56 protein-coding genes and 2 tRNA genes (2 of these 58 cut by a window edge) are annotated in these 55,420 nt (G+C 62.8%); 24 read left to right on the top strand and 34 right to left on the bottom strand.

The genetic code is table 11. The features are described from left to right. The 8 genes from ubiB to serA all read right to left on the bottom strand — a co-directional run. On the bottom strand, nt 1–914 hold the 5' portion of the coding sequence (gene ubiB / locus ASD75_RS18370) for a ubiquinone biosynthesis regulatory protein kinase UbiB (RefSeq protein WP_056747295.1). Its footprint begins 652 nt before the window's first position; 914 of the gene's 1,566 nt are visible here — the first part of the coding sequence; the start codon lies at nt 912–914; the stop codon falls past the left edge of the window. Further along, entirely contained in the window at nt 911–1,549 is a 639-nt protein-coding gene (locus ASD75_RS18365; RefSeq protein WP_056747294.1) for a hypothetical protein, read from the bottom strand. The genes ubiB and ASD75_RS18365 overlap by 4 nt, the downstream gene beginning before the upstream one ends. Before the next feature lie 61 nt (nt 1,550–1,610). Beyond that, nucleotides 1,611–2,648 carry a Tim44 domain-containing protein gene (locus tag ASD75_RS18360; RefSeq protein ID WP_056747293.1) on the bottom strand — a complete coding sequence of 346 codons (1,038 nt, stop codon included), beginning with the start codon at nt 2,646–2,648 and terminating at the stop codon, nt 1,611–1,613. A gap of 36 nt (nt 2,649–2,684) precedes the next feature. Next, nucleotides 2,685–3,416, bottom strand: a complete 732-nt coding sequence (ubiE, locus tag ASD75_RS18355; RefSeq protein ID WP_056747292.1) for a bifunctional demethylmenaquinone methyltransferase/2-methoxy-6-polyprenyl-1,4-benzoquinol methylase UbiE — start codon at nt 3,414–3,416, stop codon at nt 2,685–2,687. Between the two features lie 214 nt (nt 3,417–3,630). Further along, on the bottom strand, nt 3,631–4,053 hold the full coding sequence (locus ASD75_RS18350) for a gamma-butyrobetaine hydroxylase-like domain-containing protein (RefSeq protein WP_056747291.1): 423 nt from the start codon (nt 4,051–4,053) through the stop codon (nt 3,631–3,633). Nucleotides 4,054–4,132: 79 nt separating this feature from the next. Then, nucleotides 4,133–4,564, bottom strand: a complete 432-nt coding sequence (locus tag ASD75_RS18345; RefSeq protein ID WP_056747290.1) for an HIT family protein — start codon at nt 4,562–4,564, stop codon at nt 4,133–4,135. Beyond that, nucleotides 4,564–8,478 carry an FAD/FMN-binding oxidoreductase gene (locus tag ASD75_RS18340; protein ID WP_056747289.1) on the bottom strand — a complete coding sequence of 1,305 codons (3,915 nt, stop codon included), beginning with the start codon at nt 8,476–8,478 and terminating at the stop codon, nt 4,564–4,566. Before ASD75_RS18340 ends, ASD75_RS18345 begins: the two co-directional genes overlap by 1 nt. A gap of 99 nt (nt 8,479–8,577) precedes the next feature. Continuing rightward, nucleotides 8,578–9,807 carry a phosphoglycerate dehydrogenase gene (gene serA, locus ASD75_RS18335; RefSeq protein ID WP_056747288.1) on the bottom strand — a complete coding sequence of 410 codons (1,230 nt, stop codon included), beginning with the start codon at nt 9,805–9,807 and terminating at the stop codon, nt 8,578–8,580. A gap of 300 nt (nt 9,808–10,107) precedes the next feature. Here serA and ugpB point away from each other — a divergent pair, with 300 nt between their 5' ends. The 6 genes from ugpB to ugpQ all read left to right on the top strand — a co-directional run bounded on the left by ugpB (nt 10,108) and on the right by ugpQ (nt 15,480). Next, complete coding sequence (gene ugpB / locus ASD75_RS18330; RefSeq protein ID WP_056060369.1) at nt 10,108–11,421, top strand: sn-glycerol-3-phosphate ABC transporter substrate-binding protein UgpB; 1,314 nt, start codon at nt 10,108–10,110, stop codon at nt 11,419–11,421. A gap of 120 nt (nt 11,422–11,541) precedes the next feature. Then, complete coding sequence (gene ugpA / locus ASD75_RS18325) at nt 11,542–12,423, top strand: sn-glycerol-3-phosphate ABC transporter permease UgpA (RefSeq protein WP_015012736.1); 882 nt, start codon at nt 11,542–11,544, stop codon at nt 12,421–12,423. Between the two features lie 2 nt (nt 12,424–12,425). Next, entirely contained in the window at nt 12,426–13,277 is an 852-nt protein-coding gene (gene ugpE / locus ASD75_RS18320) for a sn-glycerol-3-phosphate ABC transporter permease UgpE (protein ID WP_056060366.1), read from the top strand. 61 nt (nt 13,278–13,338) lie between these two features. Then, nucleotides 13,339–14,349, top strand: a complete 1,011-nt coding sequence (locus ASD75_RS18315) for a sn-glycerol-3-phosphate import ATP-binding protein UgpC (protein WP_056747287.1) — start codon at nt 13,339–13,341, stop codon at nt 14,347–14,349. Nucleotides 14,350–14,353: 4 nt separating this feature from the next. Continuing rightward, complete coding sequence (locus ASD75_RS18310) at nt 14,354–14,722, top strand: VOC family protein (RefSeq protein ID WP_082565085.1); 369 nt, start codon at nt 14,354–14,356, stop codon at nt 14,720–14,722. Continuing rightward, a complete protein-coding gene (ugpQ, locus tag ASD75_RS18305; protein ID WP_056747286.1) occupies nt 14,719–15,480 on the top strand; it encodes a glycerophosphodiester phosphodiesterase in 762 nt (253 codons plus the stop codon). Before ASD75_RS18310 ends, ugpQ begins: the two co-directional genes overlap by 4 nt. Before the next feature lie 110 nt (nt 15,481–15,590). Here ugpQ and ASD75_RS18300 read toward each other — a convergent pair whose 3' ends face one another. Together ASD75_RS18300 and ASD75_RS18295 are read right to left on the bottom strand one after the other, a co-directional pair. Beyond that, complete coding sequence (locus ASD75_RS18300) at nt 15,591–16,559, bottom strand: tripartite tricarboxylate transporter substrate binding protein (RefSeq protein ID WP_056747285.1); 969 nt, start codon at nt 16,557–16,559, stop codon at nt 15,591–15,593. A 173-nt stretch (nt 16,560–16,732) separates the two neighbouring features. Continuing rightward, a complete protein-coding gene (locus ASD75_RS18295) occupies nt 16,733–17,011 on the bottom strand; it encodes a hypothetical protein (RefSeq protein WP_056747284.1) in 279 nt (92 codons plus the stop codon). Between the two features lie 72 nt (nt 17,012–17,083). On the opposite strand from ASD75_RS18295, the gene hemA reads away from it, so the two are divergent. From hemA to ASD75_RS18265, 6 genes are all read left to right on the top strand, one after another. Then, a complete protein-coding gene (hemA, locus tag ASD75_RS18290) occupies nt 17,084–18,415 on the top strand; it encodes a glutamyl-tRNA reductase (protein WP_056060348.1) in 1,332 nt (443 codons plus the stop codon). Between the two features lie 113 nt (nt 18,416–18,528). After that, nucleotides 18,529–19,617 carry a peptide chain release factor 1 gene (gene prfA / locus ASD75_RS18285; protein WP_056747283.1) on the top strand — a complete coding sequence of 363 codons (1,089 nt, stop codon included), beginning with the start codon at nt 18,529–18,531 and terminating at the stop codon, nt 19,615–19,617. Between the two features lie 71 nt (nt 19,618–19,688). Then, nucleotides 19,689–20,534 carry a peptide chain release factor N(5)-glutamine methyltransferase gene (gene prmC / locus ASD75_RS18280; protein WP_056747282.1) on the top strand — a complete coding sequence of 282 codons (846 nt, stop codon included), beginning with the start codon at nt 19,689–19,691 and terminating at the stop codon, nt 20,532–20,534. Between the two features lie 60 nt (nt 20,535–20,594). After that, a complete protein-coding gene (grxD, locus tag ASD75_RS18275) occupies nt 20,595–20,918 on the top strand; it encodes a Grx4 family monothiol glutaredoxin (RefSeq protein ID WP_056060339.1) in 324 nt (107 codons plus the stop codon). A 156-nt stretch (nt 20,919–21,074) separates the two neighbouring features. Further along, nucleotides 21,075–22,082, top strand: a complete 1,008-nt coding sequence (locus ASD75_RS18270; protein ID WP_056747281.1) for an AAA family ATPase — start codon at nt 21,075–21,077, stop codon at nt 22,080–22,082. Nucleotides 22,083–22,256: 174 nt separating this feature from the next. Then, entirely contained in the window at nt 22,257–23,600 is a 1,344-nt protein-coding gene (locus ASD75_RS18265) for a hemolysin family protein (RefSeq protein ID WP_056060334.1), read from the top strand. Between the two features lie 37 nt (nt 23,601–23,637). Here ASD75_RS18265 and ASD75_RS18260 read toward each other — a convergent pair whose 3' ends face one another. Together ASD75_RS18260 and ASD75_RS18255 are read right to left on the bottom strand one after the other, a co-directional pair. After that, nucleotides 23,638–24,345 carry a lytic transglycosylase domain-containing protein gene (locus ASD75_RS18260; protein ID WP_082565084.1) on the bottom strand — a complete coding sequence of 236 codons (708 nt, stop codon included), beginning with the start codon at nt 24,343–24,345 and terminating at the stop codon, nt 23,638–23,640. After that, nucleotides 24,342–26,084 carry a proline--tRNA ligase gene (locus tag ASD75_RS18255; RefSeq protein ID WP_056747279.1) on the bottom strand — a complete coding sequence of 581 codons (1,743 nt, stop codon included), beginning with the start codon at nt 26,082–26,084 and terminating at the stop codon, nt 24,342–24,344. The genes ASD75_RS18260 and ASD75_RS18255 overlap by 4 nt, the downstream gene beginning before the upstream one ends. Before the next feature lie 93 nt (nt 26,085–26,177). Here ASD75_RS18255 and ASD75_RS18250 point away from each other — a divergent pair, with 93 nt between their 5' ends. Then, nucleotides 26,178–26,855: an RNA pyrophosphohydrolase gene (locus ASD75_RS18250; RefSeq protein WP_056060325.1), complete on the top strand. Its 678-nt coding sequence runs from the start codon at nt 26,178–26,180 to the stop codon at nt 26,853–26,855. Nucleotides 26,856–26,961: 106 nt separating this feature from the next. Here the strand turns inward: ASD75_RS18250 and proB are convergent, their stop codons facing one another. From proB to rplU, 4 genes are all read right to left on the bottom strand, one after another. Beyond that, a complete protein-coding gene (gene proB, locus ASD75_RS18245; protein WP_056060322.1) occupies nt 26,962–28,104 on the bottom strand; it encodes a glutamate 5-kinase in 1,143 nt (380 codons plus the stop codon). Between the two features lie 90 nt (nt 28,105–28,194). Further along, the gene (gene cgtA / locus ASD75_RS18240; RefSeq protein WP_056747278.1) at nt 28,195–29,265 is read right to left on the bottom strand and encodes an Obg family GTPase CgtA; all 1,071 of its coding nucleotides are present in this window, start codon (nt 29,263–29,265) and stop codon (nt 28,195–28,197) included. A 170-nt stretch (nt 29,266–29,435) separates the two neighbouring features. After that, on the bottom strand, nt 29,436–29,693 hold the full coding sequence (gene rpmA / locus ASD75_RS18235; RefSeq protein ID WP_005794180.1) for a 50S ribosomal protein L27: 258 nt from the start codon (nt 29,691–29,693) through the stop codon (nt 29,436–29,438). Between the two features lie 15 nt (nt 29,694–29,708). Continuing rightward, a complete protein-coding gene (gene rplU, locus ASD75_RS18230) occupies nt 29,709–30,020 on the bottom strand; it encodes a 50S ribosomal protein L21 (RefSeq protein ID WP_005794184.1) in 312 nt (103 codons plus the stop codon). A 235-nt stretch (nt 30,021–30,255) separates the two neighbouring features. Between rplU and ASD75_RS18225 the strand changes: the two genes are divergently transcribed. The 8 genes from ASD75_RS18225 to ASD75_RS23485 all read left to right on the top strand — a co-directional run bounded on the left by ASD75_RS18225 (nt 30,256) and on the right by ASD75_RS23485 (nt 37,068). After that, nucleotides 30,256–31,185 carry a polyprenyl synthetase family protein gene (locus tag ASD75_RS18225; protein WP_056747277.1) on the top strand — a complete coding sequence of 310 codons (930 nt, stop codon included), beginning with the start codon at nt 30,256–30,258 and terminating at the stop codon, nt 31,183–31,185. 39 nt (nt 31,186–31,224) lie between these two features. Next, nucleotides 31,225–31,301 (top strand) — tRNA-Pro (locus ASD75_RS18220). A 135-nt stretch (nt 31,302–31,436) separates the two neighbouring features. Then, nucleotides 31,437–33,176 carry a type IV-A pilus assembly ATPase PilB gene (pilB, locus tag ASD75_RS18215; protein WP_056747276.1) on the top strand — a complete coding sequence of 580 codons (1,740 nt, stop codon included), beginning with the start codon at nt 31,437–31,439 and terminating at the stop codon, nt 33,174–33,176. A 20-nt stretch (nt 33,177–33,196) separates the two neighbouring features. Next, nucleotides 33,197–34,417, top strand: coding sequence for a type II secretion system F family protein (locus ASD75_RS18210; protein ID WP_056747275.1), 1,221 nt, complete (start codon nt 33,197–33,199; stop codon nt 34,415–34,417). Beyond that, nucleotides 34,417–35,289, top strand: coding sequence for an A24 family peptidase (locus ASD75_RS18205; RefSeq protein WP_056747274.1), 873 nt, complete (start codon nt 34,417–34,419; stop codon nt 35,287–35,289). The genes ASD75_RS18210 and ASD75_RS18205 overlap by 1 nt, the downstream gene beginning before the upstream one ends. A 9-nt stretch (nt 35,290–35,298) precedes the next feature. Then, nucleotides 35,299–35,919, top strand: a complete 621-nt coding sequence (coaE, locus tag ASD75_RS18200) for a dephospho-CoA kinase (RefSeq protein WP_056747273.1) — start codon at nt 35,299–35,301, stop codon at nt 35,917–35,919. Nucleotides 35,920–36,004: 85 nt separating this feature from the next. Next, nucleotides 36,005–36,760: a cell division protein ZapD gene (zapD, locus tag ASD75_RS18195; RefSeq protein ID WP_056060302.1), complete on the top strand. Its 756-nt coding sequence runs from the start codon at nt 36,005–36,007 to the stop codon at nt 36,758–36,760. Nucleotides 36,761–36,849: 89 nt separating this feature from the next. Beyond that, nucleotides 36,850–37,068 (top strand): DNA gyrase inhibitor YacG, encoded by a 219-nt coding sequence (locus tag ASD75_RS23485; protein WP_082522383.1) that lies wholly within the window; start codon nt 36,850–36,852, stop codon nt 37,066–37,068. 117 nt (nt 37,069–37,185) lie between these two features. Here the strand turns inward: ASD75_RS23485 and ASD75_RS18185 are convergent, their stop codons facing one another. From ASD75_RS18185 to ASD75_RS18165, 5 genes are all read right to left on the bottom strand, one after another. Next, nucleotides 37,186–37,644: an NUDIX domain-containing protein gene (locus ASD75_RS18185; RefSeq protein ID WP_056747706.1), complete on the bottom strand. Its 459-nt coding sequence runs from the start codon at nt 37,642–37,644 to the stop codon at nt 37,186–37,188. Further along, the gene (locus tag ASD75_RS18180; RefSeq protein WP_056747271.1) at nt 37,634–38,506 is read right to left on the bottom strand and encodes an ATP-binding protein; all 873 of its coding nucleotides are present in this window, start codon (nt 38,504–38,506) and stop codon (nt 37,634–37,636) included. The genes ASD75_RS18185 and ASD75_RS18180 overlap by 11 nt, the downstream gene beginning before the upstream one ends. 62 nt (nt 38,507–38,568) lie before the next feature. Beyond that, nucleotides 38,569–39,798: a bifunctional glutamate N-acetyltransferase/amino-acid acetyltransferase ArgJ gene (gene argJ / locus ASD75_RS18175; protein ID WP_056747270.1), complete on the bottom strand. Its 1,230-nt coding sequence runs from the start codon at nt 39,796–39,798 to the stop codon at nt 38,569–38,571. A 96-nt stretch (nt 39,799–39,894) separates the two neighbouring features. Next, on the bottom strand, nt 39,895–42,651 hold the full coding sequence (gene secA / locus ASD75_RS18170; protein WP_056747269.1) for a preprotein translocase subunit SecA: 2,757 nt from the start codon (nt 42,649–42,651) through the stop codon (nt 39,895–39,897). A gap of 137 nt (nt 42,652–42,788) precedes the next feature. Further along, the gene (locus ASD75_RS18165; RefSeq protein WP_056747704.1) at nt 42,789–43,772 is read right to left on the bottom strand and encodes a M23 family metallopeptidase; all 984 of its coding nucleotides are present in this window, start codon (nt 43,770–43,772) and stop codon (nt 42,789–42,791) included. A 32-nt stretch (nt 43,773–43,804) separates the two neighbouring features. Here ASD75_RS18165 and ASD75_RS18160 point away from each other — a divergent pair, with 32 nt between their 5' ends. Beyond that, nucleotides 43,805–44,104 (top strand): hypothetical protein, encoded by a 300-nt coding sequence (locus tag ASD75_RS18160; RefSeq protein WP_056060290.1) that lies wholly within the window; start codon nt 43,805–43,807, stop codon nt 44,102–44,104. Between the two features lie 43 nt (nt 44,105–44,147). Here the strand turns inward: ASD75_RS18160 and ASD75_RS18155 are convergent. The 6 genes from ASD75_RS18155 to petA all read right to left on the bottom strand — a co-directional run bounded on the left by ASD75_RS18155 (nt 44,148) and on the right by petA (nt 48,383). Then, nucleotides 44,148–44,223, bottom strand: a tRNA-Thr gene (locus ASD75_RS18155). 49 nt (nt 44,224–44,272) lie between these two features. Continuing rightward, a complete protein-coding gene (locus ASD75_RS18150; protein ID WP_056747268.1) occupies nt 44,273–44,812 on the bottom strand; it encodes a ClpXP protease specificity-enhancing factor in 540 nt (179 codons plus the stop codon). A gap of 52 nt (nt 44,813–44,864) precedes the next feature. Continuing rightward, nucleotides 44,865–45,476, bottom strand: coding sequence for a glutathione S-transferase N-terminal domain-containing protein (locus ASD75_RS18145; protein WP_005794209.1), 612 nt, complete (start codon nt 45,474–45,476; stop codon nt 44,865–44,867). A gap of 101 nt (nt 45,477–45,577) precedes the next feature. Continuing rightward, the gene (locus ASD75_RS18140) at nt 45,578–46,339 is read right to left on the bottom strand and encodes a cytochrome c1 (RefSeq protein WP_056060285.1); all 762 of its coding nucleotides are present in this window, start codon (nt 46,337–46,339) and stop codon (nt 45,578–45,580) included. 17 nt (nt 46,340–46,356) lie between these two features. After that, complete coding sequence (locus ASD75_RS18135; protein WP_056747267.1) at nt 46,357–47,772, bottom strand: cytochrome bc complex cytochrome b subunit; 1,416 nt, start codon at nt 47,770–47,772, stop codon at nt 46,357–46,359. 11 nt (nt 47,773–47,783) lie between these two features. Then, entirely contained in the window at nt 47,784–48,383 is a 600-nt protein-coding gene (petA, locus tag ASD75_RS18130; protein ID WP_056060279.1) for a ubiquinol-cytochrome c reductase iron-sulfur subunit, read from the bottom strand. 145 nt (nt 48,384–48,528) lie between these two features. Here petA and mscL point away from each other — a divergent pair, with 145 nt between their 5' ends. Continuing rightward, a complete protein-coding gene (gene mscL / locus ASD75_RS18125) occupies nt 48,529–48,957 on the top strand; it encodes a large conductance mechanosensitive channel protein MscL (RefSeq protein ID WP_056747266.1) in 429 nt (142 codons plus the stop codon). 184 nt (nt 48,958–49,141) lie between these two features. Here the strand turns inward: mscL and pdxA are convergent, their stop codons facing one another. Further along, nucleotides 49,142–50,170: a 4-hydroxythreonine-4-phosphate dehydrogenase PdxA gene (pdxA, locus tag ASD75_RS18120; RefSeq protein ID WP_056747265.1), complete on the bottom strand. Its 1,029-nt coding sequence runs from the start codon at nt 50,168–50,170 to the stop codon at nt 49,142–49,144. Between the two features lie 124 nt (nt 50,171–50,294). Then, nucleotides 50,295–51,068 (bottom strand): Nif3-like dinuclear metal center hexameric protein, encoded by a 774-nt coding sequence (locus ASD75_RS18115; RefSeq protein WP_056747264.1) that lies wholly within the window; start codon nt 51,066–51,068, stop codon nt 50,295–50,297. Nucleotides 51,069–51,208: 140 nt separating this feature from the next. Here ASD75_RS18115 and ASD75_RS18110 point away from each other — a divergent pair, with 140 nt between their 5' ends. Next, nucleotides 51,209–52,357, top strand: a complete 1,149-nt coding sequence (locus tag ASD75_RS18110; RefSeq protein WP_056060267.1) for a trypsin-like peptidase domain-containing protein — start codon at nt 51,209–51,211, stop codon at nt 52,355–52,357. 357 nt (nt 52,358–52,714) lie between these two features. On the opposite strand, the gene tatC is transcribed toward ASD75_RS18110, so the two are convergent. The 5 genes from tatC to ASD75_RS18085 form a co-directional block, all read right to left on the bottom strand. Then, nucleotides 52,715–53,509, bottom strand: a complete 795-nt coding sequence (gene tatC, locus ASD75_RS18105; protein ID WP_056060263.1) for a twin-arginine translocase subunit TatC — start codon at nt 53,507–53,509, stop codon at nt 52,715–52,717. A 59-nt stretch (nt 53,510–53,568) separates the two neighbouring features. Next, the gene (tatB, locus tag ASD75_RS18100; protein WP_056060260.1) at nt 53,569–54,033 is read right to left on the bottom strand and encodes a Sec-independent protein translocase protein TatB; all 465 of its coding nucleotides are present in this window, start codon (nt 54,031–54,033) and stop codon (nt 53,569–53,571) included. Between the two features lie 52 nt (nt 54,034–54,085). Beyond that, nucleotides 54,086–54,328, bottom strand: coding sequence for a Sec-independent protein translocase subunit TatA (tatA, locus tag ASD75_RS18095; RefSeq protein WP_056060256.1), 243 nt, complete (start codon nt 54,326–54,328; stop codon nt 54,086–54,088). Between the two features lie 106 nt (nt 54,329–54,434). Continuing rightward, entirely contained in the window at nt 54,435–54,791 is a 357-nt protein-coding gene (locus tag ASD75_RS18090) for a histidine triad nucleotide-binding protein (protein WP_056747263.1), read from the bottom strand. 70 nt (nt 54,792–54,861) lie between these two features. Continuing rightward, on the bottom strand, nt 54,862–55,420 hold the 3' portion of the coding sequence (locus ASD75_RS18085; protein ID WP_056747262.1) for a patatin-like phospholipase family protein. It continues 479 nt past the right edge of the window; the window shows 559 of its 1,038 coding nt (coding positions 480–1,038); the start codon falls outside the window, past its right edge — the gene reads right to left on this strand; the stop codon is at nt 54,862–54,864.

The raw sequence follows: 55,420 nt of genomic DNA, 5'->3' as shown, positions 1-55,420 counted from the left end.
ATGTAGCGGCCGAACGTGGCAGGCTCCAGACTGACCTGGATGTTGCCCGGGTGCATATCGGCGTGAAAAAAACCGTCGCGAAACACCTGGGTGAAGAAGATGGTGACGCCGTCGCGCGCCAGCTTGGGGATGTCCACACCGGCCTCCCGCAGGCGGTCGATCTGGCTGATGGGCACACCGTTCATGCGCTGCATCACCATGACCTCGGGGTGGCAGAAGTCCCAGAAGATCTCGGGGATCAGCACCAGGTCCAGCCCGGTCATGTTGCGGCGCAGCTGCGCAGCGTTGGCAGCCTCGCGCACCAGGTCCAGTTCGTCGTGCAGGTAGTTGTCAAACTCTGCCACCACCTCACGGGGCTTCAGGCGCTTGCCATCGGCAGACAGGCTCTCCACCCATCCCGCCATCATGCGCATGAGGCTCAGGTCCTTCTCGATCACCGGCAGCATGCCAGGCCGCAGTACCTTGACGGCTACCTCGCGCTCAATGCCCTGGCGGTCGCGCAGCGTGGCGAAATGCACTTGAGCGATGGACGCGCTGGCCACCGGTGTGCGGTCGAAAGAGGTGAACACCTCGTCCACCGGACGACGGAAGGCACGCTCGATGGTGGCGATGGCGATGTCGGGGTCGAATGGCGGCACGCGGTCCTGCAGGCGGGCCAGTTCGTCGGCTATGTCGGGCGGAAGCAGGTCGCGGCGGGTGGACAGCACCTGGCCGAACTTGACGAAGATAGGTCCCAGGCTTTCCAGCGCCTCGCGCAGGCGTTGCCCACGCGGCGCATCCAGATTGCGCCCGATGGACACGATGCGCGAGATCATGCGCAGCCAGGGCTTTTGAAAGCTGTCGAGCAGCAAGCCATCCAGGCCGAACCGGAACACCACCCACAGGATGGCCGCCCCCCGCAAGAAGCGCTTCATGCGTCGGCCCGGTCCGAACCAGCCGAAGGTGACAGCGGCGCCGCCGCCGGAGCACGGGGCGCCACCGGTGCCGTCGCAACGACCACTGCAGAAGACGCCGCGCTTGCGGCTGCCATGCGCGAACCCACAAACTGACGCAGCGCCTGCGCAGCCCGGCTGGCGAACTGCGCCAGCGTATGCGCAGGGGCATCGCCAATCACGCGGGCCAGGTCTTCCTCCACATCCCAGCGCACATGGTCCACCAGCCAGTTGATCTCGGCCGCCAGTTGCACATCCCCTTCAATGCGGATGGAGGGCTTGTCGCCCCGCAACGCAGCCTGGGCCAGGGTGATGGGGGAGGTATCGGTCACTTCCAGCCGCAGGTCTGGCACCGCGGATTCGGGCGCCAGGTTGAACAGGCCCGCAGGGGTGATCACCAGCGACAGGGAATAGGCCCGCCACTGCACCCTGGCGATGCGGCCCTTTTGGCGCACCAGCCGGTCCGTGGCCTCTTTCTCCTGCATCAGCACATGGTTGAGAAACAGCACCAGGCGCTGCTGCACCTCGTGGACCAGCCATTGCGGGGGCTGCGGGCCGGCTGCCAGGCGCTCGAAGAGGCCGTCCAGAAAAGGAAAAGGGGACTGTGGTGTTGCCATAGTCCCCGATTATTCCCTGAACTGGAATGCCCCTGGCACGCAGGGGCCCCGTGGGCTGTGTTTACTGCAGGGCTTGCACGCCTGCCACCAGCCAGCCGGTGTTGCCCGCCTTGGGCTTGGTCATGTTCCAGACCTCACGGAAGGGGCTGGGCCCGGCCGAGGGTTCTTCGCGGATCATGCCCGAGAACTCGACGCTGGCCATGTAGCCGTCGCCCAGGTCTTCGATGCCCAGCAGCTGCGCTTCGATCATGACCACATCGGTGTGATTGGGCTGCGTGCCCCGGTGGGCTTCGCGCTCGGTCAGTTGGGTGCGGATCTCATCGAGCATGTTGTCCGTCATCATGGACCGCAGGGTGGCGATGTCCGAGCGGTCCCACGCGCCCTGCAAGGTCACGAAGTTGCGCTTGGCGGCCGCCAGGAAACCCTCGGTGTCGAAATCGGCGGGCACACCCCAGTTCTGCGAACCCGACAGGCCCGAACCGATCACCACACCCGAACCCACGCCACCCTGCCCGGCACGCGAGGCATCAAATGCCATGCTGCTGCGCTCCCAGGGGCGGGCCGATGCGTCGTTGCCCACGTTGTTGGGGCTGTACTGCGGCGGCACCTGGGCAGCAGCGGGCGTTGCAGCCCCTGCGCCCTGAAAGGCGAACGGAGCACCACCTGCAGCATTGCCCGAGACATTGCTACCGCCGTTGCGCGACCGCATGACCATCTTGAAGATGGCAAACGCCGCCAGCGCCAGCAGCGCAATCATCAGGATGTTGCCAAAGCCCGCACCCAGGCCCAGCGAGTGCGCCAGCCAGGCCAAGCCCAGACCCGCCGCCAGGCCGCCCAACATGGCACCCCAGGGCTTCTTGGCCGGCGCGGCCGGAGCCGCTGCCGGCGTGGCGGTAGCAGGCTTGGCTGCCGCAGCCGTGTTGGTCGCGCTTTGTGCCGGTGCGCCCGGCGTGGCGGGCGGCGTGGCCGACTCGCGCTGCGTCACATTGCTGGACTGCTTGCCCACCGATTTGCCACCACCCAGTCGCCGCGCGGCGTCGGCATCGGCGTGCGCAAACGCCAGCATCGCGACCAACACCACAGACCACAGTTTCATCATGACTTCTCCGTCTCCGTTATCGACCGAGCAAACCGCTCAGCACTTGATTCCAACATGGAGGGCCACAATGCCCCCCGTCATGTTGTGATAGTCCACATGCCCAAAACCATTTTTCTGCATGAGGCTTTTGAGTTCTTCCTGCCCCGGGTGCATGCGGATGGACTCCGCCAGATACCGGTAGCTCGCGTCGTCGCCCGCTACCAGCTTGCCCAGCTGGGGCAGCACCTTGAACGAGTACCAGTCGTACACCTTAGTGAGCGGCTGTGCCACTTTGGAAAACTCCAGCACCAGCAGCTTGCCGCCGGGCCTGAGCACACGGCACATTTCGGCAATGGCCTGGTCCTTGTGGGTCATGTTGCGCAAGCCAAAAGCCACGCTCACCACGTCGAAATGCGCGTCGGGGAACGGCAGCTTTTCAGCGTCGCAGACCAGCGTAGGCAGCACCACGCCCTCGTTGATGAGACGGTCACGGCCCACACGCAGCATGGCCTCGTTGATGTCGGTGTGCACCACACGGCCCGATGCCCCCACCTTCTTGGAAAACGCCAGTGCTAGGTCACCGGTGCCCCCCGCAATGTCCAGCACCTGGCTGCCTTCGCGCAGGTTGGCCACCATCACGGTGTAGGCCTTCCAGGCACGGTGCAGGCCCGCCGACATGAGGTCGTTCATCACGTCGTACTTGGATGCCACGGAGTCAAACACACCGCGCACACGGCGTGCCTTTTCCTGCTCGTCCACCGACTGAAAACCGAAATGCGTGGTGCTCATAAGAATCATGCTAGGCGCGTGAACGCCAGAGGTACAGCGACAACCCCGCACTGAATTGGGGCATCTGTCGCAATTTGGAGAACACTATTGAAACAAAAACAGCCGCTAGCGCAAGCAAATATTGCGCTGATAGCTATATTTTCAATAGCACCTTGCCGCACAGGGACTTGTGCGGCTTTTGGCGGCGGGCCCCTGAACAGGCCTGCCGAGGGCGTCAGTGACTGCCGCAGGCGTGGCCCCCTGCACCACCCTTGGGCGCCATGGGTGCATCACGGTCGGCCCCCGCCGCAGCCAGCCGCTCGGTGTACTGGGCCCACAGTGCGTCCTGCTTCTGGCCCAGCTCGTAGAGATAGTCCCAGGTGAAGATGCCGCTGTCGTGGCCGTCGGAGAACGTGGGCTTGACCGCGTAGTTGCCCACAGGCTCCAGGTTGATGAGCGCCACATTTCGCTTGCCCGTCTGCAGCACCTCCTGCCCCGGGCCGTGGCCTTGCACCTCGGCCGAGGGCGAGTACACACGCATCAGCTCGAACGGGATGCGGAACGTGGCGCCATCCGAAAAACCCACCTCCAGCACGCGCGACTGTTCATGCACCGTCAGGGCTTGCGGCGCGGGAGCGCCCGCTTTCAAACCTGCCATGGAATCACCTTGAGAAAACTGTTGTCAGGAACGACGGCTGCCATTGTCCCACCCGCCCAGGCACACGCTGCCAGCAAGGTTACCGGGCGGCCCACAGCGCCAGCTGGGACTGCAGCTGCGCTTCCAGCGAGGGCAACAAGGCCCGCACGGCGGCCTCTTGCGCTGCGGGGCTCGGCCGCTGTGCCGCGGCCCATACGGGCGATGGAAAGTGACTGTCCCAGTCAAACCGCGCAATCACATGCCAGTGCAGGTGCGGCACCATGTTGCCCAGCGCTGCGATGTTGACTTTGGTGGGCGACAGGTGCTGGCGCAGCGCCTGCTCCACCAGGGTCACGGCTTCCATGCAATGCGCACGGTCAGCGGCGGCCAGGTCCGAGAACTCGGCCACATGCGCGTTCCAGATCACGCGGTAAAAGGCGGGAAACCCCGCCTCCTGCGCACGGATGACACGCAGGCGCTCGCCACGCCAGACCAATGCGCCGCCGTCTTCAGCGCACAAGGGGCAGGTCATCAGACCAGCACCCGCTCAATGCCGCCGTTGTTGGCACGGTGTACGTACTCGGGCATCCAGTTCTCGCCCAGGATCTCGCGCGCCATCTCGACCACGATGTAGTCGGCCTCGAGCAAGCCGTTGTTCAAGTCGCCTTCGTAGCGGTTCAGGCCCTGCAGGCAGCTGGGGCAGCTGGTGAGGATCTTCACGTTGTCCCGCGCGCCGACAGCACCGCTGGCACGCAGCTGGGCTTCGCCCTTCTTGATCTCTTCTTCCTTGCGGAAGCGCACCTGCGTGGACACGTCGGGCCGGGTCACACCCAGCGTGCCCGACTCGCCGCAGCAACGCTCGCTCTTCAAGACCTGCTCGCCCACCAGCGCCTTCACGGTCTTCATCGAGTCCTGCAGCTTCATGGGGTTGTGGCAGGGCTCGTGGTACAGGTAGGCGCCCTTGCCTTGCAGCTGAATGCCCTTTTCCAGCAGGTACTCGTGGATGTCGATGATGCGGCTGCCCGGGAAGATCTTGTCAAACTCGTAGCCCTGCAGCTGGTCGTAGCAGGTGCCGCAGCTCACCACCACGGTCTTGATATCGAGGTAGTTGAGCGTGTTGGCCACGCGGTGAAAGAGCACGCGGTTGTCCGTGATCATCTTTTCGGCCTTGTCGAACTGGCCCGACCCGCGCTGGGGGTAGCCGCAGCACAGGTACCCAGGCGGCAGCACCGTCTGCACGCCCGCGTGCCACAGCATGGCCTGGGTCGCCAAACCGACCTGCGAGAACAAGCGCTCCGACCCGCAGCCAGGGAAGTAGAACACCGCCTCCGTCTCGGCCGTGGTGGCCTGCGGGTTGCGGATGATCGGCACGTAGTCCTTGTCCTCGATGTCGAGCAGCGCGCGCGCCGTCTTCTTTGGCAGGCCGCCCGGCAGCTTCTTGTTGATGAAGTGAATCACCTGCTCCTTGATCGGAGCCGTGCCCACCGTCGCGGGCGGCTTGGCCGTCTGCTTGCGGCCCACCTTGCGCAGCAGGTCCACGGCCATGCGCTGGGCCTTGAAACCCACGTCCACCATGGCCGAGCGCATCAGCTTGATGGTGTCCGGGTTGGTGGCGTTGAGCATGGTCATGGCCAATGCATTGCCGGGGCGGAAGGTCTTCTTGCCCATCTTGCGCAGCAGGTTGCGCATGTTCATGGTGACGTCGCCGAAGTCGATCTTCACCGGGCAAGGGCTCTCGCATTTGTGGCACACCGTGCAGTGGTCCGCCACGTCCTCAAACTCCTGCCAGTGCTTGATGCTCACGCCCCGGCGGGTCTGCTCTTCGTACAGGAACGCCTCGACCAGCAGCGAGGTGGCCAGGATCTTGTTGCGTGGGCTGTACAGCAGGTTGGCGCGTGGCACGTGCGTGGAGCACACGGGCTTGCACTTGCCGCAGCGCAGGCAGTCCTTGACCGAATCGGCAATGGCGCCGATATCGCTCTGCTGCATGATCAGCGACTCATGCCCCATCAGGCCGAAGCTGGGTGTGTAGGCGTTGGTCAAATCGGCATGCAGCTCCGGTTTTGAAGCCAAATCGGCACCAAGCGCTGGTTGAATATGCCCTGAATGCTCCTGATTTCGGAGCAACTTACCCTTGTTGAAGCGGCCTTCCGGGTCCACCTTGCGCTTGTACTCGGCAAAGGGGCGCAGCTCTTCGTCGGTCAAAAACTCCAGCTTGGTGATGCCAATGCCGTGTTCGCCCGAGATCACGCCGTTCAAGCTGCGCGCCAGCACCATGATGCGCGCCACGGCCTCGTGGGCCGTTTGCAGCATCTCGTAGTCGTCGCTGTTGACCGGGATGTTGGTGTGCACATTGCCGTCGCCCGCATGCATGTGCAGCGCCACCCACACGCGGCCCTTGAGCACGCGCTTGTGGATGGCCACGGCCTCGTCCAGGATGGGCTTGAACGCCGCGCCAGTGAAGATGCCTTGCAGCGGCGCCCGCAGCTGGGTCTTCCAGCTGGCGCGCAGGGTGTGGTCCTGCAGTTGGGGGAACAGCGTTTCCACATCGTGCAGCCAGCCCTGCCACAGGGCGCGCACCTCTTCCACCAGGGCGATGGCCTGGGCCACGCGGTCTTGCAGCAGTTCGGGCGAGGGCACTTCGTCGTCGGCGTCGTGCTTGCCCAGGGGCAGGTTGCCACGCTCGAAGAACTCGGTCAGCGCGTCGCACAGCTTGAGCTTGTTGCGCAGGGATAGCTCGATGTTGATGCGCTCGATGCCGTCGGTGTACTCGGCCATGCGCGGCAGCGGGATCACCACGTCTTCGTTGATCTTGAATGCGTTGGTGTGGCGGCTGATGGCCGCCGTCTTCTTGCGGTCGGCCCAGAACTTCTTGCGCGCATCGGCCGTGATGGCCACAAAGCCTTCGCCGCTGCGGGTGTTGGCCAGGCGCACCACTTCGCTGGTCACGCGGGCCACGTCGTCGGCGTTGTCACCCGCGATGTCGCCAATCAGCACCATCTTGGGCAGGCCACCGTTGCCCTTCTTGCTCTTGGTGGCGTAACCCACGGCCTTCAGGTAGCGGTCGTCCAGGTGCTCCAGGCCCGCCAGTAGCACGCCACTGCGCTTTTGCTCGGCGAACATGAAGTCCTTGATCTCGACGATGCTGGGCACGGCGTCCTTGGCGTTGCCGAAGAACTCCAGGCATACGGTGCGCGTGTGCTCGGGCATGCGGTGCACCACCCAGCGCGCGCTGGTGATGAGGCCGTCGCAGCCTTCCTTCTGGATGCCGGGCAGTCCGGCGAGGAACTTGTCCGTAACGTCCTTGCCCAGGCCTTCCTTGCGGAAGGTGCGGCCGGGGATGGCCAGGCGCTCGGTGCGCACGGGCGTCTTGCCGTCGGCCTCGAAGTACTGCAGCTCGAAGGTGGCGGTTTCCACATCATGGATCTTGCCCATGTTGTGGTCCAGGCGGGTCACTTCGAGCCACTGGGCGTCGGGCGTGACCATGCGCCAGCTGGCCAGGTTGTCCAGCGCCGTGCCCCAGAGCACGGCCTTCTTGCCGCCCGCGTTCATGGCGATATTGCCGCCAATGCACGATGCCTCGGCGCTCGTCGGGTCCACCGCAAACACAAAGCCCGCGCGCTCGGCCGCATCGGCCACGCGCTGGGTGACCACGCCGGCTTCGGTCCACACCGTGCCCACCTCGCGGTCCATGCCCGGCAGGCGGCGCATTTCCACCTCGGTCATGGCTTCGAGCTTTTCGGTGTTGATGACCACGCTCTTCCACGTCAACGGAATGGCGCCGCCGGTGTAGCCGGTGCCGCCCCCGCGCGGGATGATGGTCAGGCCCAGTTCGATGCAGCCCTTCACCAGGCCCGCCATCTCGACCTCGGTGTCGGGGGTGAGCACGACGAACGGGTATTCGACGCGCCAGTCGGTCGCGTCGGTCACATGGCTCACGCGGGAGAGGCCGTCGAACTTGATGTTGTCCTTGGCCGTGAGGCGGCCCAGGGTTTTCTGGATCTGGCGGCGCAGTTGCGCGGCCTGCTCGAAAGTGGCGTTGAATTCGGCCACGGCGCGTCGCGCGGCGACGACCAGCTCACCGACGAGACGGTCGCGCTCGGCATCGTCTGCGGGGGTGCGGCGTTTTTCGATCTCGCCCAGGCGGTGCTGCAGGGCATCCACCAGCAGCTTGCGGCGCGAGGGGTTGTCCAGCAGGTCGTCCTGCAGGTAGGGGTTGCGCTGCACGACCCAGATATCGCCCAGCACCTCATACAGCATGCGGGCCGAACGGCCCGTACGGCGCTCTTTGCGCAGCTGGTCCAGCACCTCCCAGGATGAGGACCCCAGCAGCCGGATCACGATCTCCCGGTCGGAAAACGAGGTGTAGTTATAGGGAATTTCACGCAGTCGGGCAGGCTCGGCGGCCTGCGTCTGCAGGGCCGCCAACGCGATCGGTACATTCATGGGGGTCTACCTGGGGTGGGGGCGCGATTTTAAGCCACCGGCCTGCGGCTTGCCGGGCCGGGGCTGTCTGACAGAGCCGAAACCGGCCCCGCAACAGTGTCAGAACAGCACGCGGCTGCGCAGGGTGCCGCTGACCTGGGCCAGCTTGTCCAGCGCCAGGTCGGACGAGGCGGCGTCGATGTCGATGACCACGTAGCCGATCTTCTCGTTGGTCTGCAGGTATTGGGCCGAGATGTTGATCTGGTTGTCCGAGAAGATGCGGTTGATCTCCGACAGCACGCCCGGCACGTTGCGGTGGATGTGCAGCAGACGATGCTTGCCGGGGTGGGCGGGCAGCGCCACCTCGGGAAAGTTGACCGACGAGGTGCTGGTGCCGTTGTCGCTGTATTTCACCAACTTTTCCGCGACTTCCAGGCCAATGTTGGCCTGCGCCTCCATGGTGGAGCCGCCGATGTGGGGAGTCAGGATCACGTTGTCCAGCCCGCGCAGGGGCGATACAAACTCATCCTTGTTGGTGCGCGGCTCGACCGGGAACACGTCGATGGCGGCGCCCAGCAGCTTCTTGGCCTGGAGCGCTGCAGCCAGCGCTTCAATATCCACCACCGTGCCCCGCGCGGCGTTGATGAGGATGCCGCCCGGCTTCATGGCCGCAATTTCGGCGGCGCCGATCATGCCCTCGGTGGACGGCAGCTCGGGCACGTGCAGGCTCACGATGTCGCTCTGGCCCAGCAGATCGTGCAGGTGCTGCACCTGGCGGGCATTGCCCAGAGGCAGCTTGTTGACCACATCAAAGAAGGCCACGTGCATGCCCATGGCCTCGGCCAGCACCGACAGTTGGGTGCCGATGGAGCCGTAGCCCACGATGCCCAGGGTCTTGCCACGGATCTCATACGCGTTGTCTGCGCTCTTGAGCCAGCCGCCCCGGTGGGCCACCGCGTTTTTCTCGGGCACGCCGCGCAGCAGCAGGATGGCTTCGGCCAGGACCAGTTCGGCCACCGAGCGGGTGTTGGAGTACGGCGCGTTGAACACCGCAATGCCGCGCTCGCGCGCAGCGTTCAGGTCCACCTGGTTGGTGCCAATACAAAAGCAGCCCACAGCCACCAGCTTGTGGGCCTGGGCAAACACCTCTTCGGTGAGCTGGGTGCGCGAGCGAATGCCCACAAAATGCACATCGGCGATCTTGCGCTTCAGTTCCTCGTCCGGCAGCGCACCGGACACCGTCTCTATCTGCGTATAGCCTGCCGCCCGGATCACATCCACTGCGGAGGAGTGGATGCCTTCGAGCAGCAGAAACTTGATCTTGTTCTTGTCGAGCGAATTGGTGGCCATGGCGATGAAGGAGAAGGGATAGGAGAAGGAAACGTCCGGCGCGCGACGGCGCGAACGAACCGAGGGTGCCCACGCATGTGAACAGTCACCAGCATGGTGCATTGCACAAAACCTTGCAAGCCTCGGCAAATGCGCCACACCTTGTCACAAAAAGGTCACAATCGCACCCCTCACGGGTACCCCAAGGGGTTTCCCCGGTTGTTGCAGGGCGCGGGCTCATGCGACAACGACATATCAATGTCACAGAGGCTGCATAGCATCCGGCCCTTGTGCTTTTCGTCATCCTCGGAGGAAATATTCATGAAAACGAAGCTTCTGGCGGTCTGCGCTGCTGTTGCCATGTCGGTCTGCGCACCTGCGCAAGCACAGGCACCCATTGAGATCCAATGGTGGCACTCGATGAGTGCAGCGCTGGGCGACTGGGTCAATGACCTGGCCAAGCAATACAACGCCAGCCAATCCCAGTACAAGGTCGTGCCCACGTACAAGGGCCAGTATGACGAATCGATGACCGGCGCCATTGCCGCCTTCCGCGCTGGCAATGCCCCCCACATCCTGCAAGTGTTCGAAGTGGGCACCGCCACCATGATGGCCAGCAAGGGCGCCATCGTGCCTGCGGCCAAGGTGCTGAACGACGCGGGCTTCAAGTTTGAACCCACCGAGTATGTGTCCGCAGTGGCCGGCTACTACACCGCCCCCAACGGCCAGATGCTGAGCTACCCGCTCAACAGCTCGACCACGATCTTCTATTACAACAAGGACGCCTTCAAGAAGGCTGGTCTGGACGCCGACAAGCCGCCCAAGACCTGGCCCGAAGTGTTTGCCGCCGCTTCCAAGCTCAAGGCCAGCGGCCACAGCTGCCCGTTCACCACCAGCTGGGTGAGCTGGACGCAGCTGGAAAGCTTCTCGCTGTGGCACAACACCCTGTTCGCCTCCAAGAACAACGGCTTTGACGGCAACGACGCGCAACTGCAGATCAACACCCCGCTGCACGTGCGCCACTTCGAGAACCTGGCCAAGGCCTCCAAGGAAGGCAGCTTTGTCTACAAGGGCCGCAACAACACGGCCGATGCGTCCTTCCCCTCTGGTGAATGCGCCATGATCACCGGCTCGTCGGGCCTGTACGCCCGCGTGGCCAAGGAAGCAAAGTTTGCCTACGGCATCTCCACCCTGCCTTACTACCCCGATGTGAAGGGTGCCCCACAGAACACCGCCATCGGCGGCGCCAGCCTGTGGGTGATGGCCGGCAAGAAGCCCGAGGAATACAAGGGCGTGGCCAGCTTCCTGAACTTCCTGAACGACACCAAGGTGCAGGCTGCCAGCCACCAGCGCACGGGCTACCTGCCCGTGACCATGGGCGCCTACAAGCTCACCGAGGCGTCTGGCTTCTATGACAAGAACCCCGGCACCGACGTGGCCGTGACGCAGATGATCCGCAAGGCCACCGACAAGTCGCGTGGCATCCGCCTGGGCAACTTCGTGCAGATCCGCTCGATCATCGACGAGGAAACCGAACAGATCTGGTCGGGCAAGAAGTCGCCCAAGGAAGCCCTGGACACCGCCGTGACACGTGGCAACGAGCAGCTGGCCCGCTTCGCACGCGCCAACAAGTAAGCACGGTCCACCATCTGTCGATGCCACCTGGCCACCCGGCTGGGCGGCATCGAAAGCCCGCCGCCCCGTCAACCAACTTGGTTCACGGGGCGGCGGGGTTTTCTTTTTGAGAGTTTCGTCATGGAAAAACGCGTACTTTTCCGCTCTGCGTGGCTACCCTGGGTGCTTCTGGCCCCCCAGCTGGTCATCATCAGCGTGTTCTTCTTCTGGCCCGCAGGCCAGGCCCTGGTGCAGTCGTTCCAGATGCAGGACAGCTTTGGCATGTCCACCGAATGGGTGGGGCTGGACAACTTCAAGGCACTGTTTGAAGACCCGGGCTATCTCGCCTCGTTCAAGACCACGGCCTTCTTCTCGATCCTGGTGGCGGTGGTGGGCATCGGCCTGTCGCTGATCCTCGCGATCTTCGCCGACCGCATCATCAAGGGCGCCATCGTCTACAAGACCGCCCTGCTGCTGCCCTACGCCGTTGCCCCTGCGGTGGCAGGGGTGCTGTGGATGTTCATGTTCTCGCCCTCGCTGGGTGTGGTGGCCTACATGCTGCGCCAGTCGGGCTTTGACTGGAACCACATGCTCAACTCCGACCACGCGATGACGCTGATCGTGATTGCAGCGGTGTGGAAGCAGATCTCCTACAACTTCCTGTTTTTCCTCGCAGGTTTGCAGTCCATCCCCAAATCGCTGATCGAAGCCGCCGCCATCGACGGTGCGGGCCCCTGGCGCCGGTTCTGGAGCATTCAGTTCCCGCTGCTGTCGCCCACCACGTTCTTCCTGCTGGTGATCAACGTCGTGTACGCGTTCTTCGACACCTTTGCCATCGTGGACTCGACCACCCAGGGCGGTCCCGGGCGCGATACCTCCATCCTGGTCTACAAGGTCTACCACGATGGTTTCAAGGCCATGGACATGGGCGGCTCGGCCGCGCAATCGGTGGTGCTGATGGCCATCGTGGTGGTGCTCACCGTCATTCAGTTCCGCTACGTTGAGAAAAAGGTTCAATACTAAAAATGGTCGAACGCAGCCCCTATCTCACCGCGTTCTCGCACCTCATCATGGTGCTGGGCGTGATCATCGTCGGCTTCCCGCTGTACCTGGCCTTCGTGGCCTCCACCCACACGGCGCAGGACATTGTGCAGGTGCCCATGCCCATGGTGCCCGGCAGCAACTTCTGGCAGACCTACCACGACGCGCTGTTTGGCGGCGGCGCGGGTGCGGGCTCCACTGCGCCTGTCGCCCGCATGATGTGGGTAAGTTTTGTCACCGCCATGGTCATCACGGTGGGCAAGATCGCCATCTCGCTGCTGTCGGCGTTTGCCATCGTGTACTTCCGCTTCCCCTTCAAGGGCATCTGCTTCTGGCTGATCTTCATCACACTGATGCTGCCCGTGGAGGTGCGCATCGGGCCTACCTACCAGGTTGTATCCAACCTGGGCATGCTCAACACCTACGCGGGCCTCACGGTGCCGCTGATCGCCTCGGCCACCGCCACCTTCCTGTTCCGCCAGTTCTTCCTGACGGTGCCCGATGAGCTCGTGGAGGCCGCACGCGTGGACGGTGCCGGTCCGATGCGCTTTTTCAAGGACATCCTGGTGCCGCTGTCGCGCACTTCGGTTGCCGCACTGTTCGTGATCCAGTTCATCTACGGCTGGAACCAGTACCTGTGGCCACTCTTGGTGACCACGTCCGAAGACATGTACCCGGTGGTCATCGGCATCAAGCGCATGCTGGCCGGTGGCGACGCAGGCAACGAATGGAACATCGTGATGGCCACGGCCCTGCTGGCCATGCTGCCACCCGCCTTTGTGGTGGTGGTGATGCAGCGCTGGTTCGTCAAAGGCCTGGTGGATACCGAAAAATAAGACAAAACCCCTGCAAGCGCTTGTTCAATAAGCCCCTGTAGCTATCAAATTCATTGCACATATGGCATCCCTCTCTCTTCGCAACATCGTCAAGCGCTACGGCGTGGGCCCCAAGGCCAACCAGGTCATCCACGGCGTGAATGCCGAGATCAAGGACGGCGAGTTCGTCGTCATCGTTGGCCCCTCGGGCTGCGGCAAGTCCACCCTGCTGCGCATGGTGGCGGGCCTGGAAGAAATCTCCGGCGGCGAACTGCGCATTGGCGACCGTGTGGTCAACGACCTGGAACCCGCCCAGCGCGACATCGCGATGGTGTTCCAGAACTACGCGCTGTACCCGCACATGACGAACTTCGAGAACATGGCCTATGGCCTGAAGATCGCCAAGGTACCCAAGGAAGAGATCAAGGCGCGCGTCGACAAGGCCGCCAAGATCCTCGAACTGGGCCACCTGCTGGAGCGCAAGCCGCGCGAGCTGTCGGGCGGCCAGCGCCAGCGCGTGGCCATGGGCCGCGCCATCGTGCGCCAGCCCCAGGTGTTCCTGTTTGACGAGCCGCTGTCCAACCTGGACGCCAAGCTGCGCGCCCAGACCCGCCTCGAAATCCAGAAGCTGCACCGCGAACTGGGCATCACCAGCCTGTTCGTGACACACGACCAGGTCGAGGCCATGACGCTGGCCCAGCGCATGATCGTGATGAACGCAGGCAACATGGAGCAGTTCGGCACGCCCGAAGAGGTCTACCACACGCCCGCCTCCACCTTCGTGGCCAGTTTCATCGGCTCGCCGCCGATGAACCTGCTCAAAAACGCACCAGGCGCCAAACCGGGTACCATTCTGGGCATCCGCCCGGAGCATCTGGATGTGCGCAGCGAGGGTTGGGCCGTTACCGTCGAAACTGTGGAGTTGCTGGGTGCCGAGCGCCTGATCTACGGCCGCATCAACGGCGAACAGATCATCGTCCGGGTGGAAGAAGGCACCCACGCGCCGCAGCCGGATGCGGTGATCCACGTCGTGCCCCGTCCCGACCGCCTGCACGCTTTCGATGCCACCACCGGTAAGCGCATCCCCGACTGAGCCCGTGCAGCCGCCTGAAGCCGCCGGCACCGTGCGCGGGGTTCTGGCCACCGTGCCGGTGCTGGCCTCGCTGCACCTGGCGGAGACCCTGCAGTTCTACGTCGAGCGGCTGGGGTTCACCGCACTGCTGGAGATGGATAACTACCTGATCCTGCAGCGCGATGGCTGCGAGCTGCACTTCTGGCCCTGCACCGATCGCCACATAGCAGAAAACACTTCGTGCTACGTGCGTGCAGACACCGGGTTGCTGCACGCGGATTTCACGGCACGCGGCCTGCAACTGGCACCTCCCACTGTCCAGCCCTGGGGCATGAAGGAGATGTATGTCATCGACCCCCATGGCAACCTGCTGAAATTTGGTGAACCCGCATGAGCGCACCCTCGTCTACCCTCGCCCCCTGGCCCTACCCCCGCTGGATCGCCCACCGCGGTGCGGGCAAGCTGGCCCCTGAGAACACCTTGGCCGCCTTCCGGCTGGGTGCCCAGTACGGCTACCGCATGTTCGAGTGCGACGCCAAGCTCAGCAGCGACGGCGTGCCTTTTCTGATGCACGACGCCACGCTGGAGCGCACGACCAACGGCCACGGCACCGGCGGCGACCGGCCCTGGACCCAGCTTGCCCAGCTGGATGCAGGTGGCTGGCATTCCCGCAGCTACGCGGGCGAGCCCCTTCCCACACTGGAGAACCTGGCGCGCTACTGCATTGCCAACGGGTTTTTCCTGAACATCGAGATCAAGCCCACACCAGGCCAGGAAGAAGTTACCGGCCGCGTGGTGGGCGAATACGCCGCACGGCTATGGCAAGGGCAGGCCGTGCCGCCCTTGTTCTCGTCGTTCAAGCCCGAGGCGCTGGCGGGCGCCATGGCCACCGCGCCCCACCTGCCCCGCGCGCTGCTCATCGACGCGCTGTGGGACGGATGCTTTGACAAGGCGCAGGCGCTCGGCTGTGTGGCCATCGTGTGCAACCACGCGCTGTGGGACCCGGCCCTGGTGGCGCAAGTCCACGGCATGGGCATGCGCACGCTGAGCTACACGGTGAACGACGACTGGGCGGCGCAGCGCCTCATCGCGCTGGGCACGGACGGCATCATCACCGACCGCGTGGATTTCTTCTCGCCCGCCACGCCATAACGCGCACCTTCCAACCAACACCGCCCCAAGCCAGCGCCACCGTGGACCGGGTTTGCCGGGCCACCGGTGGAGTCCCCCTGCAGGGGGAAGGCGCGCAGCGCCTCAGGGGGTCAATCGAGTTTCGCGCCAGACTTCTTGACGGCGTCGGCCCAGCGGGGCATCTCCGAGGCCAGGAACTTGGCAAAGTCGTCCGCGCCCAGAAACGCCGGATCCGCCCCCTGGCTCACCATGCGATTGCGCACATCGGGCATCTGCAACACCTGGCCAAAGGCGTCACTGAGCTTGTTGACCACGTCCTTGGGCGTGCCTGCAGGGGCCAGAAAGCCATAGAAGCCCACCACCTCAAAGCCCTTGATGCCGCTCTCGATCACCGTGGGCACTTCGGGCAGCGCGGGGTTGCGCTCCTTGCTGGTCACGGCCAGGGCACGTACCTTGCCCTGCTTGTGGTACGACGCGGCCTGCGGAATGCTCTCGGCCATGAACTGCACCTGCCCGCCCATGAGGTCGGTGAATGCCGGCGCGCTGCCCCGGTAGGGGATGTGCACCATGAACAGGCCCGTGGCGGTCTTGAACATCTCGGGCACCAGGTGGCTGATGCCGCCATTGCCCGCAGAGCCAAAGTTGACCTGACCAGGCCGCGACTTGGCATAGGCCATGAACTCCTGCAGATTCTTGGCGGGCACGCTGGTGTTGACCAGCAAGGCCAGCGGCTGCATGGCCGTACGCGCCACGGGCACAAAGTCCTTGAGGGTGGCATAGGGCAGGCGGCTGTACAGCGCGGGGTTGATGACCATCACCCCCGTATTGGCCAGCATGATGGTGTGGCCGTCAGGGGACGCTTTCATCACCTCCTGCGCGCCCACGGTGCCACCGGCACCGGCCTTGTAGTCCATCACCACGGGCTGGCCCAGAACGGTCTGCAGTTTGTCGGACAGCAGGCGCGCATGCTGGTCCAGCGGCCCGCCGGCAGGGAAGCCCACCACGATACGGATGGGCTTGGACGGAAACGCCTGCGCTTGCACGGCGGCAGCAAAGGCCAGGCCTGCGGCCAGGGTGATGCAGGTACGCAGCAGCTTCATGGGGTTGTCTCCAGCATTGGTTGCGGGTGTACGGGGGTGTTCGCTAGTTCCGTCAGAGCGGGCCATGGCAACCGTCCTGGAAGGTGTAAAGAGGCTATCAGACACCAGGGCGCGACAGCCCTCAAGATCACCTCTCGCAAACCCTCAAAACACGTGACGGCTTGCTGAAAGCTTCAAGCCTTCCAGCCCCGCACCAGCACCCACTGGCAAGTGGCGCAGGCCACCACCAGCGCGGCATAGATGAGCATCTTGCCGTCACGTCCCCACAGCACCAGCCCTGCCGCGAGCACCGCCACCCCCACGGCAAACAGAATCACCCACCGCAGCCACACAGACATCGCAGAGGCACTGCGGGAGCCCACCAGACGGCCCGAAAGCACCAACACCAGCGCCATGGCGGCAGCGGGTGCGACAAAGTTGAGGAGGTGGTTGACGATGTCCAGCGGACCCATGGAATTGACCCAAATCAAGGCTTGAACAAGCAAGGCCGCCTGTTCGGGCCAACAATTTTATAATTGCAGCTTATGGCAGTCTGGGCCCTCGGCATCAACCACACCACCGCGCCGCTCGATCTGCGCGGCCGGTTTGCGTTTGCGCTCGATCAGATCGCCCCCACGCTGCACGGTTTGCGCCAGTCGCTGGGCAACTCTGGCGGAGCTGCCAGCCGCCACCCCGGGGTGGAAACCGCCATCATCTCCACCTGCAATCGCACCGAAATTTACTGTGCCGGCGACCAGCCCGCAGTGGACCACACGCTGGGCTGGCTGGCCCACAGCGGCGGCGTGAGCCCCGCGCTGCTGCGCTCGCACTCCTACACGCTGGAAGACAGCCTCGTCGCACGCCACGCCTTCCGCGTGGCCAGCGGGCTCGATTCCATGGTGCTGGGCGAGGCCCAGATCCTGGGCCAGATGAAAGACGCGGTGCGCGCCGCGGAGACGGCCGGCGCTTTAGGCACCACGCTCAACCAGCTGTTCCAGCGCAGCTTTGCCGTGGCCAAGGAGGTGCGTACCAGCACCGAGATCGGCGCACACAGCATCAGCATGGCCGCCGCCGCCGTGCGCCTGGCCAGCCAGCTGTTTGAAGACCTCTCCAAGATCCGCGTGCTGTTCGTCGGCGCGGGCGAGATGATCGAGCTGTGCGCCACGCACTTCGCCGCCAAGAACCCCAAGCAGATCGCCATTGCCAACCGCACGCTGGAACGCGGCGAAAAGCTCGCCACCCGCTTTGGCGGCGAGGTAATGCGCCTGGCCGACCTGCCCGAGCGCCTGCACGAGTTCGACGCCGTCATCAGCTGCACCGCGAGCAGCCTGCCCATCATCGGCCTGGGTGCCGTGGAGCGCGCACTCAAGAAGCGCCGCCACCGCCCCATGTTCATGGTCGATCTGGCCGTGCCGCGCGACATCGAGCCCGAGGTCAAGGCCCTGGGCGACGTGTACCTGTACACCGTGGACGACCTGGCCACCGTGGTGCAAACCGCGCAGGCCAACCGCCAGGCTGCCGTGGCGCAGGCCGAGGCCATCATCGACGCGGGCGTGCAAAGCTTCATGCACTGGATGGAGCTGCGCAGCCCCGCAGCCGCCGAGGGTGGCGTGGTGCCGCTGATCCAGCAGCTCAACGCCCAGACGGACGAGTGGCGCGCGCTGGAAATCGCCCGTGCCAAGAAGCTGCTGGCCAAGGGCGAGGACGTGGACGCCGTGCTCGAAGCCCTGTCGCGCGGCCTCACGCAGAAGATGCTGCACGGCACCCTGGCCGAACTGCGCGCGGGCGACGCCGAGATGCGCGCCCAGACGGCCCAGACCGTCTCGCGCCTGTTCCTGCGCTCGCAAAGCAAGACGCCCCACAACAACGGCCTGTAGCGGCGCTCGCCCGCTCCACAGCCGTTCCGATTTGAGCCAAATCGGCCCCAGGCGCATGATTTACATGCGCCACCAGCTACCAAATTTGTAGCAAATCCTTTTTTCAAAATTCCATGAAACCCTTTCTCCGAAGCCAGCTGGAGCGCTACGCACAGCGCCTGGGCGAACTCGACTTCCTGCTCTCGCGCGAAGACATCATGAGCGACATGGCGCAGTACCGGCGCATCTCCGTCGAGCATGCCGAGGTCACGCAGGTCGCTGGCCGCTACGCCCGCTACCAGCAGCGCGAGGCCGACCTGGCGGGTGCGCGCGAGATGATGGCCGACCCCGACATGGCCGAGATGGCACAAGAAGAAATCACCAGTGCCGAGGCCGAGCTGCTGCAACTGGAAGACGAACTGCAGCGCCTGCTTTTACCGAAGGACCCCGACGACGCGCGCAACGCGTTTGTGGAAATCCGTGCGGGCACGGGTGGTGACGAATCCGCCCTGTTCGCAGGCGACCTCACGCGCATGTACACACGCTACGCCGCCAACGTGGGCTGGAAGGTGGAGGTGGTGAGCGAGAACGCGGCCGAGCTCGGCGGCTACAAGGAAATCGTGCTGCGCATAGAGGGTGACCATGTTTACGGGGCTCTCAAATTCGAATCCGGCGGCCACCGCGTGCAGCGCGTGCCCGCCACCGAGACCCAAGGCCGCATCCATACCAGCGCCTGCACCGTGGCCGTGATGCCCGAGCCCGACGAGCACGAGGCCATCAAGCTCAACCCGGCAGACCTGCGCATCGACACCTTTCGCGCCAGCGGCGCCGGTGGCCAGCACATCAACAAGACCGACTCGGCCGTGCGCGTGGTGCACTTGCCCACCGGCATCGTGGCCGAATGCCAGGACGGCCGCAGCCAGCACAGCAACAAGGCCAAGGCGCTGCAGGTGCTGCAGGCCCGCATTCAAGAGAAAGAACGCAGCGAACGCGCCGCCAAGGAGGCCGCTCTGCGCAAGGGCCTGATCGGCAGCGGCGACCGCAGCGACCGCATCCGCACCTACAACTTCCCGCAGGGGCGCCTGACCGACCACCGCATCAACCTCACGCTGTACAAGCTGCTGGCCGTGATGGAAGGCGACCTGGGCGATGTGCTGCAGGCCCTGGCCCATGCGCGCGAGGCCGAGCAGCTTGAAGAGCTGGAAATGGGCTCCAACGGTTAAGCACAGCGAAATATGAGTCAAACTGGCTGATAGTGCATGATTCATATGCCTTTGCAGCTATCAAAATAATAGTGAACAACACCGCCTCCCCCACCCTTGCCCAGGCCTTGGCGCAAGCCCACACCCTGGGCCTGCAACGCATCGACGCGCAACTGCTGCTGCTGCATGCCGTGGGCCGCCCTGATGCAGGCCGTGCCTGGCTGCTGGCGCACGATACCGACGCACTGGACGAGACCACACACACCCAGTTCATTGTCCTGTGCCAGCGCCGCGTGGCGGGCGAGCCCGTGGCCTACCTCACCGGCCGCAAGGAGTTCTACGGCCTGCCGCTGCAGGTGGACGCGCGCGTGCTGGACCCGCGCCCTGACACCGAAACGCTGGTGGACTGGGCGCTGGAGGTGATCGCCCCGCTGACATCACCGCGCGTGGTGGACCTGGGCACCGGCAGCGGCGCCATTGCGTTGGCACTGCAAAGCCAGCGCGCCGACGCCCAGGTGCTGGCGGTGGATGCCAGTGCCGATGCACTGGCCGTTGCACAAGCCAACGCAGCGCGGCTGGGCCTGCCCGTGCAGTTTCAGCAGGCCAACTGGCTGGTGGGAGTGGAGGGGCCATTCGACGCCATCGTCTCCAACCCGCCCTACATCGCCAGCGCCGACCCGCACCTGGCCGCGCTGACGCACGAGCCCCTGCAAGCCCTGGCCAGCGGAGCGGACGGCCTCGAAGACATCCGCGCCATCGTCTCCCAGGCGCCCGCCCACCTGCGGCCGGGCGGCTGGCTGCTGCTGGAGCATGGCTACGACCAGGCAGACGCCGTGCAGGCGCTGCTTGCCGCCCAGGGCTTTGTGCGGGTACAAAGCCGCAATGACCTTGCCGACATCGCACGCTGCACAGGCGGGCAATGGCCGACAGTGAAATAATCCCTCCATCGCGGGCCCTCAGCATCCATTCGCCCGCAGCCTCTTTCAAGGAGTTTTCCCATGAGCGACACCCAACAACGCATCGACGGCCTCGTCAAATCCAGCGACATCCTGCTGTTCATGAAGGGCAGCGCCAGCTTCCCCATGTGTGGTTTCTCCGGCCGCGCCATCCAGATCCTCAAGGCCTGTGGCGTGGACCCGAAGAGCGTGGTCACCGTCAACGTGCTCGAAGACGACGAAATTCGCCAGGGCATCAAGGAATACAGCAACTGGCCCACGATCCCGCAGCTGTATGTGAAGGGCGAGTTCATCGGCGGCTCGGACATCATGATGGAGATGTATGAGTCGGGCGAACTCAAGCAAGTGCTGGGCACCGAGGGCTGATCGAAGCGACCATTGCCTCACCCGCCATCAGGCCGCCTTCGGGCGGCCTTTTTGTTTGCCCGCAACAGAGGCACCAATCAGGGGCTTTTCCGATGGAGCAGCGGGCATGTTGTGTGCTTGAATGATTGCGTGACGTAACCCTCACAGGAGCATGCAATGACCAGCCATAGCCTTGTTCCCCAGCCACCTGCCCTGCGCTTGCCGGTGGCCCAGATGCGCAATGTGTTCCACCCGGGCGATGTCGAGCGCAAGCTCGCTCGCCTGCAGGAGTCCGGCAACCAGAGGGAATACGAAACCCTGCGCACCGTGTACGAGCGCATGCTGGAGCGCGGCCCGGAGCGTTTTCAGGTCAAGCCCTCGGGCATCCCCGACATGGCCAGCCTGTACGAGCAGTTGCCCAACTTCACCGAGGTGCTGGACGACGTGAAGCGCCACGTGGCGCTGGCGCAGGACAGCAGCGATGGCCTGGAGGTCACACCCATGCTGCTGCTGGGCCCGCCCGGCATCGGCAAGACCCACTTCGCACGCCACCTGGCCGAGCTGCTGGGCACGGGCATGAACCTTCTGCCCATGAGTTCCATGACCGCAGGCTGGCTGCTGTCGGGCTCGTCGGCGCAGTGGAAGGGCGCGCGCCCTGGCAAGGTCTTTGAGGCGCTGGTGGAGGGCGAATATGCCAACCCGGTCATCGTGGTGGACGAGATCGACAAGGCCAGCAGCGATGCGCAGTACGACCCGCTGGGTGCGCTGTACAGCTTGCTGGAGTACGACACCGCCCAGAGCTTTACCGATGAGTTTGCCGAGGTGGCCATCGACGCGAGCCAGGTCATCTGGATTACCACCGCCAACGACACACGCGGCATTCCCGATCCCATCCTGAACCGCATGAACGTGTTCGAGGTGGAGGCGCCCACGCTGGAGCAGGCCCGCACCATTGCGCGCAACCTGTACCAGGGCATCCGCGCGGGGCACGACTGGGGCCGCCTGCTGGACCCGGAGCCGACGGACGACGTGCTGGACCACCTGGCACAGATGCCCCCGCGCGAAATGCGGCGGGCGCTGATGACGGGTTTCGGCAATGCGCGGCTGGACCGCCGGTCCACGGTGGAGATCACCGACCTGCCGAAGGCCACCACGGGGCGCAGCCGGATTGGCTTTGTGCAGTAGTAGCGCGATGCAGTCGGCCGCACTGTAGCGCCACCCGCCCCCTGCCACACCATGCAGTGGCATGGTGCGGCAGGTGGCATGCGTCACAAGGCGCGCCAGCGGGCCCGTGTGCAAGGTGCCCAGATACACTTGGTGGCCCGGTGTACCGCTGTACTCCGGTTCCGCCTTCGTCCCATGACCCTGTCCCAAAGCCTCTTCGTGATCGGGCTGCTGATTGCAGCCAGCGCCTTTTTCTCCATGGCCGAGATTTCGCTCGCGGCCGCCCGCCGCCTGCGCCTGCGCCAGATGGCCGATGAAGGCGACGCGCGTGCGGACCGGGTGCTGCGCATGCAGGAGCAGCCGGGCGACTACTTCACGGTGGTGCAGGTAGGGCAGAACGCCGTGGCCATCCTGGGCGGTATCGTGGGCGAAGGTGCGCTGAGCCCGCATTTCAGCGAGCTGTTTGCGCTGTGGATGTCGGGGCCCACGGCCGAGCGGGCGGGGTTCCTGGCGTCTTTCCTCATCATTACCTCGCTGTTCATCCTGTTTGCCGATCTGTTCCCCAAACGCCTGGGCATGGCAGAGCCCGAGCGGCTGGTGGTGCGGCTGGCACAGCCCATGGCCTGGTGCATGACGCTGTTGCGGCCGCTGGTGTGGTTCTACAGTCGGGGGGCCGACGCGCTGTTCCGCCTGTTGGGGTTGTCCTCACTGCGCGATGACCGCATCACGTCAGACGATATCCTGGCCATGATGGAGGCAGGCGCGCGTGCCGGGGTGCTGGCGGCGCGCGAGCAGCAGGTCATCACCAACGTGTTTGAGTTGGACACGCGCACAGTATCCAGCGCCATGTCGCCGCGCGACCGCATTGCATTTTTTCTGCGCGACGAGCCCGACTCGGTCATCCGCCTGCGCATCGCTGCCGAGCCGTTTTCGACCTACCCGGTGTGCGAAGGCGACATCGACCACGTGGTGGGCTATGTGGATGCCAAGGATCTGTTCCAGCGCGTGCTGAACAACCAGCCGATTTCGCTGGCCGACGACAGCCTGGTGCGCAAGGTGCTGATCGTGCCCGACCGGCTGACCCTGTCGGAGGTGCTGGAGCAGTTCCGCCAAGTCCACGAGGACTTTGCCGTCATCGTGAACGAGTACAGCCTGGTGGTCGGTGTGGTCACGCTCAACGATGTCATGAGCACCGTGATGGGTGACCTGGTGGGCCCGGCGGACGAAGAGCAGATCGTGCGACGGGATGAGAACTCCTGGCTCATCGATGGGGTCACCCCCATTGAGGATGTGCTGCACGCCCTGTCGCTGGACGAGCTGCCGCACACCGGCGAGTACGAAACCCTGGCGGGCTTCCTGATGGTGATGCTGCGCCGCGTGCCACGCCGTACTGACAGCGTGAGCTGGGGCGGCTACAAGTTTGAGGTGCTGGACGTGGACAGCTACCGCATCGATCAGGTCATGGTCTCCAGGCTGGGCGGAGCCCCTGGTGCATCGGCCCCGAGCCCGTCAGCACCGACGGGAACCGCCGTGGAGTGACCAAGGCGCGGCCCGTGTCACCGCCGCGCTGATCGCTCTACGCGGCCGGCGACTGTGGCCGATCGGCAAAAAGCCACTTGCGCTGCGCTCCAAAGACCGCATCCGGGTAAGGCGACCGGCCGCGGCTGCCGTTGTAGCGGCCCAGGGCCATGAACAAATCGCCCTGCTCACGATCGATGTAGTGACGCAGGATGACGCAGCCAAAACGCAGGTTGGTCTGCATGTGAAACAGCTTACCCGGGTCGCCATCGCCAATCACGCGCGTCCAGAAAGGCATGACCTGCATATAGCCCCGCGCTCCAACGCTGGACACGGCAAATTTGCGGAACCCACTTTCTACCTGGATCAGCCCCAGGACCAAGGACACATCGAGCCCGGCGCGCTTGGATTCGTACCAGACCGTCTGCAGGAAGTCGCGGCGTACTTCCAGGTCCGGTTTGCGCGGGCGCAGGCGATCACTCTGCGTGCCCAGCCACCGCAGGTAGTGCAGGCGCGCTTCGGTGGTAAAAAACTCCGGCTCGGGCGGCGCCTGGTTGGCAATGGCAGAGCTGAGTGCGGTGCGCACCGAGTCCATCAGGGGCTCCTCCAGCTGCCCGCCAGCGTACGCCACCTGCGGAGCGCCCAGCCAGGCGGCGGGCGCTGCCAGCGAAGCCAGCGACACCAGGCAGCCGCGCCGCGACAGCCCCGCGGGGCTGCCCGAGGCCGCGGCCGACGGAGCGATGGAGGAGGCGCCGCTCATGCTCATACGGCCATGCGGCCCTTCACATGGGCCAGGATGTCGGCCACGGCCACCTTGGTGGCGGCGGTGTCACGGCGGTGCTGGTACTCGACAACGCCCTCTTTCAAGCTCTTGTCGCCAATCGTCACGCGGTGTGGCACGCCGATCAGTTCCCAGTCGGCAAACATCGCTCCGGGGCGCTCGCCACGGTCGTCCAGGATCACGTCCACGCCCGCGGCCAGCAGGTCGGCATACAGTTGCTCGGCCGTGGCTTTGACGGCCTCGCTGCGGTCCATGCCCACGGGGCAGACCACCACGGTGAACGGCGCAATCGCGTCCGGCCAGATGATGCCGCGCTCGTCGTGGTTTTGTTCAATGGCGGCAGCGGGCAGGCGCGTCACGCCAATGCCGTAGCAGCCCATCTCGAAGAATGCCGGCTTGCCGTCGTCGCCCAGGAAGGTCGCGTTCATGCCCTTGCTGTACTTGGTGCCCAGGTAGAACACATGGCCCACTTCGATACCGCGCTCGATCGCCAGCTCGCCCTTGCCGTCGGGGGAGCGGTCGCCCGCCACCACGTTGCGCAGGTCGGCCACCATGTCGGGCTCCGGCAGGTCGCGGCCCCAGTTGACGCCGGTGATGTGAAAGTCCACCTCGTTGGCGCCGCAGATCCAGTCGGCCATCACAGCGACTTCGCGGTCTGCCACGATCTTCAAAGGCTTCTTCAGGCCGATGGGACCCAGGTAACCCGGCTTGCAGCCAAAGTGGTCCTCAATTTCGCCCAGCGTCGCGAAGCGGAAGCCCGCCAGTCCGGGCACCTTGCCAACCTTGATCTCGTTCATGTCGTGGTCGCCGCGCAGCAGCAGCAGCCACACCTGGGTCTTGACGATCTCACCCGCTTCGTTGGTTTCGTCCGTGGCCAGCACCAGTGACTTGACCGTGGTGTTCAGCGGAACACCCAGCAGTTCTGCCACATCGGCACAGGTGCTCTTGCCTGGGGTGGCTGTTTTGGTCAGCGCCTGGGTGGCTGCGCCGCGTGGTCCGGTGGGGGCCAGCGCCTCCGCCTTTTCCATATTGGCGGCGTAGTCGCTCTGCGGGCAGTAGACGATGGCGTCTTCGCCCGTAGCGGCAATCACCTGGAACTCTTCCGACAGGTCCCCCCCGATGGCGCCGCTGTCAGCGGCGACGGCACGGTAGGTCAGGCCGAAGCGGTCAAAGATCCGCCGATAGGCAGCAGCCATCACCTGGTAGCTGGCCTTGGCGGCCACTTGGTCGCGGTCAAAGCTGTAGGCATCCTTCATGATGAACTCACGTCCGCGCATGAGGCCAAAACGGGGGCGGCGCTCGTCGCGGAACTTGGTCTGAATCTGGTAGAAGTTCTTCGGCAGCTGCTTGTAACTCTTGAGCTCTTGACGGGCGATGTCAGTGATCACTTCTTCGCTGGTCGGCTGCACCACGAAGTCGCGCCCATGGCGGTCCTGGATGCGCAGCAACTCGGGGCCCATCTTGTCGAAACGGCCCGTTTCCTGCCACAGCTCAGCGGGTTGCACCACGGGCATGGTGAGCTCCACGGCACCTGCACGGTTCATTTCCTCGCGCACGATGGCTTCCACCTTGCGGATCACCCGCAGCCCCATGGGCATGTAGTTATAGATGCCAGCGCCCAGCTTCTTGATCAGCCCGGCCCGCGTCATGAGTTTGTGGCTGACCACTTCGGCGTCCGCCGGAGCTTCCTTGAGGGTGGAAATGAAGAATTGGGAGGCTTTCATCGGGAGTCGATTGCAGGCAGAACGGGGCCGTCCACTTGCTGCGCGCTAGGCGCCGTGCATAATGGACACAGTTTAAAAATTTGGGGTTTGATTATGCTTGACCGGGACGGCTTTCGGCCGAACGTCGGCATCATCCTGCTCAACCAGAAAAACCAGGTGTTTTGGGGCAAGCGTATACGCACCCACAGCTGGCAGTTCCCGCAGGGTGGCATTGACCGGGGCGAGACCCCCGAGCAAGCCATGTTCCGCGAGCTGCATGAGGAGGTGGGATTATTGCCCAACCACGTTCGCGTGGTGGCCCGCACCCGGGACTGGTTGCGCTATGAGGTGCCTGACCGGTACATCCGCCGCGATGCGCGCGGCCACTACAAGGGCCAGAAGCAGATCTGGTACCTATTGCAATTGATGGGGCACGACTGGGATCTGAACCTGCGTGCGACCAATCACCCGGAGTTTGACGCTTGGCGGTGGAACGACTACTGGGTTCCACTGGATGTGGTGGTCGAGTTCAAGCGCGGTGTCTATGAGATGGCGCTCACTGAACTGGCCCGCTATCTGCCGCGACACGAGCAGCGCAACCGCTATTTGCGCAGCGGTTTACGCACCCGCGAGGGTGAGCATGCAGGCGTCGCCAACATGTTCCGCACAGGCTCCATGCTGGTGAACCCTGGCATGGAACTCCCCCCAGGCGCCAGTTTTGATCCCGATCCTCAAAACAGCATGCCGGGAGAACTCGACGGCATGCCATCGGTATCAGACACACCGCGCTGACCCTGGCATCGCACCATGAAAAACGCCTGCATCTGCAGGCGTTTTGTTTTGATGGGCGAATCCGCTCAGTCCTGAATCGACAAGGATTGATGCGCGCACCCAGTCTCTATGCGCCTTGCGCCAACACGAGATTGTCTCGGTGCACCATTTCCGGCTCAGCCATGTAGCCCAGCAGTTTCTCAAACTCCGTCGACGGCTTGCGGCACAGAAGGCGGGCTTCCGCCGCTGCATAGTTGGCCAAGCCACGTGCAATCTCTGCACCAGACCCGTCGCGCACGGCAATCACGTCGCCGCGCGAAAAGTCCCCCTCCACCGCCGTCATGCCGATGGGCAGCAGGCTTTTGCCTTCGTCGCGCACCTTGGCGGCAGCCCCAGCGTCCACCACCACAGAGCCACGCAGTTGCAAATGGTCCGCCATCCACTGCTTGCGAGCCTGCTTTTTCTGTGTCTGGGCAACCAGCAACGTACCCAACGCCTCACCACTCACCAAACGGACCAATACGTCGGATTCGCGCCCCCAGGCGATCACGGTCGATGCGCCAGAGCCTGCAGCGCGCTTGGCCGCCAGAATCTTGGTAATCATGCCGCCTTTGCCAATGCTGGAGCCCGCGCCGCCCGCCATCGCTTCCAGAGCAAGATCACCCGCTTTGGCCTCATGCACAAACTGCGCAGACGGATCACGGCGTGGGTCGGCGGTGTAGAGCCCCTTCTGGTCTGTGAGGATGATCAGGGCATCGGCTTCCACGAGGTTGGCCACCAGCGCACCCAGCGTGTCGTTGTCGCCAAACTTGATCTCGTCATTGACCACCGTGTCGTTTTCGTTGATCACCGGCACAACACCCAAACGCAGCAGCGTGAGCAAGGTGGAGCGCGCATTGAGATAGCGCTCACGGTCCGCCAGATCGGCATGGGTGAGCAGCACCTGCGCGCTGCCCATCCCCTGCTCGCGCAGCTTGGTTTCGTACATCTGCGCCAGCCCCATCTGCCCCACCGCTGCAGCAGCCTGCAGTTCGTGGATTTCCTGGGGTCTTGTGGTCCAGCCCAGGCGCTTCATGCCTTCGGCAATGGCACCGCTGGACACCATCACCACCTCGCGTGGGGCACCCCCAACACCGCGCACCAGCGCGGCCAGTTGGCGACTCCACTCACCGATGGCGGTTTCATCCAGTCCACGCCCTTCGTTGGTCACAAGGCTGGAGCCCACCTTCACCACGATGCGGCGGGCATCTCTCAATACGCTGGAAACCATTTTGATGTCTTTGATGCCGATAGCGCTACTGCTTGATACCTGAGTAGCTATTAAAAATGTAGCAATTCCTATCCTCTGAGCGCCGACGCGTCAGGCTGGCGCATCGCCGGCGAAACGGGGATCCACCTCCACCGGCTCGTTCTCCGTGCGCTGCTCGGACTGCACATGGCGGAAGATGGCGTGAATCAGCGGCTCGCAGCCCTCACGCGTGAGGGCCGAGATCTCAAACACCGGCCCCTTCCATTTGAAGCGCTTCACAAAATCCTTCACGCGCGCCTCACGCTCATCAGCGGGAACCATGTCCAGCTTGTTCAGCACCAGCCAACGCGGCTTGTTGTAAAGCTGCTGGTCGTATTTCTTGAGCTCGTTCACGATGGCCTTGGCCTGAGCCACCGGGTCCACAGCATCGTCAAACGGTGCCAAGTCCACGATGTGCAACAGCAAACGCGTGCGTTGCAGATGGCGCAGGAACTGGTGGCCCAAGCCAGCGCCCTCAGAAGCTCCCTCGATCAGACCGGGGATGTCGGCTACAACAAAGCTCTGCTCAGGCCCCACCCGCACGACGCCCAGGTTGGGGTGCAGCGTGGTGAACGGGTAATCCGCAATCTTCGGTCGCGCATTGGACACCGCCGTGATGAAGGTGGATTTGCCGGCGTTGGGCATGCCCAGCAGGCCCACATCGGCCAGAACCTTCAGCTCCAGCTTCAAATTCTTTTTCTCGCCCGGCCAGCCCGGCGTTTTTTGACGCGGGGCCCGGTTGATCGCGCTCTTGAAACGCATGTTGCCGAAGCCGCCATCACCGCCTTTGGCGATGGTGATGACCTCGCCCGGGGTCAGCAGCTCATACAGAACTTCACCCGTCTCGGCGTCGGTGATGATGGTCCCAACCGGCATCTTGAGTGTGATGTCCGTACCCGCCGCGCCGAACATATCGGAGCCCATGCCATGCTCACCGCGTTTGGCCTCGTGACGGCGCGAGTAGCGATAGTCCACCAGGGTATTCAGGTTGGGATCGGCCACAGCAAACACATGCCCCCCGCGCCCACCGTCACCACCATTGGGACCGCCGAACTCCTTGTATTTTTCGTGCCGGAACGACACGCAGCCATTGCCACCATCACCTGCGGCAATGTCAATAAAGGCTTCGTCGACGAACTTCATGGGGTATCCAGTTTACAAAAGAGGCCGTACTGTCGGCTGCTGGCCAATTGTGGCGGAACAGCAGGGGCCATTCCAGGCACCACAGGCCAAAGGCGCACCAGCGACGCGTGCAGACCAAACAACAAAGCCCCGGCAAAGCGGGGCTTCGATGGTTGCCGGAGGAGCGATCCTCAGGCGGGAGTCACATTGACCGTGGACTTGGACAATGCACCCTTGGTACCGAACGACACGTGGCCGTCCACCAGGGCAAACAAGGTGTGATCCTTGCCAACGCCGACATTGGTGCCGGGGTGAAAACGTGTGCCACGCTGGCGCACGATGATCGAACCAGCGCTGATCAGCTCACCACCGAAGGCCTTGACACCCAACATCTTTGGCTTGGAGTCACGCCCGTTTCGCGTAGAGCCGCCGCCTTTTTTCTGTGCCATGACTAGCTCCTTCGATTAAGCAGCAATCGCACCGATTTGCAGCTCAGTGAACTGCTGGCGATGGCCTTGGCGTTTTTGATAGTGCTTGCGACGGCGCATCTTGAAGATGTGCACTTTGTCGTGCTTGCCGTGGGCCACGACAGTGGCTTTCACGGTTGCGCCGGACACCAGGGGCGTACCAACCTTCAGTTCAGCGCCGTTGCCGACAGCCAGAACCTGGTCGATCACAATTTCCTGGCCTACGTCCGCAGCAATCTGTTCTACTTTAATTTTTTCGCCGGAAGCAACGCGATACTGCTTGCCGCCGGTTTTTATGACCGCGTACATGTTGACCTCTTGATATGAGTTCTGCAGACGAATTTCCGCAGAGCCCGAGAGTATAACGCATCTGGCATCACCTCGCCAGCCCCACGCGCATCAGTCAATTCGGCGTGACCAGCACGCCACCGTCCTCGTCAGCCATGTAGCGGGCCTTCCTATAATTCGGGCACTTTCTGTGACCACCATCTTGACTGACCATACCGCCCCCGCAGCTTCCCCCCTCACGCTCGTTGCACAAGACATGCACGAGGTCGACAAGGTCATCGGTCAGCGCCTGACATCGAGCGTCCCCTTGGTGGCCCAGATCTCGCAATACATCATTGCAGCTGGCGGCAAGCGTCTGCGCCCCGCTCTGCTGCTGATGGTGTGCGGAGCCTTGGGCTACCGTGGCACACATCGTTACAGCCTTGCGGCAGTGGTCGAGTTGATTCACACCGCAACACTGCTGCATGACGATGTGGTGGATGCATCCACCCTGCGCCGCGGCCGCCCCACAGCCAACGAAACCTTTGGCAACCCTGCCAGCGTTCTGGTGGGCGACTTTCTGCACACCCGGTCATTTCAGATGATGGTCGAGGCTGGAAGCATGCGCATCATGGAAATCCTCTCCGAGGCTACGAACGTGATTGCAGAAGGCGAAGTGCTCCAGCTGATGAACATGCACGACGCCTCACTGGATGAAGCGGGCTATCTGCGTGTCATCCGCTCCAAAACAGCCAAACTTTTTGAAGCCAGCGCCCGCCTCGGCGCCGTTCTGGCCAACAGCCCCCCCGATGTGGAAGAGGCATGCGCAACTTATGGACAGGCACTGGGTACCGCATTCCAGATCATTGACGATGTGCTGGACTACGACGGCGACACTGCGGAGATGGGCAAAAATCTGGGTGACGACTTGAGAGAAGGCAAATCCACCCTCCCCCTGATCGCCGCCATGGAACGAGGCACCCCGAGCCAGGCGGAAATCGTTCGCCAAGCCATCGAACAAGGTTCGACCGAACGATTAGAAGAAGTCGTGGGCATCGTCCGCTCGACAGGCGCCCTGGACGCTACCCGCGCCGCAGCCTTCGCTGAAGCGCACCGCGCCATGGCTGCCGCCCGACGATTACCCGCAAATGCCTATTCGGAGGGTTTGCTAGAATTGGCAGCCCAATTGCTGGGGCGGCGAAATTGAAAGAGGCACTAGATCACTCGCGAGTGCTTCTACAAGCTGCGGGGTGTAGCTTAGCCTGGTAGAGCGCTACGTTCGGGACGTAGAGGCCGGAGGTTCGAATCCTCTCACCCCGACCATATATCGCAGTATGGTCCCATACCAAAATCCCACTTGTTTGTGGCGCCGTTGCCAATATGCGCCGCTGTACAGCCCGTGGTTGATCGGTGATGATAGGATGGTTTCTTTTCCACACCTAACACATTCTCGGTTACATGGCCGCTGTTGATACTGCCCTCAAAGAAGCCTCTGCAGTAGCCCTGCCCGGGCTCGGCCGCGCCCTGATGTCTGCGGGCAAACTGACCCAAAAGTCAGCAGAAGACATTTACAAAAAATCACAAATAAGCCGAACTAGTTTCATTGCCGAGCTGACGGGCTCTGGAGCTGTTTCTGCAGCGGATCTGGCGCACACGGTATCTGCAGTTTTCGGCGCACCACTGCTCGACTTGGACGCCATTGATCCTTTGCGTCTGCCAAAGGAGCTCCTGGATAACAAGATATGTCAAGCATATCGCGTGGTCGTCCTGAGCAAGCGTAACAACCGGCTGATCGTCGCAACGGCTGATCCGACTGACCAGGAAGCTGCAGAGAAAATCAAATTCACCACCCAAATGGGTGTGGATTGGATTATTGCGGAATATGACAAACTCAGCCGACTCGTAGAAGCCACCACCAAATCCGCCAGCGAATCGATGGATACGCTAATCAGCGGAGGAGGAGACTTCGCTTTTGACGATGTTGCTATTGAAGATGCGCCTGAAGAAGCGGATACAGGAACAACGGAAGTTGAAGATGCGCCGATCGTCAAGTTCCTGCACAAAATGCTGCTCGACGCCTTCAATATGCGCGCCTCCGATTTGCATTTTGAGCCTTACGAACACCAATACCGCGTCCGTTTCCGTATTGACGGAGAGTTGCGCGAAATAGCCTCACCACCGATCGCGATCAAGGACAAGCTCGCGTCTCGTATCAAGGTGATTTCGCGCCTGGATATTTCCGAGAAGCGTGTGCCTCAGGACGGTCGCATGAAGCTCAAGGTGGGGCCGGATCGCGTGATCGATTTTCGGGTAAGCACTTTGCCCACCCTGTTTGGCGAGAAAATTGTGATCCGTATTTTGGATCCGAGCAGCGCCAAGCTTGGGATCGATGCTCTTGGCTATGAACCCGTGGAGAAGGAACGATTGCTCCAGGCGATTGGTCGTCCTTACGGAATGATTCTGGTCACAGGCCCTACGGGCTCTGGCAAGACGGTGTCCTTGTACACCTGTCTGAATCTGCTGAACAAGCCGGGGGTCAATATCGCAACCGCCGAAGACCCTTCTGAAATCAATTTGCCTGGCGTCAATCAGGTGAACGTGAATGAAAAAGCCGGTATGACCTTTGCTGTGGCACTGAAGTCGTTTCTGCGTCAGGATCCCGACATCATCATGGTGGGTGAAATCCGGGATCTGGAAACTGCAGATATTTCCATCAAGGCGGCGCAGACAGGTCACCTTGTGCTTTCCACGCTGCACACGAACGACGCGCCCACGACGCTCACGCGGATGCGCAATATGGGTATAGCGCCGTTCAACATCGCTTCCAGCGTGATTTTGATCACGGCGCAACGTTTGGCGCGTCGATTGTGCCCCGTATGCAAGGTTCCCGCCGATATCCCCCATGAGACTTTGGTGGAGGCGGGATACGAAGAACACGAGATTGACGGTTCCTGGGTGACCTATCGTCCCGTAGGATGCTCGGCCTGCAATAACGGCTACAAGGGCCGACTCGGCATCTATCAAGTAATGCCCATTTCCGAGGAGATCCAGCGCATCATTTTGCGCGACGGGAGCGCACTGGAGATTGCAGAGCAGGCACGCGCCGAGGGTGTTCGTTCGCTGCGCGAATCCGGGCTCTATAAAGCCAAATTGGGCCTGACTTCTCTTGAGGAAGTTCTGGCCGTCACCAACGAATAGCATCCACGGACGAGGGCACCATGGCGACCGCAGCATCAACCAAAGATATCAAGGATTTTGTCTTCGAGTGGGAGGGCAAGGACCGCAACGGAAAGATCGTTCGTGGCGAAATCCGCGCGGTCGGAGAAAACCAGGTGCAGGCAACGCTGCGTCGCCAAGGGGTTTTCCCCACCAAAATCAAGAAGCGCCGTATGCGTTCGGGCAAAAAAATCAAGCCCAAGGACATTGCGCTGTTTACCCGCCAGCTGGCAACCATGATGAAGGCTGGCGTACCTCTCTTGCAGTCCTTCGACATTGTGGGTCGAGGCAATACCAATGCCAGCGTCACCAAGCTGCTCAATGACATCCGGTCCGATATCGAGACAGGGACATCGCTCAACGGGGCTTTCAGAAAGTACCCGATGTACTTTGACAGTCTCTACTGCAACTTGGTAGAGGCGGGCGAGGCTGCGGGTATTTTGGAAGCCCTGCTGGATCGGCTGGCTACGTACATGGAGAAAACCGAGGCGATCAAATCGAAGATCAAGTCGGCCCTGATGTACCCCATTTCCGTGGTGATTGTGGCTTTCGTGGTGGTGACGGTCATCATGATCTTCGTGATTCCAGCGTTCAAGGAGGTTTTCACGTCTTTCGGAGCCGATCTCCCGGCCCCCACATTGTTTGTAATGGCCATCAGCGAAGTATTTGTCAAATGGTGGTGGCTGATATTTGGCGTCCTCGGCGGAGGCTTTTTCTTTTTCATGCAGGCATGGCGCCGCAATGAAAAGATGCAGATGTTCATGGACCGGCTTCTCTTGAGGATTCCGGTGTTTGGTGCCTTGATCGACAAATCCTGTGTCGCGCGCTGGACCCGTACGTTGTCCACCATGTTCGCCGCGGGCGTGCCGCTAGTGGAGGCGCTTGACTCGGTGGGTGGAGCCGCCGGTAACTCGGTGTACTCTTTGGCCACAGATAAGATCCAGCAGGAAGTTTCTACGGGTACCAGCCTCACCGCTGCAATGGGCAACGCTAACGTATTCCCCTCCATGGTGCTGCAGATGTGCGCGATTGGCGAAGAATCCGGCTCTATCGACCACATGCTTGGCAAGGCTGCAGACTTCTATGAAGCCGAGGTGGATGACATGGTGGCTGGCCTGTCCAGCCTGATGGAGCCCATCATCATCGTGTTTCTGGGTACGCTCATCGGCGGTATCGTGGTATCTATGTACCTTCCCATCTTCAAGCTCGGGCAGGTCGTGTAATGGTGTTGGACGCGTGGTGGGACGCCGTTTTCGGCGGCGTGATTGGGTTGCTTTTTGGCAGTTTTCTGAATGTAGTTATTTACCGCCTTCCCAAAATGATGGAGAGGCAATGGGCGGCAGAGCTTGCACAAGTCGAGGCATCCAACCAGGACAAAGAGCTGCCCGAGGATACGCAGCCCACCTTTAACCTCATGACACCTCGGTCCCGCTGTCCGGCTTGTGGGCATGTAGTGCGGTGGCATGAAAACATTCCTGTCTTAAGTTACCTGCTTTTGAGCGGACGGTGCTCGTCCTGCAAAACACGCATCAGCCCTCGCTACCCGACGGTCGAACTGGCAACGGGAGCGCTGTTCTTTTTCTGTATCCACCGCTGGGGCGCGACGCCTGCTGGGTTGGCATGGTGCGGCTTTTCGGCGGCCCTGATTGCTCTGGCGTTCATTGACTGGGACACCACGCTTTTGCCCGATGACATCACCTTGCCTTTGCTCTGGGCAGGGTTGCTGGCGTCTGCCCTGCAATGGACGAACGTACCGTTATTTGCTTCCGTCGTGGGCGCTGCGGCAGGATACCTGTCGCTCTGGCTGGTCTACTGGGGCTTCAAATTGGCGACAGGCAAAGAAGGCATGGGCTACGGCGACTTCAAGTTGTTTGCCGCATTGGGCGCATGGTTTGGCTGGCAGGCGCTGGTGCCGATCATTTTGATGTCTTCGGTGATTGGCGCCATCATCGGGATCGCAATGAAGATTTTCAGCAGCTTGCGCGAGGGTGGCTACATTCCGTTCGGCCCCTTCCTGGTGGGTGCAGGGCTCACCGCGATGGTGTTCGGCCCCAACGCCATTTTGGGTACAGTGCTCGGTCTTCTGGGGCTCTGACGAACTCTCATGGCAACCCACCGACAGCCCTTGCGCCTGGGTCTGACCGGCGGCATCGGTAGCGGCAAGAGCACCGTAGGCCAGATGATGGCATCCTTGGGAGCAAGCCTCATCGACGCCGACCAGATCTCCAGGGAGGTGACTGGGCCGGGCGGTGCGGCCATGCCTGCCATTCGAACTACCTTTGGTGAAGCATATGTTGATGCATCGGGTGCGCTGGATCGTGCGCGCATGAGGCAACTGGCCTTCAGCCAACCGCAGGCGCGCAGCCAGCTGGAGGCCATCGTGCACCCCTTGGTGGCCTTGCAAAGCCAGCAACGGATTCAACAGGCTCTACAGTCTGGCTGCCGATGGATCGTGCACGACATCCCGCTGCTGACGGAGTCCGGGCGGTGGGCTCGCCAACTCGACGCCGTGGTCGTGGTGGACTGCACAGAGCAGACCCAGATCGCGCGAGTCATGCAGCGCAGCGGTCTGTCTGCCGAAGCCGTGCAAGGCATCATCGCCTCACAAGCTACGCGCCCAGCGCGCAGGGCGGTGGCCGATGTGGTGATTGCCAACGAAGCACATTGCTCACTGGAGCAGTTACAGGCTGAGGTGGGGCAAGTGGCCACACTGTTCGGGCTATGATGCGTACGAAACCGTTTGTGCTTTCACCCCATGCCGTGCGCCACCGGCGTCAGAATACTCCCTGAGCCTCCAGGAACCCGCCAGCGTGATCCTTTACGAATACCCCTTTAACGAGCGTCTCAGAACCTACCTGCGGCTGGAGCAGCTGTTCCGCCGCTTGGGGGAATTGATCCCCCGGCCCCACGCGCTGGATCACCACTTCGCCCTGGTCACGATTTTCGAGATCATGGATGTGGCCGCCCGGGCCGATCTGAAGTCGGATGTGCTCAAGGACATCGAAAAGCACAAGCACCAGCTCGACACGTACCGAGGCAACCCCTCCATTTCTGAAGCCGCACTGGACGCGGTGATCAGCCAGTTGGACCGGTGCTTCGTGGCACTCAACACCCAAAGCGGCAAGTCGGGCCATGCACTGACGGAAAACGACTGGCTGATGAGCATTCGTAGCCGCATCGGCATTCCGGGCGGAACCTGCGGCTTTGACCTGCCAGCCTATTACGCGTGGCAACACCACCCCCCGGCGGTGCGTCAGCAGGCCCTGGAGGAATGGGCCTCCACGCTGGCGCCCCTCGCCGAGTCGATCTATGTGCTGCTCAAGCTGCTGCGCGATTCAGGCGTGCCCCAAAAGGTCGCTGCAGAACGCGGACAGTTTCAGCAGAACCTGCCCCAGGGCCGCACCTTCCAGCTGCTGCGGCTTCGCATCGACCCAGCGCTGAACCTGATCCCGGAAATCAGTGGCAACCGTCTGATTGTCTCGGTGCGGCTCATGCGGCTGGAAGGCGATGGACGCCTGCACGCCTGCAACGAAGATGCGGCGTTTGAACTGACCCTGTGCGCGTAGGCCTTAGCCAGCCCTAGCCCAGAGACTGAATCGCGCCAAAGCCCGCTAAAGATCGGGCGGGCCGACTTGAGCAAGAGGATCACCCCAGGATGCCCCACTCACCAGCCCCTTCCTCGCAGGCGCGCATCGTCACCTGCCCCAGCTGCGGCGGAGATAGCGTGTACAGCGCCGCGAATGTGTACCGTCCGTTTTGCAGCGAGCGTTGCAAGCAGATAGACCTTGGCGCGTGGGCCAGCGAAAGCTTTCGCATGCCCACCGAAGCGCCGCCAGACGACGCCCCCCATGGCGACCCGCGCCAGCAGCATTGACCAAGGTCATAGGCGCCATTCAAGAGCGATTTCGCCAAAAACCAGCGGTAGCGCCAGTGCTGCATGCCTGAAGAGCTACTAATTCAATAGCAAATCAGTCCCACACAGGCGGGAGTCTCACTCCACCGCGGACTGCAGACCCCGCTCCTCAGCCAGCCATTGCAACACCGGATAGGCACCGGGCAGCACCGGGGACACCGTGATCGGCATTTGCTGCCAGGCCATGGCCTGGCCTTCACGCATCTCGAATTCGCCAGTCCACTCCCAGACCTTGCACCAGTGCAGCCGCACCAGTGCGTGGGGGTAATCGTGTTCGGTCACTTTCCAGACGCTGGCCGGGCCGATGGTCACTCCCAGCTCCTCGATCAGTTCGCGGCGCAGTGCCTGCTCCACGGTCTCGCCCCCCTCCAGCTTGCCCCCCGGAAACTCCCAGTACCCCGCATAGGGCTTGCCCGGCGGGCGGGTGGACAGCAGCATCGCGCCGTCTGCGCGCAGCAGGATGCCCACGGCCACTTCGGTGTGTTTGCGTTCGGCAGTGGCCGGGACGCTGTCTGGAGCGAGATGTTCAGCCGCCATGTCGCCCCGCATAGTCGCGCGCAAACTGGTACGCCACACGGCCGCTGCGCGAGCCACGCTCCAGCGCCCAGACCAGGGCCTCAGGCCGCGCCGCCTCAATGGCCTGTGCGGGCACACCGAACGATGACAACCACTGCGCCACGATGGTCAGATACTCCTGCTGGCTGAACGGGTAGAAGCTGACCCACAGGCCAAAACGCTCCGACAGCGAAATCTTCTCCTCCACCACCTCGCCCGGGTGCACCTCTCCGTCATCGGTGTGGGTGTACGTGAGGTTGTCGGCCATGTACTCCGGCAGCAGGTGGCGCCGGTTGCTGGTGGCGTAGATCAGCACGTTAGGCGTGGCGGCCGCCACCGAGCCGTCCAGGATCGACTTGAGCGCCTTGTAGCCTGGCTCGCCGTCCTCAAAACTCAGGTCGTCGCAGAAGACGATGAATTTCTCGGGCCGGTCAGACACCACGTCCACGATGTCCGGCAGGTCGGTCAGGTCGGCCTTGTCCACTTCAATCAGGCGCAGGCCTTCGGCTGCGTAAGCGTTCAAGCAGGCCTTGATCAGCGACGACTTGCCAGTACCGCGCGCACCCGTCAGCAGCACGTTGTTGGCGGGCTTGCCCTGCACAAACTGCTGCGTATTGCGCTCGATCTTTTCTTTTTGCGGATCGATTTCCTTGAGGTCTGCCAGCCGCATCGCCCCCACGTGGCGCACGGGTTCCAGCGTGCCATGCCCACTGCTGCGCTTGCGGTAGCGCCAGGCAATGGATGCGGACCAGTCAGGCGCTCCCAGCGGCTGGGGCAGCACCGACTCGATGCGGGCCATGAGCTGCTCGGCACGTTCGACCAAGCGTTCAAATTTTTCGTTCATTGTGGCGACATGCGCTAGTGGAATATGCCTTGACAGCTATCACAAAGATAGCAAAACCCAACTCACGAGCGGTAGTCGGCGTTGATGGTCACGTACTCATGGCTGAAGTCGCAGGTCCACACCGTGTCCGCTGCGGTACCGCGCCCCAGTAGCACCCTCACGGTGATCTCGCTCTGCTTCATCACCCGCTGGCCGTCTTCTTCGCGATAGGCAGGATTGCGCCCCCCTTGCAGCGCCACATGCACATCGTCCAGGTACAGGTCGATGCCGGTCTGGTCCAGGTCGTCAATGCCGGCGTAGCCCACGGCGGCCAGGATGCGGCCCAGGTTGGGGTCGCTGGCAAAAAAGGCCGTCTTGACCAACGGCGAATGGGCAATGGCGTAGGCCACCTTGCGGCACTCGTCGCCAGTCTTGCCGCCTTCGACCCGCACTGTGATGAACTTGGTCGCACCCTCGCCGTCCCGCACGATCGCCTGCGCCAGCTTTTGTGACACCGAGAGCATCGCAGTCTTGAGGGCCTGGCCGTCCGCGCTGTCGAGCGAGGTCACGGGCGCATGCGCTGCCTTGTTGGTGGCAACGACCACGAAGGAATCGTTGGTCGATGTGTCACCGTCAATGGTGACGCGATTGAAAGAGCCGTCAGCCAGATCACGCGCCAGTTGCTGCATGACGGCGGGCGCCACGCAGGCGTCCGTGGCCAGGAAGCCCAGCATGGTGGCCATGTTGGGGCGGATCATGCCCGCACCCTTGCTGATGCCCGTGATGGACACCGTGGCGCCACCGATCTGCACCTGCGCAGAGAACGCCTTGGGCAGTGTGTCGGTGGTCATGATGCCCTCGGCGGCACGGGCCCAGTGGCCGGGCTGCGCATCGGCGATGGCGGCGGGCAGTCCCGCTTCGATGCGGTCGTTGGGCAGCGGCTCCATGATCACGCCGGTCGAGAACGGCAGGATCTGCTCGGGCGCCACGCTCAGCTGACGAGCGAGCGCAATGCAGGTGGCGCGCGCACGCGCCAGGCCGTCAGCCCCCGTACCCGCATTGGCGTTGCCCGTGTTGATGACCATGGCGCGAATGGACTGGCCGCTGCTCAAATGCTCGCGGCTGATCTGCACCGGCGCTGCGCAAAAGCGGTTCTGCGTGAACACGCCAGCCACGCTGGCGCCCTCGTCGAGCAGGAACACGGTGAGGTCCTTACGGTGGGCCTTGCGGACACCTGCTTCGGCAACACCGATGCGCACACCGGCGATGGGGTGCAGATCGGCAGCAACGGGGGCGACTAGATTGACGGGCATGGGGGTCTTTCTCAAAAAACTGCGGCCGATTATCCGGAAAACCGTGGCGCACCAATGAAAACACGGGCCGAAGCCCGTGTTGTCTGGATCAGGAAATCAAGCCAGCTTGCCGTGGCACTGCTTGTATTTCTTGCCGCTGCCACAGGGACAGGGGTCGTTACGGCCCACACGCATACCTTCGGGCAGCGCTTGCTGGGCCACGGTCTGTGCATCCACCGTGGTTTCCACCTCACCGGTTTCGGTGGGGGCGGTGTAGGTCACGTTGGCAATGCTCTCGGCGCGCTGCTCCATGTCCTGCGCAGCCTGGTCGAGCTGCGCCTGCGACTGCACCTGCACGGTCATGAGGATCTTGGTGACCTCGTTCTTGACCTGGTCGATGAGCTGGCGGAACAGCTCGAAGGCCTCGCGCTTGTACTCCTGCTTGGGTTGCTTTTGTGCATAGCCGCGCAGGTGAATGCCCTGGCGCAGATAGTCGAGTGCGCTCAGGTGATCGCGCCAGTTGGAGTCAAAGTTCTGCAGCAGCACCACACGCTCAAACTGCGTGAAGTTCTCGCGGCCCACCTGCTCGACCTTGGCATTGAAGGCAGCGTGCGCGGCCTGCAAGACCTTGTCCAGGATCTCGTCGTCGGTGATCGCATTGGCGCCCTGCACTTCCTGCTGCAGCGCGATTGGCACCTGCCATTCTTCTGCGAGCGCCTTTTCCAGCGCGGCCAGATCCCACTGCTCTTCCACCGATTCGGCAGGCACGTACTGGCGCACCAGATCGGTCATGCAGTCTTCGCGCATGGCCGCAATCACATCCGACAGGTCAGACGCGTCCAGGATGTCGTTGCGCTGCTGGTAGATCACCTTGCGCTGATCGTTGGCCACGTCGTCGTACTCCAGCAACTGCTTGCGGATGTCGAAGTTGCGGGCCTCCACCTTGCGCTGGGCCGATTCGATGCTGCGCGTCACGATGCCCGCTTCAATGGCTTCGCCATCGGGCATCTTCAGGCGGTCCATGATCGCCTTCACGCGGTCGCCCGCGAAGATGCGCATGAGCGAATCGTCCAGGCTCAGATAGAAACGCGACGAACCTGGGTCGCCCTGGCGGCCCGAACGGCCACGCAGCTGGTTGTCGATGCGGCGCGACTCATGGCGCTCGGTGGCGATGATGCGCAGGCCGCCCAGCGCCTTGACCTTCTCGTGGTCCACCTTCCACTGCTCACGCAGCGCGGCCACCTTGGCGGCACGGTCGGACTCGGACAGGGATTCGTCGGCTTCGATGGCCGCCACATCCTTCTCTATATTGCCGCCCAGCACGATGTCGGTACCACGACCGGCCATGTTGGTGGCGATGGTGATCATGCCCTCGCGACCGGCCTGGGCCACGATGTCGGCCTCACGGGCGTGCTGCTTGGCATTGAGCACCTGGTGGGGCAGGCCTTCCTTGTTCAGCAGCTGGTCGATGATTTCGGAGTTCTCGATCGACGTCGTGCCCACCAGCACGGGCTGGCCGCGCTCATGGCATTCGCGAATGTCCTTGATGGCGGCTTCGTACTTCTCGCGCGTGGTCTTGTAGACGCGGTCCAGCTGGTCGTCGCGCTTGCTGGGCCGGTTGGGTGGGATGACCGTAGTTTCCAGGCCATAGATTTCCTGGAACTCGTAGGCTTCGGTATCGGCTGTACCCGTCATGCCGGCGAGCTTGTTGTACAGGCGGAAATAGTTCTGGAACGTGATGGAGGCCAGTGTCTGGTTCTCGGCCTGGATGTTCACGCCTTCCTTGGCTTCCACGGCCTGGTGCAGACCTTCACTCCAGCGGCGGCCCGACATCAGGCGGCCGGTGAACTCGTCCACGATCACGATCTCACCGTTTTGCACCACGTAGTGCTGATCGCGGTGGTACAAGTGATTGGCCCGCAGCGCTGCGTACAGGTGGTGCATCAGCGTGATGTTGGCCGGGTCGTACACCGAGGCGCCTTCGGCGATCAGGCCGTGGGACGCCAGAATGCGTTCGGCAGTTTCGTGGCCTTGCTCGGTCAGAAACACCTGGTGGGTTTTTTCGTCCAGCGTGAAGTCGCCGGGCTTGGTCACACCCTCGCCTGTGCGGGGGTCCGCCTCGCCTTCCTGACGCACCAGCAAGGGCACCACCTTGTTCATGGCGATGTACATCGCCGTGTGGTCTTCGGCCTGACCGCTGATGATGAGCGGCGTGCGGGCTTCGTCGATCAGGATCGAGTCCACCTCGTCCACGATGGCAAAGTTCAGGCCCTGCTGCACGCGGTCCTGCGCTTCATAGACCATGTTGTCGCGCAGGTAGTCAAAGCCGTATTCGTTGTTGGTGCCGTAGGTGATGTCGGCACGGTACGCGGCCTGCTTTTCTTCACGGGGCATGTTGGGCAGGTTGATACCCACCGTGAGGCCCAGGAAGTTGTACAGGCGCCCCATCCACTGCGCATCGCGGTTGGCGAGGTAGTCATTCACCGTCACTACGTGCACGCCCTTGCCCGAGAGGGCATTGAGGTACACCGGCAGCGTGGCCGTCAGGGTCTTGCCCTCGCCAGTGCGCATTTCGGCGATCTTGCCGAAATGCAGCGCCATGCCACCGAGCAGCTGCACATCAAAGTGCCGCATCTTCATGATGCGCTTGGAGCCCTCGCGCACCACGGCAAAGGCTTCGGGGAGGATGCTGTCCAGCGACTCGCCCTTGGCCACGCGGTCCTTGAACTCCTGCGTCTTGGCCCGGAGCTGCTCGTCCGACAGCTTCTCGTAATCGGGCTCCATCGCATTGATGCGGGTCACCGTCTTGCGGTACTGCTTGAGGAGCCGGTCATTGCGGCTGCCGAATATTTTGGTGAGGAAGTTGGTGGCCATGCGAACAGGACCGCCTGCCCCGCTGCAATCAGCGCGCCAAGCGACCGAAATCCCTAAGATGAATTGAGTTCAGATGGGTCCTGCGACCGATATTGCAAGCATTGCAACTGCGGGCAGAGAACGCCGGACCCGCGATTTTACCTGCCCGGTGCCAGCGCGGCCGCCTGTCCTGCCAACGTGGAGGGCTGAATGGCGGCTACCTGTGCGCCAGTGGCCGTACCGCCCGCATTCAGGAACTTCTGTGGGTCCTGGAAAACCCCCTGCACCAGCACCTCAAAGTGCAGATGCGGCCCCGTCGAGCGGCCGGTGGTACCGATCTCCGCAATCTTTTGCCCGCGGCGCACGATGTCGCCCTGCTTGATCAAGACGCGCGAGGCATGGGCATAGCGCGTCACCAGCTGGTTGCCATGGTCTACTTCGATCATGTTGCCGTAGGCGGGGTGGTACTCCTGGGTAACAACCACGCCTCCAGCGGCCGCCAGGATGGGTGTGCCGGTGTCGGCCTGGAAATCCAGCCCGGTGTGCAAGGCCGACTGCCCCGTGATCGGATCGACCCGCCAGCCAAAACCCGACCCTGCAACACGCCCCGTGACGGGCGCATGGGTCGGAATCATCTTCTTGCGGATGTGCTGGTCAAACAGACGGGACTCCAGCACCGTCATCAGGTCCACACGCTGGTTGGTCAGGCGCTCCAGATCATCCAGGGTGGTTTGCAGCTCTTCCATGGACAGGTTGCGCGCGCTCACGAGGGCGCCGCCGCGGGCATCCGCTTTCTGAATGTCAGCAGGTGCCATGCCCGCAAGGCCCAGCACACGGTCTCCGAGGGACTCCAGCTGCACCATGCGCGCTTGCATTTCACCCACACGCCGGGCCATGGCATCGAGATTGGCGCGCATGAATCGGTCACGCTCGGCAAACTCATCCTTGACCACAAGGCGCACCAGCGAGCCCACGATGGGCCACCCTTCACGCGCCCCCTTCAGAAAAACCCAGTGGTAGAGCCCTGCAGCCACCACCATCAGGCACAGCGACACAGCAAGCCCCGCCAGGACCAAGCGCGTGCCAGACAAATGAATGGCCCGGCTGCGCGCCAGTCTGGCGTCCGTGATAATCAAATGCACTGCCAATACTCCACGCCCGAAGACGCCACACCATGAATCGCCGCCACTACGCCGTCACCCTGCAGCAAGCCAGCGAGGAATCCCCCACGCTGGCAAAGCTTACAGCGCTGACACGCGACTCCAGTGATCGGCTCAAGGCCATTGAATTGCTGATTCCCGCCGCGTTGCGCCCAGCGGTGCAGGCAGGCCCCATTGACGGGGACAGCTGGTGCCTGCTGGTCAAGAGCAACGCTGCGGCGGCAAAAATACGCCAACTGCTGCCTGCTTTGCAGGCGCATCTGCGCAGTCGGGGGTGGGAGGTTAACGCGATTCGCCTGAAAGTTCAAACCTGACGACCAGGGCGTCAGTGCCAGGGAATGCAAAAAGCAAGAGAAATGGTGCCGGTTGTCGGAATCGAACTGACGACCTACCGCTTACAAGGCGGGTGCTCTACCAACTGAGCTAAACCGGCGAAGGCAGTATTTTATCCTGTAAAAACCGCCCGAAATTTGAAACAGCAGCTATTTGATGCGCTTCAGCGAGGGGCGTGCTCCACCTTGAGCAGGCGGCGGCCGAGGAGCGTCGCCCCCATCATCCTTGTGGCCATCTTCCACACCCACCAGCTGCACGACACGGTCTTCGGCAGGCACGGCAGCCGTCGCCTCTTCCGTTTGCGCCGGCGCGGGGGACGCAGCAGCAGACAGTGCAGAGGGAGCCCCCTCCGCAGAAGTCAGCAGATCCACCGGTGGCGGGAACGCCATACCTTGACCGTTCTCACGGGCATAGATGGCGATCACACGGCCGACTGGCACCAGGATTTCGCGAGGCTTGCCACCAAAACGCGCCTTGAATTCAATGAATTCATTGCCCAGTTGCAGCGCGCTGGTCGCATCAAAACTGATGTTCAGAACGATCTCGCCATCCTTCACATACTCGCGCGGCACCTGCACGGAGTCGTCCACACGCACCGCCACGTAAGGCGTGAGCCCGTTGTCGGTACACCATTCGTACAGGGCGCGAATGAGATAGGGGCGCGTGGAGGTCGATTCCTGTGCGGTCATGGATGGCGGTACTACAGCTGCTATGGAATGAGGGAAGTCTGCAGGCCGCTGCTTACTTGCGCATGACCTTTTCGGACGGCGTCAGCGCTTCAATGTAAGCCGGGCGCGAGAAGATGCGCTCAGCGTACTTGAGCAGCGGGGCCGCATTCTTGGACAGATCAATGCCGTAGTAGTCGAGGCGCCACAGCAGCGGCGCGATGGCCACGTCCAGCATCGAGAAGTTGTCGCCCAGCATGTACTTATTCTTGAGGAACACCGGGGCCAGCTGCGTCAGGCGGTCTCGGATGTGGGCGCGCGCCTTTTCCAACGCTTTCTCATTGCCCTTGGTCGCACGCGATTCGAGCGTGTTCACATGCACGAACAATTCCTTCTCGAAGTTGAGCAGGAACAGGCGCACGCGGGCGCGGTCCACCGGGTCACCAGGCATCAGTTGCGGGTGAGGAAAACGCTCATCGATGTACTCATTGATGATGTTCGACTCGTACAGGATCAGGTCGCGCTCGACCAGGATCGGCACCTGGCCGTACGGATTCATCACGCTGATGTCTTCGGGCTTGTTGTACAGGTCCACATCGCGGATTTCAAAGTCCATGCCTTTTTCAAACAGGACAAAACGGCAGCGGTGGGAGAAGGGACAGGTCGTACCCGAGTAAAGCACCATCATGGTGGGAGGCTCCTAAAAATCAAAAGAGTGGGACGCCAAAAGCGCCCACTCTGTAATAAATCCGACGGCACCCCGCAGGGTGCAAGCGATGGATCTGGCGTTTACTTGACGTCCTTCCAGAACGCAGCGTTCAAGCGCCAGGCAATGATCGTGAACACGCCCAGGAACATCAGCACCCAGACGCCCACGCGCCAACGGATGTTCTGCGCGGGCTCGCCCATCCACTGCAGATAGTTCACCAGATCGCCAATATTTTGATCGAATTGCAAAGGCGTCATCGTGCCTGGTGTGATCTGCTCCCAGCCCTTGAACACATGGGTCTTGTGGCCGTGGCTCTCGTGTTCTTCAAACACGGGACGACGTTCGCCCTGCAACTGCCACAGAACATGGGGCATACCGACGCTGGGGAAAGCCAGGTTGTTCCAGCCAGTGGCCTTGGTGTCGTCGCGATAGAAAGTGCGCAGGAAGGTGTACAGATAGTCAGCCCCCGTGCCGCCGTGGCCTGCACGCGAACGTGCGATCACGGTGAGGTCGGGCGGATTGGCACCAAACCACTCCTTAGCCTGCTTGGGATCGATCGACGCCTTCATGGTTTCACCCACCTTGTCGGTGGTGAACAGCAGGTTGTCCTTGATCTGCTGCTCGGTCAGGCCGATGTCGCGCAGGCGATTGAACCGCATGTAGGCCGCCGAGTGGCAGCTCAGGCAGTAGTTCACGAACACCTTGGCACCGTTTTGCAGCGAGGCCAGGTCGTTGGTCTTGTTGGGCGCCTTGTCCCAGGCAATGGTGTCGCCACCCGCCGCATGGGCAGCACCGGCGACCAGACCCACAGCGGCGATCAACGTGAGGATGATTTTCTTCATTGTTGTTATCTCCAGGCTCAGTGCGCCACAAAGGTCACGCGGTCGGGCACGGGCTTGGCTTCGCCAATGCGGCTCCACCAGGGCATCAGCAGGAAGAAGCCGAAGTAGAACAGCGTTCCGACTTGCGACACCCGCTCGCCGATCGGCGATGGTGGCTGCACACCCAGGTAGCCCAAGATCAGGAAGATGATCACAAACACGCCGTACAAATACTTGTGCCAGTCGGGACGGTAGCGGATCGACTTGACAGGGCTGTGATCCAGCCAGGGCAGGAAGAACAGGATGATCACAGCACCACCCATGACCACCACACCCCAAAACTTGGCATCGATGGACAGCATCATGGCGATGACCACCACGGCCGCACCGGCGATACCCGCCTTCACGAAGCTGGGCAGCTTGGCCTTGAGCACGCCAAAACCGGCGCCAGCGACCACGCACAGCACGAGCACGTACATCATCTCGGTGGTGATGGCACGCAGCATCGAATAGAACGGCGTGAAGTACCAGACCGGGGCAATGTGGGCCGGGGTCTTGAGCGGATCGGCAGGGATGAAGTTGTTGTATTCGAGGAAGTAACCACCGAACTCAGGAGCAAAGAACACCACGGCCGTGAATGCCATCAGGAACATGCTCAGCGCGAAGATGTCATGCACCGTGTAGTAGGGGTGGAAGGGCACGCCATCGAGCGGCTTGCCATTGGCGTCCTTGGGAGCCTTGGGGCCCTTGATTTCCACACCATCGGGGTTGTTGGAGCCCACGTCGTGCAGCGCCAGCAAGTGCGCCACCACAAGGCCCAGCAGCACCAGAGGCACGGCAATCACGTGGAAGCTGAAGAAGCGATTCAGCGTCGCATCGCCAACCACATAGTCGCCACGGATCAGCAGGGCCAGATCAGGACCAATGAAGGGGATGGCAGCGAACAGGTTCACGATCACCTGGGCGCCCCAGTAGGACATCTGTCCCCAGGGCAGCAGGTAACCCATGAAGGCTTCGGCCATGAGGCACAGAAAGATCGCGCAACCGAAGATCCAGACCAGCTCGCGCGGCTTGCGGTAGCTGCCGTAGATGAGGCCACGGAACATGTGCAGGTACACCACCACAAAGAACGCCGAAGCGCCCGTGGAGTGCATGTAGCGGATCAGCCAGCCCCAGGGTACATCGCGCATGATGTACTCGACCGAGGCAAACGCCAGGTTGGCGTCCGGCTTGTAGTGCATGACCAGGAAGATGCCGGTCACGATCTGGATCACCAGCACGACCAGCGCCAGCGAGCCGAAGATGTACCAGAAGTTGAAGTTCTTCGGAGCGTAGTACTCCGACATGTGCACCTTGTAGGCGTCAAAGGCCGTCGGGAACCGGTTCTCGAACCAGTTGGTGACCTTGGCGCCTGCAGAGGCGTTCGGCGAGATTTCTTTGAATTCGTGGGCCATGTCGTTCTCCGTCAAGCCTTCTTGTCTTCACCGATCAGCAGGCGCGTATCGGACAGGTACATGTGCGGAGGCACCTCAAGGTTGTCGGGTGCTGGCTTGTTCTTGAAGACGCGGCCCGCCATGTCGAACGTGGAGCCGTGGCAAGGGCACAGGAAGCCGCCCTTCCAGTCGTCGGGCAGCGAAGGTTGTGCACCGGTCTGGAACTTGTCCGACGGCGAGCAACCCAAGTGCGAGCAAATGCCCACACCCACAAAAATTTCCGGCTTGATGGAGCGCGCCTCGTTGCGGGCGTACTCAGGCGTGAGTTCAGAGGGCTTGCGCTCCGACTTGGGATCGGCGAGCTGGCCGTCGAGCTTGGGCAGCTCTGCCAGTTGCTCCGGCGTGCGCTTGATGATCCAGACGGGCTTGCCGCGCCACTCCACAGTGACCTTTTCTCCAGGTTTGAGGGCGGAGATATCCACCTCGACAGCAGCACCAGCGGCTTTGGCACGCTCTGAGGGCTGGAAAGTACTCACGAAAGGAACGGCGGTTGCCACGCCGCCCACCGCACCAGCACATGCTGACGTGATGATCCACGTCCGCTTGCTGGAGTCGATTGGAGTGTCACTCATGGGGATCCTCGATGAACATCGCTAGATTGGGGTCAACCGCGAATTGTAGCGGAGTGAAAATGGTTATTTCCAAGTGGTTTGCTGGCTTGACAGGGGTGCGAACCGGGCAATACTCCCCCATCACCGTTTTACAAGGAGCAACAACATGGGGATGATGCAAGAGTTCAGGGAGTTCGCGGTCAAGGGCAATGTGATTGACCTCGCGGTGGGCGTCATCATTGGCGGCGCCTTTGGCAAGATCGTGGATTCGGTGGTAGCGGACCTGATCATGCCGGTGGTGGGACTCATCTTCGGCAAGCTCGATTTCTCCAACCTGTTCATCGTGCTGGGCAACGTGCCTCCGGGCACGGGCACCACACTCGACGCGCTCAAAAAAGCCGGTGTGCCAGTGTTTGCCTATGGCAACTTCCTGACCGTGGCGGTCAACTTTGTGATCCTGGCGTTCATCATCTTCATGATGATCAAGCAGATCAACCGCCTCAAGCGCGAAGCCCCTGCCGCCCCCGCCGCGCCGGCAGCCCCTCCCGAAGACATTGTGTTGCTGCGCGAAATTCGCGACAGCCTGAAGAAGTAAACCATTGGGCCAGCGGCCTTAGTGGCCGCACAAAACGCCACCGCTGCGCTGCCTCCACCAGCCACCGGTGGCGTTGGCTTTTTATGGTCGCGCCGCCCGCACACCCGCGTCCAGGCTGGCGCAATTTTTCAGCGGTTCGTTTGATCTCGATCAGCGCTGGGCCCCAAGGCTTCAGCGGCTGACGTCATCCACACAGCGCCCGCGCCATGCGCACCGCCCCGATCAGGCTGGAGGCATCTGCAACGCCCTGCCCTGCAATATCAAACGCCGTCCCGTGGTCGGGGCTGGTGCGCACCAGGGGCAGGCCCAGCGTCACGTTCACGCCCTTTTCCACCCCCAGGTATTTCACCGGGATCAGGCCCTGGTCGTGGTACATGGCGATGACCACATCGAACTCGCCCGCGCGCTGCGGGGTGCTGCGCGCGCGCATGAACACCGTGTCAGGCGCAAACGGGCCGTGCACATCCAGCCCCTGCGCGCGCGCCGCCGCGATGGCCGGGGCGATCACCTCCAGCTCCTCGCGGCCAAACAATCCGCCCTCGCCCGCATGGGGATTCAACCCTGCCACACCCATGCGGGGCACACGGCCCAGGCTGCGCTGCAAGGCGGTGTGGGTGATTTGCAGCGTCTGCATCACGTTGTCGTGCGTCACCGCCGCAATCGCGTCGCGCAGCGACACATGGATGCTGACGAGCACGGTGCGCAGCTCGTCATTGGCCAGCATCATGCGCACGGGCATCCGCGCCAGCGGCACCCCCTGGTGCGCAGCAGCCTCTGCCTGCAAGAGCTCCGTATGCCCCGGGAAGTCCACCCCTGCAGCCGACAAGGCCTCCTTGTGCAAAGGGGCGGTCACCAGCGCTGCCACCTCCCCACGCAATGCGGCACGCGCCGCCCAGACCACGCTGTCCGCCGCGGCACGGCCGGCGGCGGCGCTGATCTCGCCCCAAGGCTGGGGCCCCGGGATCCCGGGCAGTTGGAGCACGGGGATGCAGCGGGGCGGAGCGTCCGCCGCTTCGCCCGGTGACCCGATCTGCGCGACAGGCACACCGGGCACACCGGGGCGCGTGATGGCGTCCGCAGCGCGTCGCACAGTGGCCAGGTCACCGACAACAAAGCAGTGGCGCAGCGCATCGGGCGCATCGCGAAAGGCCTTGGCCACGATCTCGGGGCCGATGCCGGCGGGATCTCCCTGGGTGATGGCGATGGGTTGCATGGGTTTGGAGCCAAAAGTGCTTGTAGCGCAAGTTGTTCATGCGCTATCAGCTATGAATAAATGAGCAAAATGGACCGGATATCCGCACGATGTGGTTGCTTGCCGTGCGGTGTCTTGCCATGGGCTAGGCGGGGTTGTCGATCTCGATGAACTGGTGGCTCAGCCCGCACTGGTCTGCCACATGCGCCGCCACGGCGGGGGCACCATAGCGCTCCGTGGCATGGTGCCCGGCGGCAATAAAGCCCACCCCCGTCTCACGCGCCAGGTGCGCCTGGGGCTCGGAGATTTCGCCGGTGATGAAAACATCCGCCCCTGCGGCAATGGCCGACTCGAAATACCCCTGCGCGCCGCCCGTGCACCACGCCACGCGGCGCACGGGGCGCCGTGCAGCGGCACCACCGCCCACCTCACCTGGCGACACCAGGGTCACGGTGCGGCCGAGCGCCTGGGCAACATGGTCCGCCACAGTCTGGACATTATCGAAAGCCGCGGGCGCTGCAAAGCCCAGGTCCTGCTCGCCAAACCGCGCATCGGCGGCAAAACCCAGCACCCGGCCCAGCTGTGCGTTGTTGCCCAGTTCGGCATGGGCATCGAGAGGAAGGTGGTACGCAAACAGGTTGATGTCGTGCGCCAGCAGCAGCTGCAGCCGCTGCTTCATCCAGCCCGTGATACGGCCGTCCTGCCCGCGCCAGAACAGGCCGTGGTGCACAAAAATAGCATCGGCCTGCGCGGCAATGGCGGCTTCGATCAGTGCACGGCTGGCAGTGACGCCACTGACCACTCGCCGGATCTCGGCCTTGCCCTCGACCTGCAGGCCGTTGGGGCCGTAGTCCTTGAAGCGCTCGGGTTGCAGCAGGCTGTCAAACGCCTGCAAAAGTTGACTGCGGTGAATGCTCATGCCGCTATTGTGGCGCGCCGTTCGCGCCCCCACATTCGGAGACAATCCCGTGTGAGAGGGAGCGCCCAGGCCGCCACGGCGAACCTGCAGCGTCCACCTCCATCGCCCACACCCTGTACTACCACCGGCAAGCACCTTTCATGAAGCGACTCTGGCTGTTGTTTTCCCAGTCCGTGACGGTCCTCGTTGCGGCCTACTTTGTTGTCGCCACGCTCCAGCCCGACTGGCTGGGCCGGGGCACCACGCGCTCCGGGGCGGGTATTGCGCTGCTGGAGGCCCCTGCCACGCCGCCCTCGCAGCCTGCGGCGGGCAGCTTCAGCGGTGCGGCGCGCAAGGCGGCACCGGCCGTGGTCAGTATCAACACCAGCAAGGAAGTGCGCCACCCGCGCAGCAACGACCCCTGGTTCCAGTTTTTCTTTGGTGACCAAGGCAGCCAGGCGCAGGCCGGCCTGGGCAGCGGCGTGATCGTGAGCCCCGAGGGCTACATCCTCACCAACAACCATGTGGTGGAAGGTGCTGACGAGATCGAGGTGACCCTCACCGACAGCCGCCGCGCCCGTGCGCGCGTGATCGGCACCGACCCCGACACCGACCTGGCCATCCTCAAGATCGAACTGGACAAGCTGCCCGTCATCGTGCTGGGCAACTCCGACGCCTTGGATGTGGGCGACCAGGTACTGGCCATCGGCAACCCCTTCGGCGTGGGGCAGACCGTGACCAGCGGCATCGTGAGCGCGCTGGGCCGCAGCCAGCTGGGCATCAACACGTTTGAAAACTTCATCCAGACCGACGCGGCCATCAACCCCGGCAATTCGGGCGGTGCGCTGGTCGATGTGAACGGCAACCTCATGGGCATCAACACCGCGATCTACTCGCGCTCGGGCGGCAGCATGGGCATCGGGTTTGCCATTCCGGTGTCCACAGCCCGCATGGTGCTCGATGGCATCGTGAAGGACGGCCAGGTCACGCGCGGCTGGATTGGCGTGGAGCCCAACGAGCTGTCGCCCGAACTGGCAGAAACCTTTGGCGTCAAAAAGGCCACCGAGGGCGTGATCATCACCGGCGTGCTGCAGGACGGCCCCGCCGCCCAGGCTGGCATGCGCCCGGGAGATGTGATCGTGAGCGTGGACGGCAAGAGCGTGGGCAATGTGTCGCAGCTGCTGACCGCCGTGGCGGCACTCAAGCCGGGCCAGGCTGCGGCGTTTGATGTGCAACGGGCCGATAAGCGCGTGGAGCTGAGCATCAACCCAGGCGTTCGCCCCCGGCCACAGCGCAATGTGAGGCGCTGAGCCCCTTCAGCGAGCCCGGCCCTGCCCGGTCATCGCCGGGCGGGTACAAGCCGTCACCATTGCCGATCGAGGGCGAAGCAGGCGAAGGTCGTCGGCTTTGGGGCCCCTCTGGCAGGGCCAAACCGCGGTGAAGAACAGGCCAACCGAAAGGGTCCAGATGCGGGTGAGGAGTGTCCCTTCCTCTGAAGAGGCTGCAGTCCTCACAGCACTATAAAAAACATAGCTGCCAGCGCATATCACACTAGCGCTTGCAGCTATTTCTATTGTTTTTTCTGTCTCATCGCCCAGGTGGAGGCCCACGGACGCGATCTGTGCATCACCCCCAACGCAACCCCACCAGCCTGCGGGGCTGGCAGGTCAGGATGCGGAAGCGGATTCCCCGGGCTCTTCGGGCGCCTGGGTGTGCTTGATGAAGATCTGCGCGGCCCAGATGCCCACCTCGTACAGCAGGCACATGGGCACGGCCAGCGACAGCTGCGACACCACATCGGGCGGTGTCACGACGGCGGCCACCACGAAGGCCAGCACGATGAAATAGCCGCGAAACTCGCGCAGCTTTTGCACGCTCACGATGCCCATGCGGGCCAGCACCACCACGGCAATCGGCACTTCAAACGCCATGCCGAACGCCAGGAACATGGACAGCACAAAACTCAGGTAGGCCTCGATGTCAGGCGCGGCCGTGATGCTCTTGGGGGCAAAGCTCTGAATGAACGCGAACACCTGGCCAAACACCAGGTAGTAGCAAAACGCCACCCCGATGAAGAACAGCAGCGTGCTGGACACCACCAGCGGCAGGACCAGTTTTTTCTCGTGCGAATACAGGCCGGGCGCCACAAAAGCCCAGATCTGCCACAGCACAAAAGGCAGCGCGAGCAGGAACGCCGACATCAGCAAGATCTTGAGCGGCACCATGAACGGCGAAATCACCGAAGTGGCGATCAGCGTGGCCCCCTTGGGCAGGTGGGCTACCAGAGGGGCGGCCAGAAAGTCATACAACGCGCCGGGACCCGGGAAGAAGAACAGGATCGCTGCCGCAATGGCGATGGCGATCATGGCCTTGACCAGCCGGTCGCGCAGCTCCATGAGGTGCTGTACGAACGGCTGTTCGGTGCCGGCCAGTTCGTCTTCTTTGGTGGGGGTTTCGGACATGGTGGGTTTTCGTGGGCGTCAGAGCCGCCCATGCAGCGCACGGGGCGCCGCAGGCTGCGTCAGTGGAATTTTTGGGGGCGGTAACGTGCTACGCGGGCTGCGCCGGACTGTGCCTTGGTGCGCACACCACTGCGGGCCTTGTACCACTGGGGCACCGCACCACGCTTGAGGCGCCAGTTCTTGCCGGGGTGCTTGTAGGCAGGCACCACGGCCGCCTGCTCCCGCAGGTCGGCGTTGTTGCTGGAATCGATGGCATCGGTCCAGTCTTTCTCGAACTCGCTGGCGCTGGTCTGGATGGTGTTGTGCACGTCGCGCGCGGCGTTCTCCACCGTGTCCTTCATCTTCTTGAGCTCATCGAGCTCCATGGACCGGTTGACCTCCGCTTTCACGTCGGACACATAACGCTGCGCCTTGCCGAGCAAGGTGCCGACGGTACGGGCCACACGGGGCAGCTTCTCGGGGCCGATGACGATCAACGCCACGGCGCCAATCAGCGCCATTTTGGACAGGCCAATATCAATCATGGATCAGGCGCCAGCGCAATGCAGGCCAAGGCAGCGGGTCGGCAGCACCAGCTCAGCTCTTTTGCTTGGCTTCGACATCGATGGTGGTCTTGTCGGCGGCCTGGCTGTTGGCCACCTGGCCAGCGGGGGGCGTGGCAGCAGCAGGTGCGTCAGACGAGCCATCCTTCATGCCGTCCTTGAAGCCCTTGACGGCACCGCCCAGGTCGGAGCCCATGTTCTTGAGCTTCTTGGTACCGAACACCATCACAACGATCAACAGCACGATCAGCCAGTGCCAGATGGAAAAAGAGCCCATGAAATATCTCCTAACGAATTGCAATCATTTTAGACGGGGGGCGCGACAGGAGTTCAGTGCCGGGGCAAGCCGACACCTCTCAACATGGCACGATCGTCAGCCTGGTTCAGCCTTTGAGCCACGGACGGGGGCCGCCCATGACATGGATATGCAGGTGGTGAATTTCCTGCCCACCTTCAAGCCCCGTGTTTACCACGACGCGAAAGCCACCATCCGGGTACGGGTTGCAGCCCTGCTCCAGTGCCAGCTTTGGCGCCAGCGCCATCATGCGCCCCAACACCCCGGCATGCTCCGGGGTGACCTGTGCCATGGAAGGGATATGCAGCTTGGGCACCATCAAGAAATGCAATGGCGCCCACGGGTGGATGTCGTGGAAGGCGAAAATTTCTTCGTCCTCATAAACCTTCTTGGAAGGGATCTGGCCCGCGATGATTTTGCAGAAAAGGCAGTTGGGATCGTGCATGGGAGGGATCGGAGCAAAGGGAATCTGGGGTACAGGCGCGGATCAACCCTGAGGGCGCCTCGCGCGTGAGCTAGGCATTGTCAGCGATCTTGATGCTGGGGCGCACGCCCACGTCCTTGCGGTGCGCGTGCAGCCACTCCTGCCCCGCTGTGCGACCGAGCGCAAACAGCTTGCGCACAAAGGCCAGGTCCGCACGCAGCTTGCTGTCGGCCCCGAAGGGCTCCAGCACCGAGCCACCATCGATGCGGTGCATGCGCACGCTCTTGTAGCGGCGGGCGTCGAGCTTGCCCTCGGCGAGCAGGCGGCGAACGAACTCGATGGCGCGCAGCTCGGCCAGCAGGCTGGCGTTGAAGGTGACTTCGTTCATGCGCTCCATGATCTCGGAGGCGCTGCTGGGCACGTCCAGATGCTCCACGGGGTTGATCTGCACCAGCAGGATGTCCGAGGTATCGGTCTGGTAGATCAGCGGGTGCAGCGCGGGGTTGCCGGAATAGCCGCCGTCCCAGTACGCCTCACCATCGATCTCGACCGCCTTGAACAGCATGGGCAGGCAGGCCGACGCCATCACCGCATCCGCGCTGAGCCGGGGCCCAAAAAAAATCTCGCCCCGGCCGGTGCGCACGTTGGTG

Source organism: Acidovorax sp. Root568 (genome assembly GCF_001427445.1).
GTDB lineage: Bacteria > Pseudomonadota > Gammaproteobacteria > Burkholderiales > Burkholderiaceae_C > Acidovorax > Acidovorax delafieldii.
The sequence above is the reverse complement of the archived record's forward strand: the minus strand, read 5'-3'. Positions and strand labels throughout refer to the sequence as shown.

Excerpts from the sequence above, each read along its gene's own strand:
- ASD75_RS18365 (WP_056747294.1), bottom strand. The coding sequence starts at position 1,549 with ATGGCAACACCACAGTCCCCTTTTCCTTTTCTGGACGGCCTCTTCGAG.
- ASD75_RS18360 (WP_056747293.1), bottom strand. The coding sequence starts at position 2,648 with ATGATGAAACTGTGGTCTGTGGTGTTGGTCGCGATGCTGGCGTTTGCG.
- ubiE (WP_056747292.1), bottom strand. The coding sequence starts at position 3,416 with ATGAGCACCACGCATTTCGGTTTTCAGTCGGTGGACGAGCAGGAAAAG.
- ASD75_RS18350 (WP_056747291.1), bottom strand. The coding sequence starts at position 4,053 with ATGGCAGGTTTGAAAGCGGGCGCTCCCGCGCCGCAAGCCCTGACGGTG.
- ASD75_RS18345 (WP_056747290.1), bottom strand. The coding sequence starts at position 4,564 with ATGACCTGCCCCTTGTGCGCTGAAGACGGCGGCGCATTGGTCTGGCGT.
- ASD75_RS18340 (WP_056747289.1), bottom strand. The coding sequence starts at position 8,478 with ATGAATGTACCGATCGCGTTGGCGGCCCTGCAGACGCAGGCCGCCGAG.
- serA (WP_056747288.1), bottom strand. The coding sequence starts at position 9,807 with ATGGCCACCAATTCGCTCGACAAGAACAAGATCAAGTTTCTGCTGCTC.
- ugpB (WP_056060369.1), top strand. The coding sequence starts at position 10,108 with ATGAAAACGAAGCTTCTGGCGGTCTGCGCTGCTGTTGCCATGTCGGTC.
- ugpA (WP_015012736.1), top strand. The coding sequence starts at position 11,542 with ATGGAAAAACGCGTACTTTTCCGCTCTGCGTGGCTACCCTGGGTGCTT.
- ugpE (WP_056060366.1), top strand. The coding sequence starts at position 12,426 with ATGGTCGAACGCAGCCCCTATCTCACCGCGTTCTCGCACCTCATCATG.
- ASD75_RS18315 (WP_056747287.1), top strand. The coding sequence starts at position 13,339 with ATGGCATCCCTCTCTCTTCGCAACATCGTCAAGCGCTACGGCGTGGGC.
- ugpQ (WP_056747286.1), top strand. The coding sequence starts at position 14,719 with ATGAGCGCACCCTCGTCTACCCTCGCCCCCTGGCCCTACCCCCGCTGG.
- ASD75_RS18300 (WP_056747285.1), bottom strand. The coding sequence starts at position 16,559 with ATGAAGCTGCTGCGTACCTGCATCACCCTGGCCGCAGGCCTGGCCTTT.
- ASD75_RS18295 (WP_056747284.1), bottom strand. The coding sequence starts at position 17,011 with ATGGGTCCGCTGGACATCGTCAACCACCTCCTCAACTTTGTCGCACCC.
- hemA (WP_056060348.1), top strand. The coding sequence starts at position 17,084 with ATGGCAGTCTGGGCCCTCGGCATCAACCACACCACCGCGCCGCTCGAT.
- prfA (WP_056747283.1), top strand. The coding sequence starts at position 18,529 with ATGAAACCCTTTCTCCGAAGCCAGCTGGAGCGCTACGCACAGCGCCTG.
- grxD (WP_056060339.1), top strand. The coding sequence starts at position 20,595 with ATGAGCGACACCCAACAACGCATCGACGGCCTCGTCAAATCCAGCGAC.
- ASD75_RS18270 (WP_056747281.1), top strand. The coding sequence starts at position 21,075 with ATGACCAGCCATAGCCTTGTTCCCCAGCCACCTGCCCTGCGCTTGCCG.
- ASD75_RS18265 (WP_056060334.1), top strand. The coding sequence starts at position 22,257 with ATGACCCTGTCCCAAAGCCTCTTCGTGATCGGGCTGCTGATTGCAGCC.
- ASD75_RS18260 (WP_082565084.1), bottom strand. The coding sequence starts at position 24,345 with ATGAGCATGAGCGGCGCCTCCTCCATCGCTCCGTCGGCCGCGGCCTCG.
- ASD75_RS18255 (WP_056747279.1), bottom strand. The coding sequence starts at position 26,084 with ATGAAAGCCTCCCAATTCTTCATTTCCACCCTCAAGGAAGCTCCGGCG.
- ASD75_RS18250 (WP_056060325.1), top strand. The coding sequence starts at position 26,178 with ATGCTTGACCGGGACGGCTTTCGGCCGAACGTCGGCATCATCCTGCTC.
- proB (WP_056060322.1), bottom strand. The coding sequence starts at position 28,104 with ATGGTTTCCAGCGTATTGAGAGATGCCCGCCGCATCGTGGTGAAGGTG.
- cgtA (WP_056747278.1), bottom strand. The coding sequence starts at position 29,265 with ATGAAGTTCGTCGACGAAGCCTTTATTGACATTGCCGCAGGTGATGGT.
- rpmA (WP_005794180.1), bottom strand. The coding sequence starts at position 29,693 with ATGGCACAGAAAAAAGGCGGCGGCTCTACGCGAAACGGGCGTGACTCC.
- rplU (WP_005794184.1), bottom strand. The coding sequence starts at position 30,020 with ATGTACGCGGTCATAAAAACCGGCGGCAAGCAGTATCGCGTTGCTTCC.
- ASD75_RS18225 (WP_056747277.1), top strand. The coding sequence starts at position 30,256 with ATGCACGAGGTCGACAAGGTCATCGGTCAGCGCCTGACATCGAGCGTC.
- pilB (WP_056747276.1), top strand. The coding sequence starts at position 31,437 with ATGGCCGCTGTTGATACTGCCCTCAAAGAAGCCTCTGCAGTAGCCCTG.
- ASD75_RS18210 (WP_056747275.1), top strand. The coding sequence starts at position 33,197 with ATGGCGACCGCAGCATCAACCAAAGATATCAAGGATTTTGTCTTCGAG.
- ASD75_RS18205 (WP_056747274.1), top strand. The coding sequence starts at position 34,417 with ATGGTGTTGGACGCGTGGTGGGACGCCGTTTTCGGCGGCGTGATTGGG.
- coaE (WP_056747273.1), top strand. The coding sequence starts at position 35,299 with ATGGCAACCCACCGACAGCCCTTGCGCCTGGGTCTGACCGGCGGCATC.
- ASD75_RS23485 (WP_082522383.1), top strand. The coding sequence starts at position 36,850 with ATGCCCCACTCACCAGCCCCTTCCTCGCAGGCGCGCATCGTCACCTGC.
- ASD75_RS18185 (WP_056747706.1), bottom strand. The coding sequence starts at position 37,644 with ATGGCGGCTGAACATCTCGCTCCAGACAGCGTCCCGGCCACTGCCGAA.
- ASD75_RS18180 (WP_056747271.1), bottom strand. The coding sequence starts at position 38,506 with ATGAACGAAAAATTTGAACGCTTGGTCGAACGTGCCGAGCAGCTCATG.
- argJ (WP_056747270.1), bottom strand. The coding sequence starts at position 39,798 with ATGCCCGTCAATCTAGTCGCCCCCGTTGCTGCCGATCTGCACCCCATC.
- secA (WP_056747269.1), bottom strand. The coding sequence starts at position 42,651 with ATGGCCACCAACTTCCTCACCAAAATATTCGGCAGCCGCAATGACCGG.
- ASD75_RS18160 (WP_056060290.1), top strand. The coding sequence starts at position 43,805 with ATGAATCGCCGCCACTACGCCGTCACCCTGCAGCAAGCCAGCGAGGAA.
- ASD75_RS18150 (WP_056747268.1), bottom strand. The coding sequence starts at position 44,812 with ATGACCGCACAGGAATCGACCTCCACGCGCCCCTATCTCATTCGCGCC.
- ASD75_RS18145 (WP_005794209.1), bottom strand. The coding sequence starts at position 45,476 with ATGATGGTGCTTTACTCGGGTACGACCTGTCCCTTCTCCCACCGCTGC.
- ASD75_RS18140 (WP_056060285.1), bottom strand. The coding sequence starts at position 46,339 with ATGAAGAAAATCATCCTCACGTTGATCGCCGCTGTGGGTCTGGTCGCC.
- ASD75_RS18135 (WP_056747267.1), bottom strand. The coding sequence starts at position 47,772 with ATGGCCCACGAATTCAAAGAAATCTCGCCGAACGCCTCTGCAGGCGCC.
- petA (WP_056060279.1), bottom strand. The coding sequence starts at position 48,383 with ATGAGTGACACTCCAATCGACTCCAGCAAGCGGACGTGGATCATCACG.
- mscL (WP_056747266.1), top strand. The coding sequence starts at position 48,529 with ATGGGGATGATGCAAGAGTTCAGGGAGTTCGCGGTCAAGGGCAATGTG.
- pdxA (WP_056747265.1), bottom strand. The coding sequence starts at position 50,170 with ATGCAACCCATCGCCATCACCCAGGGAGATCCCGCCGGCATCGGCCCC.
- ASD75_RS18115 (WP_056747264.1), bottom strand. The coding sequence starts at position 51,068 with ATGAGCATTCACCGCAGTCAACTTTTGCAGGCGTTTGACAGCCTGCTG.
- ASD75_RS18110 (WP_056060267.1), top strand. The coding sequence starts at position 51,209 with ATGAAGCGACTCTGGCTGTTGTTTTCCCAGTCCGTGACGGTCCTCGTT.
- tatC (WP_056060263.1), bottom strand. The coding sequence starts at position 53,509 with ATGTCCGAAACCCCCACCAAAGAAGACGAACTGGCCGGCACCGAACAG.
- tatB (WP_056060260.1), bottom strand. The coding sequence starts at position 54,033 with ATGATTGATATTGGCCTGTCCAAAATGGCGCTGATTGGCGCCGTGGCG.
- tatA (WP_056060256.1), bottom strand. The coding sequence starts at position 54,328 with ATGGGCTCTTTTTCCATCTGGCACTGGCTGATCGTGCTGTTGATCGTT.
- ASD75_RS18090 (WP_056747263.1), bottom strand. The coding sequence starts at position 54,791 with ATGCACGATCCCAACTGCCTTTTCTGCAAAATCATCGCGGGCCAGATC.